General features: G+C 67.7%; 60 protein-coding genes (1 of these 60 running past the window's edge). 29 read left to right on the forward strand and 31 right to left on the reverse strand.

Going from position 1 to position 56762, the window contains the following annotated elements:
• A protein-coding gene (locus LOK44_RS27720) for an aromatic ring-hydroxylating oxygenase subunit alpha (RefSeq protein WP_237573293.1) crosses the window boundary here: on the reverse strand, nt 1-627 show its 5' portion. Its footprint begins 744 nt before the window's first position; 627 of the gene's 1371 nt are visible here — the first part of the coding sequence; it begins with the start codon at nt 625-627; its stop codon lies off the left edge, out of view.
• A 2-nt stretch (nt 628-629) separates the two neighbouring features.
• Entirely contained in the window at nt 630-1160 is a 531-nt protein-coding gene (locus tag LOK44_RS27725; RefSeq protein ID WP_237573294.1) for a carboxymuconolactone decarboxylase family protein, read from the reverse strand.
• Between the two features lie 259 nt (nt 1161-1419).
• On the opposite strand from LOK44_RS27725, the gene LOK44_RS27730 reads away from it, so the two are divergent.
• From LOK44_RS27730 to LOK44_RS27770, 9 genes are all read left to right on the forward strand, one after another.
• A complete protein-coding gene (locus LOK44_RS27730; protein ID WP_237573295.1) occupies nt 1420-2712 on the forward strand; it encodes an amidohydrolase family protein in 1293 nt (430 codons plus the stop codon).
• Between the two features lie 128 nt (nt 2713-2840).
• Complete coding sequence (locus LOK44_RS27735; protein WP_237573355.1) at nt 2841-4019, forward strand: acyl-CoA dehydrogenase family protein; 1179 nt, start codon at nt 2841-2843, stop codon at nt 4017-4019.
• A gap of 18 nt (nt 4020-4037) precedes the next feature.
• On the forward strand, nt 4038-4799 hold the full coding sequence (locus LOK44_RS27740) for an SDR family NAD(P)-dependent oxidoreductase (RefSeq protein WP_237573296.1): 762 nt from the start codon (nt 4038-4040) through the stop codon (nt 4797-4799).
• A gap of 5 nt (nt 4800-4804) precedes the next feature.
• Nucleotides 4805-6028, forward strand: a complete 1224-nt coding sequence (locus tag LOK44_RS27745; protein WP_308192809.1) for a CaiB/BaiF CoA transferase family protein — start codon at nt 4805-4807, stop codon at nt 6026-6028.
• The gene (locus tag LOK44_RS27750; protein WP_237573297.1) at nt 6028-6840 is read left to right on the forward strand and encodes an enoyl-CoA hydratase/isomerase family protein; all 813 of its coding nucleotides are present in this window, start codon (nt 6028-6030) and stop codon (nt 6838-6840) included. Before LOK44_RS27745 ends, LOK44_RS27750 begins: the two co-directional genes overlap by 1 nt.
• Complete coding sequence (locus tag LOK44_RS27755) at nt 6837-7982, forward strand: thiolase family protein (protein ID WP_237573298.1); 1146 nt, start codon at nt 6837-6839, stop codon at nt 7980-7982. Before LOK44_RS27750 ends, LOK44_RS27755 begins: the two co-directional genes overlap by 4 nt.
• A 28-nt stretch (nt 7983-8010) precedes the next feature.
• The gene (locus LOK44_RS27760; RefSeq protein ID WP_237573299.1) at nt 8011-9159 is read left to right on the forward strand and encodes an acyl-CoA dehydrogenase family protein; all 1149 of its coding nucleotides are present in this window, start codon (nt 8011-8013) and stop codon (nt 9157-9159) included.
• A 194-nt stretch (nt 9160-9353) separates the two neighbouring features.
• A complete protein-coding gene (locus LOK44_RS27765) occupies nt 9354-9998 on the forward strand; it encodes a TetR/AcrR family transcriptional regulator (RefSeq protein WP_237573357.1) in 645 nt (214 codons plus the stop codon).
• Nucleotides 9995-10504, forward strand: coding sequence for a hypothetical protein (locus tag LOK44_RS27770; protein WP_237573300.1), 510 nt, complete (start codon nt 9995-9997; stop codon nt 10502-10504). The genes LOK44_RS27765 and LOK44_RS27770 overlap by 4 nt, the downstream gene beginning before the upstream one ends.
• 24 nt (nt 10505-10528) lie before the next feature.
• On the opposite strand, the gene LOK44_RS27775 is transcribed toward LOK44_RS27770, so the two are convergent.
• From LOK44_RS27775 to LOK44_RS27790, 4 genes are all read right to left on the reverse strand, one after another.
• A complete protein-coding gene (locus tag LOK44_RS27775; protein WP_237573301.1) occupies nt 10529-11503 on the reverse strand; it encodes an NADPH:quinone oxidoreductase family protein in 975 nt (324 codons plus the stop codon).
• Nucleotides 11504-11506: 3 nt separating this feature from the next.
• On the reverse strand, nt 11507-12499 hold the full coding sequence (locus LOK44_RS27780) for a phosphotransferase family protein (protein ID WP_237573358.1): 993 nt from the start codon (nt 12497-12499) through the stop codon (nt 11507-11509).
• Nucleotides 12500-12564: 65 nt separating this feature from the next.
• Nucleotides 12565-13863 carry an acyl-CoA dehydrogenase family protein gene (locus tag LOK44_RS27785; RefSeq protein WP_237573302.1) on the reverse strand — a complete coding sequence of 433 codons (1299 nt, stop codon included), beginning with the start codon at nt 13861-13863 and terminating at the stop codon, nt 12565-12567.
• Nucleotides 13864-13889: 26 nt separating this feature from the next.
• The gene (locus tag LOK44_RS27790; protein ID WP_237573303.1) at nt 13890-14549 is read right to left on the reverse strand and encodes a TetR/AcrR family transcriptional regulator; all 660 of its coding nucleotides are present in this window, start codon (nt 14547-14549) and stop codon (nt 13890-13892) included.
• Nucleotides 14550-14631: 82 nt separating this feature from the next.
• Here LOK44_RS27790 and LOK44_RS27795 point away from each other — a divergent pair, with 82 nt between their 5' ends.
• Nucleotides 14632-14817, forward strand: coding sequence for a hypothetical protein (locus tag LOK44_RS27795; protein WP_237573304.1), 186 nt, complete (start codon nt 14632-14634; stop codon nt 14815-14817).
• A gap of 7 nt (nt 14818-14824) precedes the next feature.
• On the opposite strand, the gene LOK44_RS27800 is transcribed toward LOK44_RS27795, so the two are convergent.
• From LOK44_RS27800 to LOK44_RS27825, 6 genes are all read right to left on the reverse strand, one after another.
• Entirely contained in the window at nt 14825-15781 is a 957-nt protein-coding gene (locus LOK44_RS27800) for a TIGR03564 family F420-dependent LLM class oxidoreductase (RefSeq protein ID WP_237573305.1), read from the reverse strand.
• 12 nt (nt 15782-15793) lie between these two features.
• Nucleotides 15794-16537 carry a hypothetical protein gene (locus LOK44_RS27805; protein ID WP_237573306.1) on the reverse strand — a complete coding sequence of 248 codons (744 nt, stop codon included), beginning with the start codon at nt 16535-16537 and terminating at the stop codon, nt 15794-15796.
• An 8-nt stretch (nt 16538-16545) separates the two neighbouring features.
• A complete protein-coding gene (locus tag LOK44_RS27810; RefSeq protein ID WP_237573359.1) occupies nt 16546-17457 on the reverse strand; it encodes an NAD-dependent epimerase/dehydratase family protein in 912 nt (303 codons plus the stop codon).
• A 69-nt stretch (nt 17458-17526) separates the two neighbouring features.
• On the reverse strand, nt 17527-19185 hold the full coding sequence (locus LOK44_RS27815) for a nitric oxide reductase activation protein NorD (protein ID WP_237573307.1): 1659 nt from the start codon (nt 19183-19185) through the stop codon (nt 17527-17529).
• 35 nt (nt 19186-19220) lie between these two features.
• Entirely contained in the window at nt 19221-20042 is an 822-nt protein-coding gene (locus LOK44_RS27820; protein ID WP_237573308.1) for a CbbQ/NirQ/NorQ/GpvN family protein, read from the reverse strand.
• Nucleotides 20029-21219 (reverse strand): spirocyclase AveC family protein, encoded by a 1191-nt coding sequence (locus tag LOK44_RS27825; protein WP_237573309.1) that lies wholly within the window; start codon nt 21217-21219, stop codon nt 20029-20031. Before LOK44_RS27825 ends, LOK44_RS27820 begins: the two co-directional genes overlap by 14 nt.
• Before the next feature lie 103 nt (nt 21220-21322).
• Between LOK44_RS27825 and LOK44_RS27830 the strand changes: the two genes are divergently transcribed.
• Nucleotides 21323-21955: a TetR/AcrR family transcriptional regulator gene (locus tag LOK44_RS27830; protein WP_237573360.1), complete on the forward strand. Its 633-nt coding sequence runs from the start codon at nt 21323-21325 to the stop codon at nt 21953-21955.
• Here LOK44_RS27830 and LOK44_RS27835 read toward each other — a convergent pair.
• Together LOK44_RS27835 and LOK44_RS27840 are read right to left on the reverse strand one after the other, a co-directional pair.
• Nucleotides 21912-22697 (reverse strand): emopamil-binding protein, encoded by a 786-nt coding sequence (locus LOK44_RS27835; RefSeq protein WP_237573310.1) that lies wholly within the window; start codon nt 22695-22697, stop codon nt 21912-21914. The two genes, LOK44_RS27830 and LOK44_RS27835, sit on opposite strands and share 44 nt — an antisense overlap.
• A 1-nt stretch (nt 22698) precedes the next feature.
• Nucleotides 22699-24156 (reverse strand): aldehyde dehydrogenase, encoded by a 1458-nt coding sequence (locus LOK44_RS27840; protein ID WP_237573311.1) that lies wholly within the window; start codon nt 24154-24156, stop codon nt 22699-22701.
• Nucleotides 24157-24352: 196 nt separating this feature from the next.
• On the opposite strand from LOK44_RS27840, the gene LOK44_RS27845 reads away from it, so the two are divergent.
• The 13 genes from LOK44_RS27845 (at nt 24353) to LOK44_RS27905 (ending at nt 34584) form a co-directional block, all read left to right on the forward strand.
• Entirely contained in the window at nt 24353-25654 is a 1302-nt protein-coding gene (locus tag LOK44_RS27845) for an aromatic ring-hydroxylating oxygenase subunit alpha (protein ID WP_237573312.1), read from the forward strand.
• 29 nt (nt 25655-25683) lie between these two features.
• On the forward strand, nt 25684-26007 hold the full coding sequence (locus tag LOK44_RS27850; protein WP_237573361.1) for a hypothetical protein: 324 nt from the start codon (nt 25684-25686) through the stop codon (nt 26005-26007).
• On the forward strand, nt 26004-27284 hold the full coding sequence (locus tag LOK44_RS27855; protein ID WP_237573313.1) for a metal-dependent hydrolase family protein: 1281 nt from the start codon (nt 26004-26006) through the stop codon (nt 27282-27284). Before LOK44_RS27850 ends, LOK44_RS27855 begins: the two co-directional genes overlap by 4 nt.
• A gap of 33 nt (nt 27285-27317) precedes the next feature.
• The gene (locus LOK44_RS27860; RefSeq protein WP_237573362.1) at nt 27318-27770 is read left to right on the forward strand and encodes a MarR family winged helix-turn-helix transcriptional regulator; all 453 of its coding nucleotides are present in this window, start codon (nt 27318-27320) and stop codon (nt 27768-27770) included.
• Nucleotides 27771-27836: 66 nt separating this feature from the next.
• Nucleotides 27837-28868 (forward strand): ferredoxin--NADP reductase, encoded by a 1032-nt coding sequence (locus LOK44_RS27865; RefSeq protein WP_237573314.1) that lies wholly within the window; start codon nt 27837-27839, stop codon nt 28866-28868.
• Between the two features lie 19 nt (nt 28869-28887).
• Nucleotides 28888-29649, forward strand: a complete 762-nt coding sequence (locus tag LOK44_RS27870) for an SDR family NAD(P)-dependent oxidoreductase (protein ID WP_237573315.1) — start codon at nt 28888-28890, stop codon at nt 29647-29649.
• A gap of 27 nt (nt 29650-29676) precedes the next feature.
• The gene (locus tag LOK44_RS27875) at nt 29677-30948 is read left to right on the forward strand and encodes an aromatic ring-hydroxylating oxygenase subunit alpha (RefSeq protein WP_237573316.1); all 1272 of its coding nucleotides are present in this window, start codon (nt 29677-29679) and stop codon (nt 30946-30948) included.
• A 2-nt stretch (nt 30949-30950) separates the two neighbouring features.
• A complete protein-coding gene (locus tag LOK44_RS27880) occupies nt 30951-31286 on the forward strand; it encodes a hypothetical protein (RefSeq protein WP_237573317.1) in 336 nt (111 codons plus the stop codon).
• A 28-nt stretch (nt 31287-31314) separates the two neighbouring features.
• Nucleotides 31315-32160, forward strand: a complete 846-nt coding sequence (locus LOK44_RS27885; RefSeq protein ID WP_237573318.1) for a TauD/TfdA dioxygenase family protein — start codon at nt 31315-31317, stop codon at nt 32158-32160.
• Nucleotides 32161-32703, forward strand: a complete 543-nt coding sequence (locus LOK44_RS27890; RefSeq protein WP_237573319.1) for a carboxymuconolactone decarboxylase family protein — start codon at nt 32161-32163, stop codon at nt 32701-32703.
• 97 nt (nt 32704-32800) lie between these two features.
• Nucleotides 32801-34084: a cytochrome P450 gene (locus LOK44_RS27895; protein WP_237573320.1), complete on the forward strand. Its 1284-nt coding sequence runs from the start codon at nt 32801-32803 to the stop codon at nt 34082-34084.
• Nucleotides 34081-34269, forward strand: coding sequence for a ferredoxin (locus LOK44_RS27900; RefSeq protein WP_237573321.1), 189 nt, complete (start codon nt 34081-34083; stop codon nt 34267-34269). The genes LOK44_RS27895 and LOK44_RS27900 overlap by 4 nt, the downstream gene beginning before the upstream one ends.
• Before the next feature lie 30 nt (nt 34270-34299).
• A complete protein-coding gene (locus tag LOK44_RS27905) occupies nt 34300-34584 on the forward strand; it encodes a DUF1330 domain-containing protein (protein ID WP_237573322.1) in 285 nt (94 codons plus the stop codon).
• A gap of 43 nt (nt 34585-34627) precedes the next feature.
• On the opposite strand, the gene LOK44_RS27910 is transcribed toward LOK44_RS27905, so the two are convergent.
• The 9 genes from LOK44_RS27910 to LOK44_RS27950 form a co-directional block, all read right to left on the reverse strand.
• Nucleotides 34628-35491 carry a putative endonuclease domain-containing protein gene (locus LOK44_RS27910; protein WP_237573323.1) on the reverse strand — a complete coding sequence of 288 codons (864 nt, stop codon included), beginning with the start codon at nt 35489-35491 and terminating at the stop codon, nt 34628-34630.
• Between the two features lie 114 nt (nt 35492-35605).
• A complete protein-coding gene (locus tag LOK44_RS27915; RefSeq protein ID WP_237573324.1) occupies nt 35606-35806 on the reverse strand; it encodes a ferredoxin in 201 nt (66 codons plus the stop codon).
• Nucleotides 35807-35808: 2 nt separating this feature from the next.
• On the reverse strand, nt 35809-37011 hold the full coding sequence (locus LOK44_RS27920; protein WP_237573325.1) for a cytochrome P450: 1203 nt from the start codon (nt 37009-37011) through the stop codon (nt 35809-35811).
• A gap of 125 nt (nt 37012-37136) precedes the next feature.
• Nucleotides 37137-37925 (reverse strand): NAD(P)-dependent oxidoreductase, encoded by a 789-nt coding sequence (locus LOK44_RS27925; protein WP_237573326.1) that lies wholly within the window; start codon nt 37923-37925, stop codon nt 37137-37139.
• 31 nt (nt 37926-37956) lie between these two features.
• Entirely contained in the window at nt 37957-38775 is an 819-nt protein-coding gene (locus tag LOK44_RS27930) for an NAD(P)-dependent oxidoreductase (RefSeq protein ID WP_237573327.1), read from the reverse strand.
• Nucleotides 38775-39632 (reverse strand): alpha/beta hydrolase, encoded by an 858-nt coding sequence (locus LOK44_RS27935; RefSeq protein ID WP_237573363.1) that lies wholly within the window; start codon nt 39630-39632, stop codon nt 38775-38777. Before LOK44_RS27935 ends, LOK44_RS27930 begins: the two co-directional genes overlap by 1 nt.
• Before the next feature lie 23 nt (nt 39633-39655).
• Entirely contained in the window at nt 39656-41308 is a 1653-nt protein-coding gene (locus LOK44_RS27940) for a thiolase C-terminal domain-containing protein (protein WP_237573328.1), read from the reverse strand.
• A 1-nt stretch (nt 41309) separates the two neighbouring features.
• Nucleotides 41310-41573: a ferredoxin gene (locus tag LOK44_RS27945; protein WP_308192814.1), complete on the reverse strand. Its 264-nt coding sequence runs from the start codon at nt 41571-41573 to the stop codon at nt 41310-41312.
• Between the two features lie 8 nt (nt 41574-41581).
• Nucleotides 41582-42892 (reverse strand): NADH-ubiquinone oxidoreductase-F iron-sulfur binding region domain-containing protein, encoded by a 1311-nt coding sequence (locus tag LOK44_RS27950; RefSeq protein ID WP_237573329.1) that lies wholly within the window; start codon nt 42890-42892, stop codon nt 41582-41584.
• Between the two features lie 36 nt (nt 42893-42928).
• Here LOK44_RS27950 and LOK44_RS27955 point away from each other — a divergent pair, with 36 nt between their 5' ends.
• Complete coding sequence (locus LOK44_RS27955; protein WP_237573330.1) at nt 42929-43408, forward strand: hypothetical protein; 480 nt, start codon at nt 42929-42931, stop codon at nt 43406-43408.
• Between the two features lie 27 nt (nt 43409-43435).
• Here the strand turns inward: LOK44_RS27955 and LOK44_RS27960 are convergent, their stop codons facing one another.
• From LOK44_RS27960 to LOK44_RS27975, 4 genes are read right to left on the reverse strand one after another with little or no spacing between them, the layout of a single operon-like run.
• Nucleotides 43436-44311, reverse strand: coding sequence for an alpha/beta fold hydrolase (locus tag LOK44_RS27960; RefSeq protein WP_237573331.1), 876 nt, complete (start codon nt 44309-44311; stop codon nt 43436-43438).
• A gap of 34 nt (nt 44312-44345) precedes the next feature.
• On the reverse strand, nt 44346-44735 hold the full coding sequence (locus LOK44_RS27965; RefSeq protein ID WP_237573332.1) for a Rieske (2Fe-2S) protein: 390 nt from the start codon (nt 44733-44735) through the stop codon (nt 44346-44348).
• A 2-nt stretch (nt 44736-44737) separates the two neighbouring features.
• Nucleotides 44738-45880, reverse strand: a complete 1143-nt coding sequence (locus tag LOK44_RS27970) for an amidohydrolase family protein (protein WP_237573333.1) — start codon at nt 45878-45880, stop codon at nt 44738-44740.
• Between the two features lie 19 nt (nt 45881-45899).
• Nucleotides 45900-47003, reverse strand: a complete 1104-nt coding sequence (locus LOK44_RS27975) for an amidohydrolase family protein (RefSeq protein WP_237573334.1) — start codon at nt 47001-47003, stop codon at nt 45900-45902.
• Between the two features lie 291 nt (nt 47004-47294).
• Between LOK44_RS27975 and LOK44_RS27980 the strand changes: the two genes are divergently transcribed.
• Together LOK44_RS27980 and LOK44_RS27985 are read left to right on the forward strand one after the other, a co-directional pair.
• Complete coding sequence (locus tag LOK44_RS27980; protein ID WP_237573335.1) at nt 47295-48293, forward strand: acyl-CoA dehydrogenase family protein; 999 nt, start codon at nt 47295-47297, stop codon at nt 48291-48293.
• Nucleotides 48277-49452, forward strand: coding sequence for an acyl-CoA dehydrogenase family protein (locus LOK44_RS27985; RefSeq protein WP_237573336.1), 1176 nt, complete (start codon nt 48277-48279; stop codon nt 49450-49452). The genes LOK44_RS27980 and LOK44_RS27985 overlap by 17 nt, the downstream gene beginning before the upstream one ends.
• Before the next feature lie 332 nt (nt 49453-49784).
• On the opposite strand, the gene LOK44_RS27990 is transcribed toward LOK44_RS27985, so the two are convergent.
• The 4 genes from LOK44_RS27990 to LOK44_RS28005 are packed head-to-tail and all read right to left on the reverse strand — an operon-like array spanning nt 49785 to nt 53037.
• On the reverse strand, nt 49785-51152 hold the full coding sequence (locus tag LOK44_RS27990) for a cytochrome P450 (RefSeq protein WP_237573337.1): 1368 nt from the start codon (nt 51150-51152) through the stop codon (nt 49785-49787).
• A gap of 40 nt (nt 51153-51192) precedes the next feature.
• Nucleotides 51193-51384 (reverse strand): ferredoxin, encoded by a 192-nt coding sequence (locus LOK44_RS27995; RefSeq protein ID WP_237573338.1) that lies wholly within the window; start codon nt 51382-51384, stop codon nt 51193-51195.
• A 40-nt stretch (nt 51385-51424) separates the two neighbouring features.
• Nucleotides 51425-52285, reverse strand: coding sequence for a mycofactocin-coupled SDR family oxidoreductase (locus tag LOK44_RS28000; protein WP_237573339.1), 861 nt, complete (start codon nt 52283-52285; stop codon nt 51425-51427).
• Between the two features lie 50 nt (nt 52286-52335).
• Nucleotides 52336-53037 (reverse strand): SDR family NAD(P)-dependent oxidoreductase, encoded by a 702-nt coding sequence (locus tag LOK44_RS28005; RefSeq protein ID WP_237573340.1) that lies wholly within the window; start codon nt 53035-53037, stop codon nt 52336-52338.
• 255 nt (nt 53038-53292) lie between these two features.
• Between LOK44_RS28005 and LOK44_RS28010 the strand changes: the two genes are divergently transcribed.
• Together LOK44_RS28010 and LOK44_RS28015 are read left to right on the forward strand one after the other, a co-directional pair.
• Complete coding sequence (locus LOK44_RS28010) at nt 53293-54795, forward strand: aldehyde dehydrogenase family protein (protein ID WP_237573341.1); 1503 nt, start codon at nt 53293-53295, stop codon at nt 54793-54795.
• On the forward strand, nt 54795-56003 hold the full coding sequence (locus LOK44_RS28015; RefSeq protein ID WP_308192813.1) for a CaiB/BaiF CoA transferase family protein: 1209 nt from the start codon (nt 54795-54797) through the stop codon (nt 56001-56003). The genes LOK44_RS28010 and LOK44_RS28015 overlap by 1 nt, the downstream gene beginning before the upstream one ends.
• Nucleotides 56004-56762 lie beyond the last annotated feature (759 nt).

A 56762-nucleotide genomic window follows, 5' to 3' on the forward strand; every position in this document is an offset into this window, starting at 1 on the left:
GAGCTTCCAGTTGGCGTTGATCTCCGAGCGGTAGCTGTAGTGCTCGGTCATCTCGTGGAAGGGGTAACCCTCCAGGCCCTTGGCGAAGTCGCCCAGGTACTCCGACAGCGGGGCTGCGTCGTCGTCGAAGTTGATGAAGATGAAGCCTTCCCAGATCTCGCAGCGCACCGAGACCAGGCCGTAGTCGCCCTTGTCGAGGTCGAAGAACTCGCCCTCCTGTTGCACGAAGGTCAGGTCGCCGTTGAGGCCGTACCGCCATGCGTGGTACTTGCAGGTGAACTGGCGGCAGACGCCGGACACCTCCTCGCCGGGGTAGTCGCTCCACACCAGCTTGTTGCCGCGGTGGCGGCACAGGTTGTAGAAGCTGCGGACGACGTCTTCTTTGTCCTTGACGATGATCACCGACGTGCCCGGACCCGCTGCGGGCATCTCGCGGGTGAAGTAACTGCCCTTCTTGGGCAGTTGCTCCACGCGTCCGACCTTGAGCCAGGTCTTACGGAAGATCGCCTGCTGCTCGAGCTTGAAGTGCTCGGGGTCGATCGAGTCCTCGTAGTTGACCGGGGCCGTGCCCAATTCGGGCCAGTGCTCGGTCCAACTACCCTCATCGGGCTTGGCAAAGAAGGGCATGTTCAGTTCTCCTGTTCCGGTACGACGCCAAAGGTGTTGAAGGCCATGGCCAGAAGGCCGTATGAGCCAATCGTGAAGACGAGGTCCATGCGCTGACGCTCGTCGAGGTGCTCGGACAGTGCCGCCCACGTCGCGTCCGAGACGTTCGAGTCGACTTCGAGTTCGTCGACCGCGGTGAGCACCACCTGGTCGAGCGGGTCGGACGCCTCCCCGCGTGTCACGCCGTCGATGACGTCGGGGGTCAGACCGGACTCGGCGCCCATCTCGACGTGGTGCTGCCACTCGTAGGCACAGTTGCGACGATGTGCCACCCGCAGGATCGCCAGCTCGCGCAGCCGTTCCGGCAGCGTCGAACCGAACAGCAGGTAGCCGTTGAACCGGAGGAAGGCACGGGTCAGCTTGGGATGGCGTACCAGCGTGGACAGAGCCGACCCGACGTCACGGCGTTCCATGCGGTCCGGCGAGACCATGACCGACAGCGCTTTGACGACGTCGTCATCCCACTCGTCGGGCTGCATCGGGGTCACCCGCACGGCCGTCTCCTCTCTTGACTCTCGCTTGCGAGAATCAGGTTCTCATATTTGACCAATAGATTTCCACTCTTTGGTTCGACGGTCAATGGGAGTGTCGCGACCAGGGGTCCGGTTGCGGTGTGAACCCAACAGAAAAGTCGGGGTCAGAACCGTGACGGCGCGCTACGGATGTTGATTCTCAAATCACGAGAAGCTAGTTTCCTCTAGTAGAGAACCAACCCGAACAGCGGCCCGCACGGGCCCGAAGAAGGGAGCGGTCGTGAACAAAGACGACATGATCTTGATCAGCGTGGACGACCACATCGTCGAACCGCCGGACATGTTCAAGAATCATCTGCCTGCCAAGTACCGCGACGAGGCGCCGCGACTGGTGCACAACGCCGACGGCAGCGATACGTGGCAGTTCCGGGACATCGTGATCCCGAACGTGGCACTCAACGCCGTGGCGGGCCGCCCCAAGGAGGAGTACGGCCTGGAACCGCAGGGTCTCGACGAGATTCGCAAGGGGTGCTTCGACGTCGACGAGCGGGTCAAGGACATGAACGCCGGCGGCATCCTCGGCTCCATGTGCTTCCCATCCTTCCCGGGATTCGCGGGTCGGCTGTTCGCCACCGAGGACCCGGAGTTCTCGTTGGCGCTGGTGCAGGCGTACAACGACTGGCACGTCGAGGAATGGTGCGGGGCATACCCGGCGCGGTTCATCCCGATGACGCTGCCGGTGATCTGGGACGCCGAGGCCTGCGCCGCGGAGGTGCGGCGCAACGCCGCGCGAGGCGTGCACTCGCTGACGTTCAGCGAGAACCCCGCCGCGATGGGCTATCCGAGCTTCCACGACGACTACTGGACGCCGCTGTGGGAGGCGTTGGTGGACACCGAGACCGTGCTCAACGTGCACATCGGATCGTCGGGCCGGCTGGCGATCACCGCCCCCGACGCGCCGATGGACGTGATGATCACGTTGCAGCCGATGAACATCGTGCAGGCCGCCGCCGACCTGTTGTGGTCGGCGCCGGTGAAGAAGTACCCGACGCTGAAGATCGCGCTGTCCGAGGGTGGCACGGGGTGGATCCCGTACTTCCTGGAGCGGATCGATCGCACCTACGAGATGCACTCGACGTGGACGCATCAGGACTTCGGCGGCAAGCTGCCCTCGGAGGTGTTCCGGGAGCACTTCCTGACGTGCTTCATCGCCGACCCGGTCGGCGTCACCCTGCGGAATCAGATCGGCGTCGACAACATCTGCTGGGAAGCCGACTATCCGCACTCGGACTCGATGTGGCCCGAAGCGCCCGAGCAACTCGACGAGGTGCTCAAGGCGAACTCGGTGCCCGACGCCGACATCGACAAGATGACCTACCAGAACGCCATGCGCTGGTACCACTTCGATCCGTTCACCCACATCAGCAAGGAGCAGGCCACCGTCGGCGCCCTGCGCAAGGCTGCCGAGGGGCACGACGTCTCGATTCAGGCGCTGTCCAAGCACGACCACGGAGGCACGGACTTCGCCCAGTTCGCCGCCAACGCAAAAGAACTGACCGGCAATAAGGATTGAGCCCGGAGGCCCGTCGACACGGGGGCCATCCCGATTGCGGAGGCCGCTCGCGGCGACGGGCGTCCGTGTGCTGTGATACATAGCTAACCAATGTTTTCAAGGTCGAGGAGGACGTCGTGTCCGGTGGAATGAGCTTTGAACTCAGCGAGGATCAGGAGCTGATCCGCAAGTCCGTCGCCGAACTCGCGGGCAGGTTCGACGATCACTACTGGATGGAGAAGGACGAGGCCCACGAATTCCCTCGAGAGTTCTACGACGCCATCGCCAGCGGCGGTTGGCTGGGCATGACGATCCCCGAGGAGTACGGCGGGCACGGACTCGGCATCACCGAGGCCTGCCTGCTGCTCGAGGAGGTGTCGCGGTCGGGTGCTGCGATGAACGGCGCCAGCGCCATTCACCTCTCCATCTTCGGCATGCAACCCGTGGTCAAGCACGGCTCCGACGAACTGAAGGCCCGCACCCTGCCGCGGATCGTCGACGGTGACCTGCACGTCTGCTTCGGCGTCACCGAACCGGGAGCGGGGCTAGACACCTCCCGCATCACGACGTTCGCCAAGCGCGAGGGCGACGCCTACCGAGTGAACGGCCGCAAGGTGTGGATCTCGAAGGCACTCGAGTCCGAGAAGATCCTGCTGCTGACCCGCACCGAGTCCCCCGAGGACCTGGCGAAGCGTGGCGCCAAGAAGACCGACGGCATGACGCTGTTCATGACCGACCTCGACCGCGCCCACGTCGACATCCGGCCGATCAAGAAGATGGGCCGCAACGCCGTCAGCTCCAACGAGCTGTTCATCGACGACCTGATGGTGCCGGTGGAGGACCGCGTCGGCGAGGAGGGGCAGGGCTTCAAGTACATCCTCGACGGCCTGAATCCGGAGCGCATGCTCATCGCGGCCGAGGCCCTCGGCATCGGGCGGGTCGCACTCGAGAAGGCGGTCAAGTACGGCAACGAGCGCGTCGTGTTCAACCGGCCGATCGGCATGAACCAGGGTCTGCAGTTCCCGCTCGCGGACTCGCTGGCCCGCCTCGACGCCGCCGAACTGGTGCTGCGCAAGGCCACCTGGCTCTACGACAACGGCAAACCCTGTGGCCGCGAGGCGAATACGGCCAAGTACCTGTGCGCCGACGCCGGCTTCGCCGCCGCCGACCGGGCGCTGCAGCTGCACGGCGGGATGGGCTACTCCGAGGAGTACCACGTGTCACGGTACTTCCGGGAAGCCCGTCTGATGAAGATCGCTCCGGTGAGCCAGGAGATGATCCTCAACTTCCTTGGCGAGCACGTGCTCGGCCTTCCGCGTAGCTACTGAGAACGGAGCACGACGAGCATGGGGTACTTCGACCTGACCGGCCGGACGGCCATGGTGACCGGCGCCGGCGCTCCGGCAGGCATCGGCGCGGCAGTCGCCACGGCCCTGGCCGAGGCGGGCGCGGCGGTGCTCGTCACCGACATCGACGGTGACGCAGCCGCGGCGGTCGCCGAGACGATCCGCGCCTCGGGCGGCACCGCAGACAGCCACGTCCTCGACGTCGGTGACCGCGCTGCCGCCGACGCCGCAGCCGCCGCTGCCGCCGAACTCGGCGGAGGAGCACTGCACATCCTGGTCAACAACGCGGGCGTGACCGCGCCTGCGATGTTCCCCAAGCTCACCGACGAGACGTTCCGCCTGACCTTCGACGTGCACGTGATGGGTACGTTCCACTGCACTCAGGCCGCGTTGCCATACATTCCCACCGATGGCACCGGCCGCATCATCAACGTCACGTCGGCGGCGGGCCTCACCGGCACCCTCGGCCAGGTGAACTACTCGGCTGCCAAGGCCGGGCTGATCGGGTTCACGAAGTCGTTGGCCCGCGAGCTGGCCACCAAGAGCATCATGGTCAATGCCCTTGCCCCCCTTGCGGCTACGCCCATGACCGAGACGATCCGCACCAACGAGAAGTTCGCCGCCAACATGATGGCGCGTATTCCCATGAAGCGGTGGGCGGAGCCTGCCGAGATCGCGGGGGCGTTCGTGTTCATGGCGTCGGATGCCGCGTCGTACGTCACCGGCCAGGTGCTGCCGGTCGACGGCGGCATGGTCATGTGACCACCGTGCCGAATCCCTCGAACGCGCCGCTGGCAGGCGTCACGATCGTTGCCATGGAGCAGGCGGTGGCCGCCCCGATGTGCACCCGGGTGCTCGCCGACTTCGGCGCGCGCGTGATCAAGGTCGAGAACCCAAGGGGCGGTGACTTCGCCCGCGACTACGACGACGTCGTGAACGGTCCCGGCGGGCTGGCCGCCCACTTCGTGTGGTGCAACCGCGGCAAGGAGTCGGTGACGCTCAACACGAAGTCGCCCGAAGGCGTGGAACTGCTGCACCGGCTGCTCGACGGTGCCGACGCCTTCGTCTCCAACCTCGCGCCGGGTGCGCTGGCCCGCCTCGGGCTCACCGCCGCGGACCTCGCGCAGCGCCACCCCGGCGTCATACCGCTGGAGATCGACGGCTATGGCCCCGGCGGACCCATCTCGCACAAGCGCGCCTATGACCTTCTGGTGCAGGCGGAGTCGGGGTCCTGCGCGATCACCGGATATCCCGGGATGCCTGCCAAGCCGGGTCCCGCGATGGCCGACTTCACCACAGGGCTCTACGCGGCGATCTCCATCCTGGCGCTGCTGTTCGGGCGCGGCACTCGACCTGCGGGATCCCCGGCACCGTCAGTGGAGCTGAGCCTGTTCGACGTGATGACCGACGTGATGGGCTACGCGCTCACCTACACGCAGCACTCCGGCATCGACCAGGAGCCGCTCGGCGTCGGCTCACCCGCGGTGGCACCCTATGGCGCGTTCCCCACCGGGGATGGCCAGACCGTCGTCCTTGGCACCACCAACGACCGCGAATGGCAGCGGGTGGCCCGCGAGATCATCGACCGGCCCGACCTCGCGGACGACCCGCGCTTCTCCACCAACTCCGGCCGCTGCGCGCACCGTGCGATCCTCGACGAGGCCATCGGGACGTGGTGTGCCCTGCACGATCTCGCCGAGATCCAGCGCATCGCCGACGAAGCCGGGATCGGCAACTCGCGGTACAACGTCCCGAGCGAGGTGATCAGGCATCCCCAGCTGAGGGCGCGCAACCGATGGGGCACCGTCGGCACCCGAAAGGGAGACATCGCCGCGCTGCGCCCGCCGCCGGTCATCAGCGGCTTCACTCAGCCGATGGGCGCGGTACCCGGCCTCGGCGAGCACACCGACGCGGTGCTGGGCGAATTAGGCGTCACCGCCGACGAATTGGCGCGGTTGCGGGCCGACGGCGTGATCGGGCCCGCGCACTGATGGCCGAATCCACCGACGACGACGTGCTGCTGACCTCCGATCACGACGGCGTGCGGACGCTGACGCTGAACCGGCCCGAGCGCAAGAACGCACTGGACGCACGATCCTGGGTGGCGCTGGCCGATGCCCTGCGCGCACTCAAGCGCGACCGCGACGTCCGCGCGCTGATCCTCACCGGCGCCGGTGACGCATTCTGCTCCGGCGCCGACATCTCGGTGCCCGAGGACGTCCACCCCCGGTACAAGCTGGACCGGCTGACCGACGTCGCGCTCGCGCTGCACGAGTTGGCGATACCGACGATCGCCAAGGTCCGCGGCGTCGCGGTCGGCGCCGGCTGGAACCTCGCGCTGGGATGCGACCTCGTGGTGGCGACGCCCGAGTCACGGTTCTGCCAGATCTTCACCAAGCGCGGGCTGTCGGTCGATCTCGGTGGGTCGTGGCTGCTGCCCAAACTGGTCGGGCTGCAGCAGGCCAAGCGACTCGTGCTGCTGGCGGACATGATCGACGCGACGGAGGCGCACGACATGGGTCTCGTCACCTGGGTACGCCCCGCGGGCGAGATCGACGACTTCGTCGACGATCTCGCGCGCCGACTCGCCAACGGCCCGCCGTATGCGCTGGCGCAGAGCAAGGCGCTGCTCAACGACGGGGCCGACACGACGCTGCGCCAGGCGCTGGCCAATGAGGCCCGCGCACAACCGGGGAACTTCGCGACGGCAGACTCGCGAGAGGCCTACGCCGCCTTCGCCATGAGGCGCGACCCGGAGTTCACCGGTCGATGGGCTTCGAACGAGAGAGAGCAGGAGCAATGAGGGAAACCGTCATCGTCGGGGCCGTGCGCACGCCCGTTGGCAAGCGCAACGGCGGACTGTCCGAACAGCACGCCGCCGACCTGTCGGCGGTGGTGCTCAACGAACTCGCCGAACGCACCGGCGTCGACCCGGCCGTCGTCGACGACGTGGTGTGGGGCTGCGTATCCCAGGTGGGGGACCAGTCGAGCAACATCGGCCGCTACGCCGTTCTGGCCGCGGGCTGGCCCGAGCACATCCCTGGCACCACGGTGAACCGTGCCTGCGGGTCCAGCCAGCAGGCCCTGGATTTCGCGGTGCAGGCCGTGATGTCGGGCCAGCAGGACGTGGTGGTCGCCGGGGGAGTCGAGGTGATGAGCCGGGTGCCGCTGGGCTCCGCGCGCGCCACCGGCATGCCATACGGACCGAAAGTGCTTGCCAGGTATGACGACTTCTCGTTCAACCAGGGCATCTCGGCGGAGCTGATCGCCCAGCAGTGGGGGCTGTCGCGGGCCCGCCTCGATGAGTACTCGGCCCGATCGCACGAACGGGCCGCGGCGGCGCAGGACGCGGGTGCCTTCACCGACCAGATCGTCCCCGTGTTCACCGACGGCGGCGTCGTGACCGACGACGAGGGCATCCGTCGCGGCACCACGCCCGAGAAGCTCGCCGGGCTCAAGCCCGCGTTCACCGAGGACGGGGTCATCCACGCGGGCAACTCCTCGCAGATCTCCGACGGTGCGGCGGCGCTTCTCGTCATGACCGCCGAGAACGCCGTCTCCCTCGGGCTCACCCCGCTCGCCCGCTACGTCGCGGGTGCCGTCACCGGCGCCGACCCCAAACTCATGCTCACGGGCCCCATCCCGGCAACGGAGAAGGTGCTGCACAAGGCGGGAGTCGGCATCGCCGACGTCGGGGTGTTCGAGGTGAACGAGGCCTTCGCGCCGGTGCCGTTGGCGTGGCTCGCCGACACCGGCGCCGACGAGGATGCGCTCAACCCGCTGGGCGGCGCGATCGCGCTCGGCCACCCGCTCGGCGCGTCGGGTGCGGTGCTGATGACCCGCATGATCCATCACATGCGCGACAACGGAATTCGGTACGGCCTGCAGACGATGTGCGAGGGCGGCGGCACCGCCAACGCCACGCTCGTCGAACTGCTGCCCTGACCCGAGCCCCCGACCCGAAGGAGGCGCCATGCGCCGAGACCTCTTCACCGAAGACCACGAGTCGTTCCGCGAACTGGCCCACGACTTCGTCGAGAAGGAAGTGGTGCCGCACTATCCCGAGTGGGAGAAGGGCGGCCGGATGCCTCGCGAGGTGTTCGAGAAGATGGGCTCGCTCGGCATGCTGGGCATGGCGATTCCCGAGGAATACGGCGGTGGCGGGATGCCCGACTACCGCTACAACGTGGTGCTGCAGGAGGAGTCGGCGAAAGCGCTCGTCACGCTGTCCACGGTGCGGACCCAGCTCGAGGTGATCCTGCCGTATTTCCTGCACTACGCGAACGCGGAGCAGCGCACCCGGTGGTTCCCCGGCCTGGCGAGCGGTGCACTGCTCACCGCGGTGGCGATGACCGAGCCAGGCACCGGCTCCGACCTCGCGGGGATGCGCACCACGGCGGTGCGGGACGGCGACCACTGGATCGTCAACGGCGCCAAGACGTTCATCACCGGCGGCATGCAGGCCGACCTGGTGATCGTGGTGGCCCGCACGTCCACCGACCCCGACAACCGGCGCAAGGGGCTGACGCTGCTGGTGGTCGAGGACGGCATGCCGGGGTTCACCCGCGGCCGCGAACTGGAGAAGATGGGCTGCAAGGTCCAGGACACCGCGGAGCTGTCGTTCGTCGACGTCCGGGTGCCCGCAGCGAACGTGCTCGGCGAGGTCGACGAGGCGTTCGGATATCTCGGGCACAACCTGCCGCAGGAGCGGCTGACCGTCGCGGTCGGTTCGGTCGCCCAGGCGCGTTCGGCGATCGGCGCGGCCATCGAGTACACCCAGAGCCGCAAGGCGTTCGGGACCCCGGTGGCGTCGTTCCAGAACACGAAGTTCGAACTGGCCGCGTGCTCGACCGAGGTCGAGGCGGCCCAGGCGATGCTCGACCGGGCGGTCACGCTGCACGTCGATGGCGAATTGTCGGCGCCCGACGCCGCGCGGGTGAAGCTCTTCTGCACCGAGATGCAGGCCCGGGTCATCGACCGCTGTCTGCAGCTGTTCGGCGGCTACGGCTACATGATGGAGTATCCGATCGCCCGGCTCTACACCGACGCCCGCGTGGCCCGAATCTACGCCGGGACCAGCGAGGTCATGAAGGTGATCATCGCGAAGTCGCTGGGCCTCTGACCGCGACTTCGGCGCGCTTTCCGGCGCGCGACGCGGGAATCCGCGCCGAAATCGCGCCTGGACCTGCGATGTGACGCGCGTCCGAACCGAGTTTCGCTGAGACCCTTGTCACACGGCCCTAACCTACCTACTGTGTGTTCAGTTGGTTGGTTGAACGAAGGGGTTCAGTGTCTGCCGCAACGCAGTCCCAGAACGTGACGGCACCGCTACAGCGGCCGTACGCATCGCTGCTGGCGAAGGGTGACGACCGCAAGCTACGCATCCTCTCGGTGGCCGAACGCCTGCTCGCGCGCAACGGCTGGCGCAACACCTCGCTCGCCCAGATCGCCAAGGAGGCGGGCGTCAGCCCGGCCGGCCTGCTGCACCACTTCGAGTCCAAGGAACAGCTGCTCAACGCGGTGCTCGACGCGCGCGACGCCGACGACGACACCCATGCCGACCGGTCCGGCGACCTCGTCACCGAGATCTGCCGGGTGGCCGAACGGTTCGACCGGGCTCCCGAGCTGGTGGGCACCTTCACGGTGCTGCTGATCGAGAACATTGCGCCCGACGCGCCGCTGCACGACCGGCTGCTGCAGCGTCAACGCGCGGCGGTCGAGATCGTCGCCGACCTGATCCGACGGGGCCAGGCCGCCGGGCGGTACCGCACCGACTTCGACCCGGCCATCAAGGCCGTCGAGATTTTGGCATTCGTCAATGGAATGGAGACCGCATGGCTGCTCGACCCTTCGATTCCCCTCAACGACGTGTTCAAGCAGTACGGCGAGTCGCTGGCACGCGACTTCGTCCCGCCGGCGGCAGGCACGGCGAGCACGGGCCGGACCAGGAGCGCGACGTGAGGTACCGCCTCGACGTCGTCGCCGCGAGCGTCTCCGAGGTGGTCACCCACGCCGGTGGCTGGCTCGTCGATCGCGTGATGGCCGGGTGGGACGTCACGGTGCTCATCTCCGGTACCGAGGACCTGCGGCCGCTGTTGATCCTCGGCGTGGAGGTTCAGGATCTCGAGGTGGCCCTCGAGATGTGGGCCGAGCGCCCGCATCCGCAGACCGTCGCGGTCTCGGCCAACCTGTTCACCTCCGACGCCCGCGTGCGCGAGGGCGTGATGAACGCGCTCGACCACGGCATGACCGAGGTGACCCTGTGGGGCGAAGACTGGCCCGACCGGCTCGACGCCACGGTCGGATCCTTCGAGCACCCGCTGAGCGCCGCGGCCAGGGCGTTCAAGGCCCAGGCGCTCGCAGCAGCGGGCGTGGTCGACGCGACCGCGATCGGGCAGGCCGAGACGTTCCTCTGCGGCGTCACCGCGGTGCCGTCGGTGGCAGCGGATCTGGTTCCGGCGAGCTGACTGGCGGCTGATCGACGGCTGGCGTCAGCCCGCGCCGCTCACGTCGATCAGCACCTTGCCGATCGCCCGGCCGTCGGCGACGTGGCGCAGCGCGGCCGCGGCGTCGGCGAGCGGGTACGTCGCGCCGACGTGCGGCGACACCCGCCCCGTGGCGAGCAACTCGTGGAGTTCGCCTTCGTTGCGGGCGAACTCGTCGCTCGGGACGTCCTGGAACTGGAACCCGACGATGCGGATCCCCTTGACCAGCACCAGGTTCAGGGGGATGCGCGGGATCTCTCCGGAGGCGTAGCCGACGGTGACGAAGCGGCCACCTCGACGCAGCGACCGCAGGGCGGGCTCGGACAGGGCGCCGCCCACCGGGTCCACGACCGCAGCGGCACCCTCCGGTAGCGCGGCCCGCAGCGCCGCACGCAGGTCGACGTCACGATGACCGATGACGGTCGTCGCGCCGTATCGTGCTGCGGCATCGAGCTTCTCCGATGTAGACGCCACGGCGGTGACCCTGGCCCCGAGCGCCACGCCGAGTTGCACCGCGGCGAGGCCGACGCCGCCGCCCGCGCCAAGCACCACCAGGTCGTCACCGGGCTCGATCGCCGCGACCGAGCGCAGCGTGTGATACGCCGTGCGGTGTCCCACGCCGAACGCCGCGGCGGTCGCGGTGGCAATGCCCGCCGGGATGCGCGCTAGGCCACCGGTCGGCACGGCGACGAGTTCGGCGAACGCGCCGACCATGCCCGTGCCGGTCACCCGGTCACCGACGGCGAATCCACCGCTGTCGCCGCGGGTCTCGATGATCCGGCCGGCGAACTCGCTGCCCGGCACGAACGGTACGGGAACGTTGACCTGGTAGTCGCCGGCGATCAATAGGATGTCGGGGAAGTTGACGGCCGCTGCATCGACGCGAACCAAGACCTGCCCGTCGGCGAGCCGTGGCGGCGGCATCTCCTCGACCCGCACCACCTCGGGTGGCCCGTAGGCAGGGCACAGTGCAGCGCGCACGGGTCAGCCCGCGTAGTCGGTCGACTCGGCGAGGTCGGCCGCCGAGGCCATCAGGTCGGTGACGACCGGGCCGAACGCCAGCAGCTTCTCGTCGTCGCCGGCCCGCTGGAAGCCCTGCTCCAACACGATGGCCAGCTTCCACTTCGCGAGCACCAGGTAGTAGTCCAAGTCGTCGACCTGCCGGCCGGACACCTCGGCGTAGTGCGCGACGACCTGGTCGCGTGACGGCATGCCGCGCATGTCGACGTAGCTCATCTCCGACTCGGTCGGGGCGGTGGTGTCGGCAGGCCACGATTGCACCATCCAGCCGAGGTCGAGCTTGGGGTCGCCGACCGTCCCCATCTCCCAGTCGACGAGTGCAGCCAACCGGGCGGGCGCGCCGTGCTGGTACATGACGTTCGCGAACTGGTAGTCGCCGTGCATCAGACCGGGGACGAAGTCGAGCGGCTGGTGGGCCCGAAGCCAGCTGGTCGCCACGTCGAGGCCCGGCAGGTCCCGCTGCTGGATGCGTGCGAGGAAGCCGGTCCAGCGGTCGACCTGGCGTTCGTGGAAGCCGTCGGGCCGGCCAAGGTCGTGCAACCCCTTCGCCTGCCAGTCCACCTTCGACAGCAGCGCGATGCCCTCGGCCAGTTGGTAACTCAGCCCGGACCGGGCGTCGAGGTCGGTGTCGAACGGCGCAGGCCAACGGCCGTGTTCGTCCATCGGCGACCAACCGTCGACGAAGCCCATCAGGTAGAAGGTCCGGCCCAGCACGCCGGCGTCGTCGCACACGGCGATCGCCTCGGTGTGGGGCACGTCGGTCCCGTCGAGCGCCTCGATGATGCGCCACTCCCGCAGGATGCCCTTGTCGCGGTCCGGGGGAGCGCCGGGCGGCGGCATCCGGACGACGCAGTTGTGTTCGCCCCGAACCAGTTCGTAGATGACGTTCTGCGTACCGCCGGAGAGGAACCGCGCGGTGAGCGGTTCCCCAGCGCCGGGCAGTCCGGCGTCGTCCATCCACGCGGCGAGGCGAACGGTGTCCAAGTCGGTGGTGTCCAAGTCGGTGGTCGCCGCGTGTTCCGTCACTGATTGCCCGCTTCCAGGTCCAGGAACTCGGCGAAGCGCTGGCGCGCCGCGTCGCGCTTGCGTGGCAGCCACTCGGTGGGCCAGACGTCCTCGGCTGCCTGGTAACCGCGGAGCACTTGCTTGGCGACCGTGGTCTTGTGCACCTCGGTCGGTCCGTCCGCCAGGCCCATCACCGCTGCGCCGGTCACCATGCCGAGGAAGGGCATCTCGTTGGTGACGCCGAGCGCACCGTGCACCTGCATTGCGCGCCAAGCGATGTCGTGCAGCACGGTGGGCATGACCACCTTGACCGCCGCGATGTCCTTGCGGACCCTCTTGTAGTCGTTGAACTTGTCGATCTCCCATGCCGTGTAGAGCACCATCAGCCGGAACTGCTTGAGCTGGGCGTAGGAGTCGGCGATGTAGCCCTGCACGGCCTGCTTGTCGGCGAGCAGACTGCCCGCGGTCGTGCGGCTCAACACCCGCTCGCACATCATGTCGATCGCCTTCTGCGCCAGGCCGATCGTCCGCATGGCGTGGTGGATGCGGCCGCCACCGAGGCGGGTCTGCGCGATCGCGAACGCCTGGCCCTCACCGCCGAGCAACGCCGAGCCCGGCACCCGCACGCCGTCGTAGTGAATCAGCGCGTGGCTGCCCTCGCCGTCGGGCTCGCCGTGCAGGCCCACGTTGCGCACGATCCGCACACCGGGGGTGTCGGTGGGGAGCAGGAACATCGACATGCCCGCATACGGGCTGACGTCGGGGTTGGTCACGACCATCACGATGAGGAACGCGGCCGTATTGGCGTTGGAGGAGAAGTACTTCCAGCCGTCGATCACCCAGTCGTCACCGTCGCGGACGGCGCGCGTCGTGAACTGCGTGGGGTCCGCGCCGCCCTGCGGCTCGGTCATCGAGTAACTGGAGAACAGCTCGCCGTCGAGCAGTGGGCGCAGGTAGCGCTCCTTCTGCTCGGGAGTGCCGTAGTGCGCGATGATCTCGGCGTTGCCGGTGTCGGGCGCCTGGCAACCGAAGACGATCGGCGCCCACTGGGACCTGCCGAGGATCTCGTTGAGCAGTGCCAGCTTCAGCTGGCCGTAGCCCTGGCCGCCGAGGTCGGGGCCCAGATGCGTTGCCCACAGCCCCTTCTGACGCACCTGCTCCTTGAGCGGGTCGACGACCTTCCGGCGTGTCTCGGTCAGCGGGGTGAACTGCAGGTGCGGCCAGATGAGGTCGAGCGGTTCGATCTCGTCGCGGACGAACGCGTCAGCCCAGTCCAGTTGCGCCTGGTAATCGGCATCGGTCTCGAAGTCCCACATATGGCCTCCTTGCCAGTGGTCGGGAACTAGCTGCGGTGGCGGTAGCCATCGACGAGCGTGATGATGTCTGCGGTCACGACGTCGGCGAAGGATCTGTCGCCGAATGCGCCCGCCGCCCACTGCCGGGCGCCCTCGCTGACCATGGTCCGCGCGAGGTAGGCGAGGTGGGCCACGTCCGCGTCGTCGACGGTGGGGCCCAGCTTCCCGTCGGTGCGTGCGCGGGTGAACAGCTCGCTGAACATGTCGGTTCCGTGATCGGGGCGCTCGCCGTCGGCCAGCAGTCGATGTTCGTGCCGGTAGCCCTCGAGGATCGTCTCGACGACCAGTTCGCGCGGGTTGCGGGCCATCGACTTCTCCAGGGCCAGGAGCGCGGCTGCGACGACCGCCTCGACGTCGTAGTCCGCGGCGAGCAGATCGGCGATGGTGCGGTGCGCGGTCTGGGTCGACGTGACGCCGACTTCGAACAGTACGTCCTCCTTGCGGGGGAAGTAGAAGTAGAACAGTGCCTTCGAGACGCCGGCGGCCGTGCAGATCTCGGCCACGGTCGTGTTGGCGTACCCCCGCGTCCGCCACAGCGACATCGCGGCCTGCACGAGCATCCGCTTGGTCTCCCGCGACTTCGCCCGCTGCAGAGTCGCCCGGCGCTGACCCTGGTCAGCTCCAGCGACGCGCGAAGGTTGCGGCATTTCCGAACCATAGCGCGTGGATCTCTTGCTGACCAGTGTCCAACTAAATCGATTACCGGGGGCCGGACGGCAGACTGAACGCATGATGAAGGCTCTGCGGGCGGCGGCGCTCGCGTTCGGCTGCCTGGCGCTGATCGCAGGCGGGCTGCAGCTGTGGGCGTACGCGACCTCCGACGGCCCGCGCCACCTGATCCTCGGCGCGTTCGCGGTCGCGGTGGGCGTGAGCGTCGTCTCGTCGGTCGTCGCGGCGATGCGCAGGCGGCCCTGAGGCGGCGTCAGAACGTCGGGCTCACCGAGGCCAGGAAGTCGCGGGTGCGCCGTGCGGACGCGGCCCGCGTGACCGGGTCATCCCCGATCGGGACGACGCGTGCACCGAGATCGGTGACACCGGCGTCGCGGTATCCGCGCAACCGGGCTGCGACCGCGGATTCGTCGCCCGCGGCCATGGTGTCACCGACGTCGTCGGCATCACCGTGTTCCAGCAGCCGAACGTAGTTGGGAGAGAGGTGGGCGTGGCCGAGGACGTCGCCGGCGTGCTGGCGCGCCCGGTCCACCTCGTGCGGCAGGCACACGCACACCGGTACACCCGCCACGATCCGGGGGTCCGATCGCCCGGATGCGTTCGCGGCGGCCTGGATTCGTGGCACCACGTGCTCGCCGATGGCACGCTCGTCGGCCATCCACAGGATCGTGCCGTCGGCGCGCTCGCCGGCGATCCGCAGCATGGTGGGCCCGAGCGCGGCCAGCAGCACGGGCGGGCCCGCGGTGTCGGTGACGTCCACCGTCGCGTGCACTCTGAAGTGGTCGTTGTCGACGTCGACCTGGCCGGGTCCCCCGAGCGCCGCCCCCAGCACGTCGAGAACGTCGCGCAGCATCCTGGCCGGACGGTCGTACGGCATGCCCAGCTGACCCTCGATGATCCAGTCGTGTGAGACGCCGAGGCCCAGGGTGAACCGGCCATTGCACGCCGCGGCGGTGGTGAGTGCCTGCTGCGCCAGGATCAGCGGATGACGGGTCTGGACGGGCACCACGGCAGTGCCGACCTCGATCCGCGAGGTGGCGGCGCCGACCAGCGCCAGCGCAGTCATTGCGTCCAGGTAGCCCGGCACCTGGGGGAACCACAGTGAACTGAAGCCCGCCTCGTCCGCCGCGATGCCGTCGGCGACGAGCCCTTGGAGGCGATCATTGCGAGCGCGCTCCCGGTCGGTTCCGACCATCAAACCGATGCGCATGGTCCTCCTCGATCAGGGCACATGGCGTTCCCACTCGTGGGGGATCACCGGGTGGAACGGTGCCGCGAACAGCGGCTGGACCCCGGCCCGGCGCCAGCGGTGCCGGAGCACGGGCGCGAGCCGGACCGCCGACGCGACGGGGTCGTCGTCCAGGAACAGGTATGAAAGGTGTTGCCCCACCGGCGCGCTCGCCAACCGCGGAGCGACGTCCAGGCTGCTGCTCGACCACGCGCCGATCACACCGTCGACGTCCAGCAGCGGTGCCGTGTCGATCGGCTCGGGTTCGAGCAGCAGGAACATGCCGCGCACGGGCCACCACGGAAGCACGTCGGCGCCCACCTTGACCCGCGGGGCGGCGAGCTTGGCGTCGACGCCGTAGACCCCGCGCTCGACGGGTGGCAGCAGCGGCAACTTCCGGCCTGCGCTCCCGAGCGCCGACGACAGCTCCATGAAGGGACCCATGCCCTCGGGCGTCGAGAAGAAGTACGTCATCACGTGGTCGACGGCGTCGAAGCGGGGGTCGCCGGGCAGCCTCGCCGAGCGGCACGACGGGGTGGACACCAGGCGCACCGATGCGCGCACCGACGTGAGCCGGTGCTGCTCCGGCCGGTGGTCCAGTGTGTGCCACTGCAGGTACTCGGCGTCGAGCCCGTCTGGATGGCGGGTAGCCATCGACACGAACAGGGTGGTCACGTCACCGCGGCCGGCGGCCAGCACCGCCGTCACGTCGTCCGAGGCAGCGCCTGGAAGTTGCACGAGCACTCCTAGTGGGGTCGGTTCGGCGAGTGGAGTTCTGGATGCCGTGCGGCCACCATGCGGCTGAAGCCGTCTCGCCACGGGACCTTCGTGCGCCCCAGGACGGCGTGCATGCGGGTGACGTCCGGCCACAGCGGAGTGTGCGCGCTCGGCGTGTACTCGAATCGCGGTTCCACGCCGACGAGTTCGCCCATGAACGTGCAGTACTCCTCGACGCTGACGGTCTCGCTGCCCGCCCAGTTGACGACGACCGGGGGCGTGTCGGCGACTTCCATCGCGCGGATGCCGAGTTCGACGTAGTCGTCCTCGTAGATCGGGTTGTAGTTGTTGGGTCGGTCGGGGTGCAGCCGAATCGGCTTGCCGGCGAGCATCATCTCGAGGCGATCGGCGGGCGCGCCGCCCTCGGGCCCGTAGGTGGAGCAGATGCGAATGATGGTCAGGGGGATGCGATGCCGGTGGGCGATCCACGTGCAGACCGATTCGCCCGCGACCTTCGAGAAGCTGTAGTTCGACCGGAGCGGCACGCCAGGGGGATCGTCCTCCCGGAGTGGGCGCCGACCCTGATAGCCGTAGATCGAACCGGTCGAGCAGTAGACGAAGCCCTTGGCGCCGCGGCAGTGGTGGAGCAGTTCACCGGAGTTGTGGGCGTTGGTGGTGACGCAGCGGTTCCAGTCGTCGGCGCCCGTGTCGACGGCCGCGTGAAAGACGTAGTCGAAGTCGTCGGGCAGCGTCGAGAGGTCCCCGGTGGCGAGGTCGAGCGGTACCGGCCGAATGCCGGCGGCGGACAGTCTCTCGCGGTCGGCCGGGTCGCGCAGCCTCGCGGCTCCCCAGACGTCGTTGCGTGCGGCCAGCGCGCGGGCGATCGGGAACGCGATCTTGCCTGTGGCGCCGGTGATGAGGATCTTCTCGTCGTCGAGCATCGGCATCAGTTCTATCGCACCCGCCCCGGGGTTGTCGGGTACTTGATACCGTCGCCGCCAAGGGATCGGTCAGGGCGAGGACACCGCGAGTTCGCGCAGCGCAGACAGGAACAGTTCGTCCATCCGGGGGCTCAGGGCGGCGAGGGTCGGGGCCGAGGCGAAGCTGGCCGACCCGAAGACGCGTTCGAGCGCTTCGAGCCCGGTCGACGCGCCGACCGAAAGGCACAGGCATGCCATGCCGTCTGCGCGCAGTTCCTCGAGGGCCTTGTGGGCGTCGGCTTCTGCGTATCGCCCTTCATAATCATCGTCATGGGGATGGCCGTCGGAGAGCACCAGGAGCAACCGATTGGGCGTTCCTGCTTCGTTCTTCAAGATTTCGCCGGCGCCGCGGATGGCGGCGCCGAGCCGGGTGTACCCCGACGCCTGCAGTTGGTCGAGCCGCGCCCGGCCGACGGCGCCGAAGCGTTGTCCGAACGTCTTGATCGTCGGGAGGTGCACGGCGTGCCTGCCCTCGGACCGGAAGGCGTAGACCGCGACGCGGTCGCCCAGTTCCTCGAGCGTGGCGGCCAGGGTGCCTGCGGCGCGCCGCTGATGGTCGTGGACGGTGAGCCCGGAGGCGTCGGTATCGGTCGCCGACCCCGAGGCGTCGAGCAGGATCAGGACGCCGAGGTTGCGGGCGATCTTGCGACGCTCGAGATAGACGTGCTCGGGGGGCGAGTGACCCGAGCGTAGATCGACGAAGAAGTCGGTGAGCGCCTCGACGTCGAGGTCGTCGCCGTCGGCGCGGCCGCGCAGCACCTTCGGTCCGAGACCGACGCGAGAGAGCCGTCGCCGCAGCACGTCGTCGACCGGCACGCCTGCCCCCGGATTGGCAGTGCTGGCGCGCAACGGGAAGTCCAGCACGCGGCACCAGTCGGCCAGGTACCGCTTGCGGTGCACGTCCCACTCGGGATGCAGCGCACCGCCAACCCCGATCGCCGCGCCCGGCCTGCCGTCGTCGGTGAATCGGATCGGCGTGGGCAAGGGTCGTGCGTCCGGCCCGGCTGCGCTGCTCCGGTGCATTGCGCCGCCGCGCAATTCACCACCGGCGGCATCGTCGGCACCGGAGCGCGACGTGCCCATCAGCTTGCGCAGGAACTCCGAGAGTCCCTGCGAGGTGAACGCCGGGGCGGCGAAGAGCTTGAGGATCTTGCTCTCCCGGGCGTCGTCGTCCTCGTCGTCCGCGGCCTCGTCGTCGGGTGTGTCGTCGGGTGTGTTCGAGCCCGCCACCCGCAGGCGCAGGTCGGAGTCGGTGGGCCGGGCGCCGGGCGCGGTGTCGGACGACGTCAGCTGCGCAGGCCTGATCGTCCCGAACCACGCCGGGGGATCGGCGATCGTCGCGCGGCCGCGTGCCACCTTCAGCGAGTCCTGCGGGGTTGCGCTGCGCACTCCGACGTCGACGGTCAGCGCCGCGGCGAGTGCGCTCCGCCCCGCCAATTCGACCAGCGCCCGGCTGCCCTCGACCGCGAGATACCGGCGCGCCAGCGACGGACGTCCGCGCAGCGGCCGCACCAGTCGGCGTTCGAGGCTCCCTGCTGCCAGCAGTGCGCACTGCACCAGGACCTCACGGCGCTGCTCGTCGGCCGGCCGGTCCGACGACACGAACACCGTCGTGCCGTCGGTGTACGCCGACTCGCCGGCGCGGGCCACGGCGACCTCGACCGCGCGGCCGGCGACGTGGGTGGCCAACAGTCGGAAGCGCTCCGGGCCTGAAAGACTCGCGCTCACCGTGCCGGCAGGACGGCGTCGACGAGTTCGCCGAGCGCACGCACGACATCGGGGTCGTCGGAGAGCACCTGGACGACCGCCGACTGCAACGCGCTGCGCAGGCTGAGCCCTTCGGCGACGAGGCCGCCGGCCAGGATCAGCATCCGCGTCGACGAGACCTCACGAAGCGGGGACGCATCGAGATTGCGAATCGCATTGCCGAGAACGACCAGGGCGCGAGCGGTCTCGGTGTCGACACCGGCTTCGTGGGCGACCACCTCGATCTCGGTCGCCGCGGGCGGGAAACCGAGTTCGATCGCGACGAAGCGTTGGCGGGTCGACTCCTTGAGGTTCTTCAGCACGCTCTGGTAGCCGGGGTTGTAGGAGATCACCAGCTGGAATCCGGGTGCCGCGGTGAGCGTGACGCCCAGCCGGTCGACGGGGAGTTCGCGGCGGTGGTCGGCGATGGGGTGGATGACGACCGTGGTGTCCTGCCGGGCCTCCACGATCTCGTCGAGGTAGAAGATGGCACCCTGGCGCACCGCCCTCGTCAACGGGCCGTCGACCCAGACGGTCTCGCCGCCCTTGAGCAGGAAGCGGCCCACCAGATCGGCCGACGTCATGTCCTCGTGGCCGGCGACGCTGATCAATTCGCGACCGAGTTCGTGCGCCATCGCCTCCACGAAGCGGGTCTTGCCGCACCCGGTGGGTCCCTTCAGCAGCACGGGCAGACCGCGGCGGGCCGCGGCACGGAACACGTCGACCTCGTCGCCCACCGCCCGGTAGAACGGCGGAGTCGAGGCCGGCTCTGCCGACGACCGAAAGTCACTCAGCGTCATTGCCGTTGCTGCCCTGAATCGGTACGACGGACGGGATCGTCACGCCTTCTGGCAACACGAGTACGCCGTCGTGATTCACGTACCCCGAGTGCTTGGTCGGCAGTGGCAGATCGGGATTGGGACACGGTCGGTCGGTTCCCTCGCCGCAGATGCCGGGGTTGAAGTACGAACGCTTCTGTACGTCTTCAGGCCAGGGGTCGCCATGCATGCCCAGCCAGGTCGCCGGCACGTTGTAGAAGAGGAAGAAGCACGCGCTGACACCGCCGAAGATCGCCAGGAAGCGCGTGAACTGCTGCTTGGCGACTCCGCCTCGGATGCCGTCGAGGCCACGTTCGACCACGGTGCGTCCACGGTCATCGGTGAAGAAGCGCAGGCAGCACAGCGCCGCCTGGACGCCACCCCACATCAGACCCTCGTAGATCGGCCACTGGTAGTACGTGCCTGCGTTGAACGAAAGGGACTGGATGGCACCGGGGTAGGAGTAGAAGCCGATCGGCAGCATGATCAGCGCCTCCATGACGAAGTCGAAGACGAAGGCGATCGCGTAGGTGACCAGGATCAGTCGCAGATTCGTGATCGACGGCCAACGGTTCTTGATCCTTCGCATGACCCAACACCCGACGATGGTCAGCAGCAGCACGCCGTACATGTAGCCGGGGATGTTGGTCAGCAGCGGTTCGGGCACGGTATGGCCGGGTTCCTCGTATGCCACCCAGCCCGGAATGTGCGGTGCCCAGGACCCTCGGTTCCACAGCCATGCGTTGTACGTGCACCAGGTGCTGTAGTAGTTCAGCATCGGGTCCTGGAACATCATCAGGCCCATCGACACCAGCAGCATGCCGTCGAGCGTGAAGCGCCTCTCCCGCACCCACGGCCGGATGAGGAAGTACCAGAGCGCGAACGGCAGGCCGATCCAGAGCACTATGGCGTTGGCCATCAGCGGGATCTGCATGTACATCGGCGGCTCGGTCGGACCTCCCGCCACCGGCTCGAAGAAGGGTCCGCTGACCCACCGGACGAACACGTAGACGGTGTAGGCCAGGAACAGGGCGCCGACGGCCGCCCAGATCTTGATGGCGTTCGACGATCGAGGTGTCTCGGTGCCGAGCCCTCGCCCGAAACCTGGGGTGCTACTCACCGATTCGGTGATGGCGGACTTCTTCGACGATTCGCTCACTCGTGCCTCCTGGAAACCGCAGCGGACATCTCGTTGTCGAGAAGATACCAGCCGGTATCTGAACATCCAATGGGTTTCTCAGATGCTGTGGCAGACTTTCACCATGGCGGAGCGGTGGACGCGCGAGCGACGGCTCGAGCACACGAGGTCACTGCTGCTCGACGCTGCCGAGGACGTCTTCGCCGAAAAGGGCTTCACCACAGCCACTCTCGATGACATCGCGCACACGGCGGGGTACACCAAGGGTGCCATCTACAAGCACTTCGCCACCAAGGAGGAGTTGTTCCTCGAGGTCAGCGACCGCTACTGGCGCCGCTACTTCGACAATTTCGCCGAGGCGATGTCGACGGCAGACCAGGTCGGTGCGCCCGAACTCGACGAGATCGCCCAGCGGTGGCGCCAGTTGAGCATCGACCGCGGCGCCGAGCACGCCGCGCTCGGCCACGAGTTCACGCTGTACCTGCTGCGCAATCCCGAAGCGCGCCAGCGGGTGGCCGCGAAGCGGTCGGAGGTGGTGGACAAGCTCGCGAAGTTCATCGTGGCGGGTGTCGACCGGCTCGGCGGAACTCTGCTCATCCCGGCGACGACGTTGGCGCAGGTGCTCGTCGCCACCAGCGATTCGGTGGTGCTGGGCAGCCAACTCGACGACGTCGACCTCTTCCGTCCCATCGTCGAGATGTACGTGTCGGCAATCAAGTTGCCGGAATGGCCGCGCGAGGTCCGGCCCGCCGAGTGAGGTGGTCGATCTGCAGGTAGATCGCGTACAGCACCAACGGCGGCAGCACGATGAACGGCACGTTCTCGGCGATGAACTTGAAGCCGAGGCCGTAGGCGCCCTGGCCGATGTTCTCGAAGCCGGCTCCCACTTCCGCAAGGAAGTAGATGGCGGTGCTGCTCATCAGGATCGCGCACCCCACGAAGGCGAACCACAGGCAGCGGATCCGCGCCTCGTCCGACAGGGTGGTCCGGACCAGCCGGGTCCACATCACGAACACCATGGTGCCGGTGAGCACCCCGACGATCTCGAGGGCGAGGATCCACGGATTTCCGCTGACGTACCGGGTGTCGGCCAGTGCGTACTGCCACCACAGCCACTTCCACCCTGGATCGTCGGTGGGCGTCCATAGTCCCAGCGGATGGCCGATGAGGAACATCAGCTCGTAGCCGATCTGGCTGCATGCGGTGTAGGGCAGGTAGAACAGCGTCAGTTCGGCGGCCTTGTCCAGGCGGGTCCGGCGTTCGCCCGGCGCGTTCCACAGCAAGACGAACGGCAGCAGGATCACCGGAATGCCGAACAGCATGTTGGCGATGACGTCCACCGCGAAACTCGGCGGGATGAGGCCGACGCCCACGCCGATCGTCATCCCGACGAACATCAGTGTGGTGAACAGCGCCGTGGCGGTGTAGATCCGCAGCCGGTGCGGCGCCCACGGCTGGGCGAAATTCGTGTCGTGGCCCGAGATCGCGTCGGTGGACAACTCATGCTCCCTTGGTCGCTGGTGCCACGGCGATGGACTTCGTGTCGGTGTAGCCGTCGATTCCCTCGCGGCCGAGTTCGCGGCCGTAGCCACTGCCCTTCACTCCGCCGAACGGGGCGAAGGGGTCCATGGTGTAGCCCTGGTTGACCCCGAACGTTCCGGTGCGCACGCGTGCCGCGACCGCCATGCCGCGGTCGGTGTCGTCGGTGAACACCGACCCCGCCAGGCCGTAGTCGGAGTCGTTGGCGATCGCGACCGCATCGTTCTCGTCGGCGTAGGCGATCACGGTCAACACCGGGCCGAAGATCTCCTCGCGGGCGATGGTCATCTCGTTGTCGGCGCGGTCGAAGATCGTCGGCCGGACGAACCATCCGCGCTCGAGTCCGTCGGGCATGCCGGCACCGCCGGTCACCACGCGAGCGCCCTGCTGCGTGCCCCGTTCGATGTAGTCCGATACGCGTTCTCGTTGCCGGCGGGAGACCAGCGGTCCCACCTGCGTTGCCGCATCGGCAGGGTCGCCGACGCGCAGTGGCGCCACCTCGGCGACGAGTGCATCGACGTACTCTGCCGCCCTGTTCTCGGGAACCAGGATGCGGGTCAACGCATTGCAGATCTGTCCGCTGTTCGACAGGCTCGCCGAGCGGATGCCCGTCGCCACGGCGCCTGGGTCTGCATCGTCGAGCACGATTGCCGCGGACTTTCCGCCGAGTTCGAGGCTGACCCGACGCAGGTCTCGCGCACAGGTCGTGGCCACGGCACGGCCCGCGGCCGTGGAACCGGTGAACGACACCTTGTCGACGCCGGGGTGGCCCACCAGGTATTCGCCCACCGTGCCGTCGCCGGGCAGCACGCTCACCACGCCCGCCGGGAAGTCGGCGTCCGCGAGGAGTTCGGCCAGCAACAGCGCGTCGAGCGGTGCCTCGGGCGCGGGCTTGAGCACCACCGTGCACCCGGCCAGTAGCGCGGGCACGAGCTTGGTGACGATCAAGAACTGGGGCATGTTCCACGGCACGATCGCGGCGACGACGCCGACCGGTTCGTGCAGGACGTGGACGTCGGAGCCGTAGCGGCCGGCCCGGATCTCGCGCCACGGGTGGTCCTCGGCGAGATCGCAGAAGGCGTCCATCATCGACCACGGGAGTGCGACCTGAGCCCGCTGAGCGAAGCTGATCGGAGCGCCGATCTCGGCGCTGATCAGGGCCGCCATCTCGGCGCGCCGGTCACCGTAGGACTTGGCCAGCCGACGCACCGCGGCGATGCGTTCTGCCGGTTCCGTGCGCGGCCACGGGCCGTCGTCGAACGCCGTCCTGGCCGCCGCCACCGCGAGGTCGACGTCGGCGGGCGCGGCGGTCGCCACGCTCGCGATCGTCTCCTCGGTATGCGGTGAGATGACCTCGATGCGCCGGTCGCTGCTCGGAGCGCGCCACTGGCCGCCGATGAAGAGTTCGTCGTGCCGCACGGCGGCGCCTCCTCGATGCCTTGATCGTCGAATATCAACTACTTGCGATTGATGTGGGCAGCATATACCGTCGACGTGAACGACCCTTGCGATTTCGTGAAAAGGCAGCTGCGCGTGGTCGTTTGCGCGTGACGGCCGACCAGCGGGCTTCGCGAGGGGTGCGGCACGGCGCGAGTGCACTTACCAGGAGGCGATCATGGCCCGATTCCCGAAGCCGCCCGAGGGCAGCTGGACGGAGCACTATCCCGATCTGGGTACCGGTCCGGTGTCCTACGAGGACTCGATCGACCCGGAGTTCTTCGAGGTGGAACGCAAGGCGGTGTTCAAGCGCGCCTGGCTGAACGTCGGTCGGGTGGAGCAGCTTCCGCGCAAGGGCAGCTACTTCACCAAGGAGATGAAGGTCGTCAACACGTCGATCATCGTCGTGCGCACGACGTCCGGCGAGCGCAGCGACGGGGAAATCGGCACCGGTGAGGTGAAGGCGTACCACAACATCTGCCGGCACCGTGGCAACAAACTGGTGTGGAACGACATGCCGCTGGAGGAGACCAGCGGGGTGTGCAGGCAGTTCACCTGCAAGTACCACGCGTGGCGCTACGACCTCGACGGCAACCTGACCTTCGTGCAGCAGGAGGGTGAGTTCTTCGATCTCGACAAGAGCCGTTACGGGCTGGTCGACGTGCACTGCGAGGTGTGGGAGGGCTTCGTCTTCGTCAACTTCGCAGCCGAACCCGAGCAGACGCTGCACGACTTCCTCGGCCCGATGATCACCAACCTGGCCGGCTACCCCTTCGGCCGGATGACCTCGCGGTTCCACTACCGCTCCGAGGTCAAGGCCAATTGGAAGCTCTACATGGACGCGTTCCAGGAGTTCTATCACGCACCCGTGCTGCATGCGAACCAGTCGCCGACCGCCTACTCGAAGGCCGCCGCGGAGGCCGGTTTCGAGGCGCCGCACTACCGCATCGAAGGTCCGCACCGACTGGTGAGCACCTCGGGGGTGCGGGCGTGGGAGATGGCCGACGAGATGCGCAAGCCGATCGAGGACATCTGTCAGAGCGGTCTCTTCGGCCCGTGGGACGCTCAGGATCTCGGCGAGATGCCGGTCGGACTCAATCCCGCGAAGTGCGATCCCTGGGGCCTCGACTCGTTCCAGCTGTTCCCGAACTTCGTCATCCTGTTCTGGGGACAGGGGTGGTACCTGACCTATCACTACTGGCCACTGACCCACAACACCCACCTGTTCGAGGGCACGGTGTACTTCCCCGAACCCCGCACGCCGCGTGAGCGCATCGCCCAGGAGCTGGCCGCGGTGTCGTTCAAGGAATACGGGCTGCAGGATGCGAACACCCTGGAAGCGACCCAGAGCATGATCGAGTCGCGCGTACTCGACGACTTCGTGCTGTGCGATCAGGAAGTCCTGATTCGCCACCTGCACAAGGAGACTGCCGCGTGGGTCGAGGACTACCTGCGCAAGCAGGAGGTGACGGTCCCGTGACCGCGGCGCACGCGACCGCACGCGAGCCCATGCTGCCGCCCGAGTTCGCCGATCTCGAGCCGTTCGCCGCCGACTGGTGCCTGGGCTCCGAGCGCGAGCGGTACGCCAAGCGGTTGGGCAGCACCATGCGTGACATGCAGGCGTTCTACGACGCGATCACGGCGCGGGCGGAGGAGGCGATCGCGTTCTGCGACAAGTTCCCCCTCGACGATCTGCCCGAGGACGTCCTCAGTCTCATGCACCTGCTCTACTCGATGATCATGGTCTCGTTCCCGGTGGAGTGCTGGAAGCAGCCGCGGGTTCCCGATTCCGGTGCCACGACTCTGGACTGCGACGTCGAGCCGGTGCCGTGACCGATCCCGCCGCGGATGTGACCGTTCTGCGGGCGGCCCGATGGGCCGACGTCGAGGCGGGGGTGGTGCGCACGCCGGCCGTCCTGGTGATCGACGGCAATCGCATCCAGGCCGTGAATCCGGCCGTCGTGCCGGAGAAGCCGAAGCACGACATCGATCTCGGCGACGTCACGCTGCTGCCCGGGCTGATGGACATGGAACTCAACCTGCTGATCGGCGGTCCGGGCGGTCCAGAGGGTCTGCCCAGTCCCATGCACGGCGTGCAGGACGATCCGGCGTACCGGACCCTGCGCGGTGCGGTCAACGCCCGCACGACGCTCGAAGCCGGGTTCACGACGGTTCGCAACCTGGGGCTGATGGTCAAGACCGGGGGATACCTGCTCGACGTGGCATTGCAACGCGCGATCGAGCAGGGCTGGCACGCGGGTCCGCGGATCTTTCCGGCCGGTCACGCGGTGACGCCGTACGGCGGCCACCTGGACCCGACGGTGTTTCAGCGCCTGGCGCCGGGCATCATGCCGCTGTCGGTCGCCGAGGGCATCGCCAACGGGGTCGACGAGGTCCGGGCGTGCGTGCGCTACCAGATCAGGCACGGAGCCAAGCTGATCAAGGTGTCGGCGTCGGGTGGCGTCATGTCGCACAGCACCGCCCCTGGTGCGCAACAGTATTCGGACGACGAGTTCGCGGCGATCGCCGACGAGGCGCACCGTGCCGGCGTGCGCGTCGCCGCGCACGCGGTGGGGGACAGTGCCATCCGTGCCTGCATCAAGGCGGGCATCGACTGCATCGAGCACGGCTTCCTCGCCACGGACGACACCATCCAGATGATGGTCGACCACGGCACCTTCCTGGTGTCCACGACCTATCTCACCGAGGCGATGGCAATCGACCGGATCGCGCCCGAACTGCGCAGGAAGGCCGAAGTGGTCTTCCCGCAGGCGCAAGCCATGCTGCCCAAGGCGATCGCAGCCGGCGTCCGCATCGCCTGCGGCACGGATGCACCCGCGGTGCCGCACGGCCAGAACGCCAAGGAGCTGCGGGCCCTGGTGGCCCGCGGCATGACGCCGATGCAGGCGTTGCGAGCGGCAACGATCACGAGTGCCGAACTCATCGACTCCGACGACGAACTGGGCCGGCTGGCGCCGGGGTACCTGGCGGACGTCATTGCGGTCCCGGGGGATCCGTCGCAGGACATCGCGAGCACTCTCGACGTCCGCTTCGTGATGAAGGACGGCGTCGTTCACGAGGGTGGGCGGGATGGCGTCGGCGGCGGCTAACGTCTAGGCATGAAGGCGCGCGACGTGGCTGGCATCGAACTCACCGACAACATCCTGTGGTTGCTCAAGCAGGCGTTCTACTTCTCGCTGACGTCGGTCAACGAGGCCGTGAGCGATCACGGCGTCAGTACCGCCCAGATCGGCGTGCTGCGCCAACTGTCGAACGAACCCGGTCTGTCGGGTGCCGAACTGGCGCGCCGCCTGCTCATCAGCCCCCAGGGCGTGCAACTCGCGCTGACCGCGTTGGAGAAGCGCGGCCTCGTGCAGCGCAAGAAGGATCCCCAGCACGGCCGCATCCTGCAGGCCTTCCTGACCGACAGGGGCCGGGAGATCGCCGCGGCCGTCGTGCACGACGCGATAGCCGCGCACGACAAGGTGTTTGGCGTTCTGAGCAGCGCCGAGCAGCGCACGCTACGCGAGCTGCTCGGGCGCGTGGTCGAGCAGGGCACCGGGCACGAGCTGTACGCCGACCACGTCGCCGACTGATCCCGCGAACATCCGACGATGGCAAGTACTTGATGTCAATGACAAGTACTTGATATTGTCGTCGGGATGACCGACGCCGATGGATTCACGCCGCTCCGCATCAAGCGGGTCGTGCGCGAGACCTCCGATGCCGTATCGCTGGTACTCGACGTCCCCGGGCCGAGCGAAGATCGTTTCCACTATCAGGCTGGCCAGTTCCTCACCGTCCGGGTAGACGTCGACGGCAGCAGTCACCGCCGGTGCTACTCGATGTCATCGGCGCCGATCGAGGCCGAGTTGCGCATCACGGTCAAGCGTGACTCCGCCGGGGTCGTCTCCAACTGGCTCAACGACTCCGCCGCCGCAGGCGACGAGCTGCTCGCCGCGCCCCCGGAGGGCCGGTTCGTCCTCACGCCCGGCGCGCCGACCGACGCTGACCTGGTCGCGTTCGCCGGCGGCAGTGGCATCACGCCGATCATGTCGTTGATCCGTACCGCCCTGGCGGATTCCGAGCGACGCGTGCAGCTGTTCTACGCCAACCGAAGCCGAGAATCGGTCATCTTCTCGGAAGCACTGGCGAAGCTCGCCACCGAGCATCCGGGTCACCTGCTGCTGCGGCACCACTTCGACGACGACAGCGGCGTGGTGACGGGGTCGGCGATCGAAGCGTTCGTCTCAGAGTCCCGAGGAGCGGACTGCTACGTGTGCGGACCCGCGCCGTTCATGGACACGGTCGAGTCGGCCCTCGCCGCGGCGGGTGTCCCCAAGTCCCGGGTGCACCTCGAGCGCTTCACGGTGTCCGCCGTGCCTCCCGGGGTGACCGACGACGAGCCAGAGACCGCATTGACCGAGCAGGTCGTGATCGACCTCGATCGAAAGACGACCACGGCGACCTACCGGCGCGGCGAGACGCTGCTGCAGACCGCGCGGATGGCAGGGTTGCGCGCCCCGGCGTCGTGCGAGACCGGTTCGTGTGGCACCTGCATGGCGCGCGTCGTCGCCGGTACCGCCCGCATGTTGAACAACGACGCCCTCGACGACGACGAGGTGGAGGAGGGCTGGGTGCTGACGTGTCAGTCACTGCCCACCAGCCGCACGGTCCACGTGGTCTACGACTAGGAAGCAGAGGTGCGCGAGCATGACTGAACAGACGTCTGGCGGCCGGGTCGCCGTGGTGACCGGCGGCGCGTCCGGCATGGGTGAGGCCACGTGCCACGAGCTGGGCCGCCGCGGACACCGGGTGGCCGTGCTCGACCTCGATGGCGAAGCGGCGCAACGAGTCAGTGAGGACCTGCGCGCCGAGGGCGTAGCGGCACTCGGCGTCGCGGCCGACGTCTCCGACCGCGCGGCCGTCGACGAGGCATTCGCCAAGGTGCGCAACGAACTCGGGCCGGTGCACATCCTGGTCACCAGCGCAGGCCTGGTCGACTTCTCGCCGTTCCTCGAGATCACGCCGCAGTCCTGGCAGCGGCTCGTCGACGTCAACCTCACCGGCACGTTCCACTGCGCCCAGGTCGCCGTGCCCGACATGCTCGAGGCAGGCTGGGGTCGCATCGTCATGATCTCGTCGTCGAGTGCGCAGCGGGGTTCACCGGGCATGGCGCACTACGCCGCGTCCAAGGGTGCGCTGCTGTCGCTCACCCGGTCGCTCGCCAGAGAGTACGGCGCAGCGGGAATCACGGTGAACAACATCCCGCCGTCGGGCATCGAGACCCCCATGCAGCGCCAGTCCCAGGCGACCGGCCACCTCCCGTCCAACGAACAGATGGCCGCCAGCATCCCGATCGGCCGGCTCGGCTCCGGCGACGACATCGCGGCCGCGGTGGGATTCCTGTGCTCAGAAGAGGCCGGCTTCATCACCGGCCAGACGCTCGGCGTCAACGGTGGAGCGGTGATGTGAACGACGATCGACGGCAGGGAGATTCGCATGGCTAAGTGGCCGAAGCCCGCGGAGGGCAGTTGGACCGAGCACTACCCGGAACTGGGCACCGGACCCGTGTCGTTCCGCGACTCGATCTCGCCGGAGTTCTACGAACTCGAGCGCGAAGCCGTCTTCAAGCACGCCTGGCTCAACGTCGCACGGGTGGAGGAACTTCCGCGGGCCGGGAGCTACCTGACCAAGGAGATCGACGCGGCACGGGCGTCGGTCGTCGTCGTGCGCGGCCGCGACCAGCAGATCCGTGCCTTCTACAACGTCTGCCGCCACCGCGGCAACAAGCTGGTGTGGAACGATTACCCCGCCGAGGAAGTCAAGGGCACGTGCCGCCAGTTCACGTGCAAGTACCACGGCTGGCGCTACGGCCTCGACGGCGAGCTGACGTTCGTTCAGCAGCCGGGTGAGTTCTTCGGTCTCGACGAGAAGCAGTACGGGCTGCGGCCCGTGCAGTGCGACGTCTGGAACGGATTCGTCTTCATCAACTTCGACCCCGAACCCCGCCAGACACTGCGCGAGTTCCTGGGGCCGATGATCACTGCGCTGGACGACTATCCGTTCGAGCTGATGACCGAGCGGTACGACTTCGTCGCGCACAACAATAGCAACTGGAAGATCTTCGCCGACGCCTTCCAGGAGTACTACCACGTGCCGTCGCTGCACAGTCAGCAGGTCCCGACCGAGGTCCGCCAGCCGAACGCGACGTTCGAGTGCGGGCACTTCCAGATCGACGGACCACACCGCCTGGTGTCCACGGCAGGCGCCCGCCGGTGGCTGCTCGCTCCGGAGTACATGTACCCGGTCGAAAGGGCTACGCGCAGTGGGCTGGTGGGGCCGTGGCGGGCGCCCGAGACACACATGTCGGCGGGCCTCAATCCCGGTGGGATCGAACCATGGGGGATCACGAACTTCCAGATCTTCCCCAACCTGGAGATCCTGATCTACCACGGCTGGTACCTGCTGTACCGATACTGGCCGACGTCGCACAACACCCACAGATTCGAGGCCTACAACGCCTTCCATCCGGCGCGGACCGTGCGCGAACGCGTCGAGCACGAGGTGGCGTCGGTGGTGCTCAAGGAGTTCGCGCTGCAGGACGCGGGCATGCTGGGCGGCACCCAGGCGGCGCTCGAATACGGCCTGGACGAGCCGATCGTGGACGAGTATCCGCTCAACGACCAGGAGGTCCTGGTCCGGCACCTGCACAAGGTGACCGTCGACTGGGTCGAGGCCCATCAGGCCCAGCGCCGGCCGGTGGAGGTGTGACCGTGGTCGAGCAACGCCTGCCCAGTGCCTTCGCCGAATACGAGCGCTTCGCCGAGAAGTGGTGCTTGGCAACCGAACCCGAGCGCTGGGAGACGCGGCTGTCATCGCCGATGTCCGACCTGCACGACTTCTACGACGCGTTCACTCCTCGGTTCGAGGAGGCCATCGACTACTGCGACAAGCATCCCCTCGACGACATCCCCGACGACGCTCTCAACCTCCTGCATCTCGTCTACTCGATGATCATGGTGTCGATGGCCATCGAGGTCTTCGGCACGCAGAAGCCCGCCGACTCCGCCGACGCCGTCATCGACCGCGTCAGCGCGCCCGTGCCTTGACCCCAATGACATTCGCGAAAGGACGGGCATGAGCCTGCTGACGATCAACAAGCTGACCGACACCGTCGGCGCCGAGGTGACCGGCGTCGACTCCGACCGACTTGCCAGTGACGACCTCCTGGCCGATGCCGTGCTCGAGGCGCTGGAGGACAACGGCGTCCTGGTGTTTCCACGCCTGCGCCTGGAACCCGAGGCGCAGGTGACGTTCTGCCGTCGCCTCGGCGCCATCGACCACTCCTCCGACGGGCACCATCCGGTGCCGGGGATCTATCCGGTGACGCTGGACAAGTCGAAGAACTCGTCGGCTGCCTATCTGCGCGCCACCTTCGACTGGCACATCGACGGGTGCACCCCGTTGCACGACGAATGTCCGCAGAAGGCCACGGTGTTGTCCGCCAAGCAGGTGGCCGCACGTGGTGGTGAAACCGAATTCGCGAATTCCTACGCCGCCTACGACGCGTTCAGCGACGCGGAGAAGGAACGGTTTGGCGCGCTTCGCGTCGTGCACTCGCTGGAGGCGTCACAACGCAGGGTCAACCCCGACCCGTCGGCCGAGGAGGTGGCGCGCTGGCGTTCCCGTCCCACCCACGAGCATCCGCTGGTGTGGACCCACCGCAGTGGCCGCAAGTCGCTGGTACTCGGTGCGTCGGCCGATCACGTGGTCGGGATGGAGCCCGACGAAGGTCGCGCTCTGCTCGCCGAACTGCTCGAGAGGGCGACCCGTCCCGAACTCGTCTACAGCCACGGCTGGTCGGTGGGCGACACCGTCATCTGGGACAACAACGGCGTCCTGCACCGCGCTGCCCGATACGATCCGGATTCGCCGCGAGAGATGCTGCGCACGACGGTCCTCGGCAACGAACCCATCCAGTAGATGACCGGTCCCCGCATCACGCCGCTGCCGCCGGAGGAGTGGGACGACGGCGTACGCGACGCGTTGGGTCCGCTGCTGCCCCCCGACCGCGCCAACCCGCGCGACGCCGGTTCGTTGCTCGCGACGCTGCTGCGCCACCGCCCGCTGACCGAGGCGTACCTGCACTTCAACGCTCACCTGCTGCTCCGGTCGACGTTGTCGCCACGGGTGCGGGAGGTGGCGATCTTGCGCGCCGCCATACACCGCGACTCGGAATACCTGTGGACGCACCACGTTCCGCTCGCCGGGCGGGCCGGACTGACCGACGCGGACATCGCGGTGATCCGTACCGGAGGGGGAGCCTCGCTCGGTGACGAGGACCTGTTGGTCGTGGCCGCCGCCGACGAGCTCGACGCCCGTAGCACGCTGTCGGACGCGACGTGGTCGGCGTTGAGCGAGCACTTCACCGAAGCGCAGCGGATGGACCTGGTGTTCACCGTCGGCGCCTACCACCTGCTGGCGATGGCGGTGAACTCGTTCGGCCTGGGCGGGGACGACCACTGACCCGCCGTGATTGACGATGCGGTGCGGGTGTGAAAATCTGATACGCAATATTGAGAATAGCGTTCTCGCGTTGGGCATCATCGAAACGGAGCGGAATATGGCGGAAGACCTCACCGCGGTCGACTTCTTTAGGGACAGTCGGCTGACGGACGACCCGTACACGTTCTACGAGGCCTTGCGCAACAAGTGTCCGGTCAGCAAGGAAGAGCACTACGGCGTCACGATGATCACGGGTTGGCAGGAGGCCGTCGACGTCTACAACGACTCCGACACCTTCTCGTCGTGCATCTCGGTGACGGGCCCGTTCCCGGGCTTCCCGATCTCGTTGGAGGGCAGGGAAGACGGCGACATCACCGACCTGATCGTCGAGCATCGCGACGAGATCCCGTTCAGCGACCAGCTGCCCACCCTGGACCCGCCGACCCACACCAACCACCGCGCCCTGCTCATGCGGCTGATCACGCCGAAGCGCCTCAAGGAGAACGAGGACGCGATGTGGGGTCTCGCAGACGACATCCTCGACGACTTCCTGGCGCCGGGTGAAGGCGAGTTCATCAAGGGCTTCGCGGGCCCCTTCACGCTGCGGATCATCGCCGACCTCCTCGGCGTGCCCGAAGAGGACCGCGCGGACCTCCTGGAGCGGCTCGCCCGCGGCACGCACGGCAGCGCGGTGGGCAATGCCGAGAAGACGATGAACAAGACGCCGCTGGAGCATCTCTACGAGGTGTTCGCCACCTACGTCGAGGAGCGTCGGGCGCAACCGCGCGAGGACGTGCTGACCGGTCTGGCGACGGCGACGTTCCCCGATGGGACGATGCCGGAGGTGGCAGACGTCGTCCGCGTGGCGACCAACGTCTTCTCGGCCGGCCAAGAGACGACGGTGCGCCTGCTCAGCACCGCCCTGAAGGTGCTCGGCGACAATCCCGACATCCAGGCCAAGCTGCGAGCGGATCGCACACTCATGCCGAACTTCATCGAGGAGTGCTTGCGCATCGAGAGCCCCGTCAAGGGCGACTTCCGGCTGTCGCGGGTCCCGACGACCGTGGGCGACCAGGCACTCAAGGCGGGCTGCACCGTGATGGTGATCAACGGTGCCGCCAACCGCGATCCGCGCCGATTCGAGGACCCCGACACGTTCGATCCGGAGCGCAAGAACGCCAGGCAGCACCTGGCCTTCGGCCGTGGGATCCACAGCTGCCCCGGAGCGCCGCTCGCCCGCGCCGAAACCAGGGTGGGGTTGGAACGACTACTCGACCGGACGACCGACATCCGCATCTCGGAGAGCAAGCACGGGCCGGTCGGCGACCGGCGCTACCAGTACATCCCGACCTACATCCTGCGCGGGCTCACCGAACTGCACCTGGAGTTCGACCTGCGATGAAGGTGGTCGTCGACGAGGACCGCTGTGCCGGCCACGGCATGTGCCTCACGCTGTGCCCGGAGGTCTTCGACATGACCGACGACGGGTGGGCCGTCGCGAATCCCGGGGACGTCCCCACGGAATTCGAGACCGCCGCCCGCGAGGCCATCGAGAACTGCCCCGAACGCGCGATCAGCGAATCGTAGTAAAACCGCTCCGAGACAAGGGAATCGACCATGCCCAAGGGCTACGTGATCATCACCGAAGACATCAAGGACCCGGCAGGCATGGCCGAATACGGCAAGCTGGCCAGCCAGACCATGGCCAATGCCACGGTGCTGGCGTTCGGCCCGCCCGCCGAGACGCTCGAGGGGCAGTGGCACGGGACGCAGACCGTCCTGCTCGAGTTCGAGTCGGTCGAGGCCGCCAAGGAGTGGTACTACTCCGACGCCTACCAGGAGGCGCTGAAGCTCCGCCAGGCCGCGGCCGACAGCAACGGGGTCATCGTCTCCGGCTTCTAGGTCTTCTCGCCGAAATGACGTTCCCTGTCGTTGAGCTGGCGAGTTAGCGACGCTGTCTGCCGCCTCGGCGTAAGGCCCAGGCCTGCGCGACCCGACGCAGGACGTCATTCGGGCGATCGCCAGCGATGACCTTGACGTGGTGCCAGCCGCGGTCCTGCACCTTGCGCAACCGCGTGACGTCCCAGGTCCACTGGGCACGGTCGGTGCGATGCTGTTCGCCGTCGTACTCCACCGCGATCATCAAATCGTCGTCGTCCCAGCCCATGTCGAGGTAGGCGAAGGCACGACCCGCATCGTCGAAGACCGGGATTTGCGTCTTCGGCCGCGGGTACCCGGCGTCGATCAGCAGCAGGCGCAGCCACGTCTCCTTGGGAGATTGCGAGCCTGCGTCCATCAGGTCGACGGCGGTTCGTAGTCGTCGGATGCCGCGGGCACCCTTGTAGCGGTCGATCAGCGGCGCGATGTGCGCGGCCGAGATCCGCTGAGCGCGAGCCAATGCGTCGAGGTGCGCGACCGCCACGTCTCGAGGAAGGTGCCGGCCCAGGTCGTAGGCGGCGCGCTGTGGAGTAGCGACCGCCATGCCGTCGATCTCCATCACGTCGTCGTACAGGAAGTGCTCGTCACGCGTGATGATGCCTACAGGCGGGTGGTGGTTGACGGCCAGCAGGTCGATTGGGGTGTCGTCGGCGACCCATCTCGAGCCATAGAGAGCGGCGGCGGCACGACCGGTCACCACTCCCGTGCGCCGCGACCACAGCCACGCGCCGACGGTATTGGTGTACAACGACGGCGCAGCGATCTTTGGTGTGTAGACATCCGGGAAGAGCGCGCGGTACCGCCAACGCAGCTGCCCGGGAGTTACCTCGTTGCGGGCGAGCGCTTCGCTGCCCAGGAAAACGGTTGACATGCTGGCAGCGTCACGCCGGCCTCCGACAGCGCAGGCCCCTCGCCGAGCCGGAAGCGGCGGTTGTCAACAGGCTGACGTAGCGACAGGGAACGTCAGTTCGGCGGAAAAGTCAGGTCACTTGTCGCGGATGGCGATGGCCTGGCGCGGGCACTGCCGCACTGACTCCTTGATCTGCTGCTCGTTCTCCGGCGTCACCTCGTCGGTGTGCACGTGCAGGTAATCCTCGTCGTCGAGTTCGAAGACCTCCGGGATGATGCCCATGCATATCCCGTTGCTCTCGCAGAGCCCGAAGTCGACCTCGATCTTCTGAGCCATGGTCACCTCAGCACCTTGACCGGAACGTGGTGATACCCGGCGACGTTCTGCATGTTCACCCGCTGCAGGCCGTCGAAGTCGACCTCGTAGCGCGGCATGAACTCGAGCAGGTACTCAAGCGCGATCGCGGTCTCCATGCGCGCCAGCGCCGCACCGAGGCAGCTGTGGATGCCGTAGCCCAGCCCCAGGTTCTGCGCCTGCGTGCGGTCGCGGTCGATGTCGAAGCTGTCGCCGTCGACGAACGCCCGCGGATCGCGGTTGGCTGCGGCACCCATCAGGAAGACGGGCTTGTGCGCCGGGATCGTGCCGCACGGCAACTCGACGTCCTTGACGCTGTAGCGGACGTTGTACTGCACCGGTCCGACGTAGCGCAGCAGTTCCTCGACGGCGGCGGGAATCTTGCTGCGGTCGTCGAGCAGCTTCTGCCACTGCTCGGGGTGCCGGGCGAACTCCACCACCGCGCTGCCGACGAGCTTGGTGACGGTCTCGGCGCCCGCGCCACCCAGCAGCGTGGTGAACCCGGTGATCTCGATGTCGTCGAGCTTGCGCAGGCCGCCATTCTCGTCGGGGATCTCTGCGGCGATGAGGCGACTGATCATGTCGTCCTGCGGGTTCTGCCGACGCTCCTGGACCAGGCCGTAGTAGTAGACACCCGAGTCGATGTTGGCCTGCATGTTCTGCTCGTCCATGTCGATCTGACCCGGCTTGCGGTGCAGGCTGGTGTCGATCCAGTGCCGGACCTGCTGGCGGAAGTCCTCCGGCACGCCCGCCATCCGCGTGATGACCTCGACGGGGAACGGCCCCGAGAAGTCCTGCACGACGTCGAAGTGTTCCGGGTCGGCCTTCGCCAGGTACTGCTCGACCAGTTCGACGACCGTGTCGCGCTGGGATTGGATGGCCCGCGGCGTGAACGCCTTGTTGAGCAGGCTGCGCATGTGCCTGTGGTCGGGCGGGTCCATGAAGATGATCGACTTCTGCGGCACCTCGCCGGAGCGGACCATGCTCAGATCGCAGCCGCGGGCCGAGGAGAACGACTCGTGGTCCTTGAACGCGGCGGCGACGTCCTCGTGCCGGGTCAGCGCGTAGAAGTCCTCGTCCTCGTCGTAGTACAGGGGAGCTTCGTCCCGCATCCGCGCATAGATCTCGTAGGGGTTGTCGAAGTACTCCTGCGCGAACGGGTGGAATACGAGTCTGGGCTTGGTCACTGCGTCCTCCTGGGCACTGGGAACAGGGCCGCATACGTTACGGAAGGCTGGAAGATTGTAACGCCTACAGTATGCGACATCCAGTCTCGAAAATCAGCCGAATCGCCCAACCGGGTGCGTCGGCTTCAGCGCCGCACGCCCGCGTCCACCACCGCGTCGATCACGCCGAGGTCGGCACCGAGATCGGCCACCGTGCGCCGCACGACGTCGACGTCCTTGCCGATGAATTCGCCCACCGCCGAGATGAATGCGTCGGCCGACCCCGCCGAGGCGATCATGCCGAGCACGCGACTGGCAGAACTGCCGTGGGTCAGCGCCCGAAGCAGCGGTCCCTCGTCGATGCCGAGGCGGGTGCCGAGCCTGGTGGCCTCGGCGACGAGCCCGATCTGGGCGGCGAACAGGGTGTTGTTGATCAGCTTGACGAGCTGCCCGCTGCCCGTCGGCCCGGCGTGCAGGATCGGGTCGCCGTAGGCGCCGAGCACCGGGCGGACCCGCTCCAGGGCATCGTTGGCGGCACCCACGAACAGCGTGACCCGACCCGCGGCGATGTCGTGTGGGCCGCCGCTCACCGGAGCGTCGACCACGTCGACGTGACCGAACTTCGCGGCGATGTCCCGCACCGTCGTCGGGCTGCCCGTCGTGTGCACCACCAGCGTCGATCCGGGGCGCATGCCCGCGACGACGTTACCGGCGAGGCACAGTTCGCGCACCTGGTCGTCGGTGAACACGCACACCACGACGACGTCGTAGGCACCGGCAGTCAGACCGGCGACCGGGTCGGCGCCGAGTTCGGCCACCGCGGCGCGCTTGTCGTCGGTGCGGCCGACGGCGTCGACGTCGTGCCCGGCGTCGACGAGTCGGCGCACCATGGGCGCGCCCATCCGCCCGGCACCGAGGAAGCCGACCTTGCTCATCAGCATCGTCTCTTCTTCGCGCAAGCGCTCATCAGCGCGGGTGGTGCATCGACTCGAGCGCCGTGTCCGCCGCCGTGAACACCGAACCCTGCGTCGCGGACGCGTCGTCGGCCAGCGCCGCTGCGTGCCGAACGTCCTTCTGCAGCAACGCACCCGCGATCGGTGCCAGACCCTCGAGCGTGCCGCCGAACATCGAGATGCTGTTGACGGCCTTGCTCGTCGCGGAGCCACGCGCCAGCACCTCGCACAGCTTGTCCCGCGGGACGCCGAGCGACTCACCCAGTTCCAGCGTGCTCACGGCACTGCCGAGATTGGCGCTGAACAACAAGTTGTTGAGGATCTTGGTGACCTGCCCGCTGCCCAGCGGACCGAGGTGGACGATGGGGTCGGCAAAGGTCGCGAACACCGGCCTCACCCGCTCCACGTCGGCATCTTCGCCGCCGACCATCACCAGCAGCGTGCCCTCAGACGCTGCCGGCGAGCCACCGCTGACGGGTGCGTCGACGACCGAAACGCCATGTTCTGCAGCGGTCTTCGCGATCTCACGGCAGGTGTCGGGATGAACGGTGCTGTGGATGGCGATGACGCCGCCGGGCTGCATGCCCGCCAGCACACCCGATTCGCCGTCGAGCACCTGCCGGACGTCGTCGTCGCCGACGACGCACAGGCACACCAGGTCGCTCGCCGCGCCGAGTTCGGCCGGTGTCGCGGCCACCTTCGCCGAGGTGTCGGCATAGGGCTCCACCGATGCGGGCCGTCGCGCCCACAAGGTGAGTTCGTAACCGCCCTCGACGATTCGGCGCGCCATCGGCGCCCCCTGGCTACCCAGCCCGATGAATCCGACCCGCATCAACCCGCCTCCACCTTCGTCGCCGCTACGTCAGCACCATCGGTCAGGCAGTCCGCCACGAACGACAGCACCCGAGCGTGATACTCGCCGGCCGTGTGGCCGACGCTGAGATTGTGTCCGCTGCCCGGCACGAGGTTGACGCGCACCGCGGGCGCCGCCGTGAACAGCGCCGCCACCGCACCGATCGCTTCGGTGTCCGACTCCCACACCGCCTCGTGCTCGGCCACGCTGAACTCGACCGGAACACCGACGCGCGCAGCCAATTCCGAGAAGTCCCGCCGAGCCCAGTGCGCCGTCACCTCCGACTCGTAACTCACGCCCGGCGCCGACAACGAGCCGGTCAGCACTTCCGGGGGATACAGGTCGGTCGGCTGCCACAGCAGGTCCCGCAGCCCGGACGGCCGTGACGTCACGGTGGCGTCCTTGATGATCTCGAGGGCCGCGGGGTGGTACCGCAGACCGGTGCCGGCCAGTTCGACGCCGACGACGTCGCCGCCGCGCTCGTCGACCGTCATGCGCAGCGCGAGTTCGCATCCCGCCGAGTGGGCGAACAGGAACAGCCCGGCGCCGCGGGAGTCGTCGGCGAGGATCCTGTCGACGGCGCCGTAGGCCAGTGCCGTGCGGCGGTTCGGATCGGCCATCGCGTCGGCGTACAGCGCCGACGCGCCGTAGCCCGGCCGGTCCAGCGCGATCGTCGTGAAGCCGCGTTCCGCGGCGGTCCTCAGCAGTGACAGCTCGGGATGCCCCGGGCAGTCGAAGTACGTCGACGACGTCGCACCGCCGTGCACGGCGACGATCACCGCGCGCGGGTCCGCGGCACGGGCCACCAGGCCCGACATCGGCACGCCGTCGACCATGACGACACGGGGCGTCGGCGCCGTCACGAGTCGGTCCGCATCAGCAGCACGCCGCTCGGGGTCAGCCCGCCGCTGCTGGCGACCGCGACGTGCGCGTCGGCCACCTGGCGTTCGCCTGCCTCGCCGCGGAGTTGCGTCACCGCCTCGTGGATCAGGCCCATGCCGTGGGTGCGGCCGTGAGAGAGCTGGCCGCCGTGGGTGTTCAGGGGGATCACCCCGTCGCGGGCGATGTTGTGCCCGCCGTCGAGGAAGTCCTTGGCCTCGCCGATGCCGCAGAAGCCGAGAGCCTCCAGCCACGACAGGCAGTTGAACGAGAACCCGTCGTACAGTTCCGCGACGTCGACGTCCGCGGGCCGCAACGACGTCCGCGTCCACAGGTGTGCAGCCTGCCCCAGCACCTGCGGCTCGTGGGTGAGCGTGGTCTGGTCCCAGTCGGTGCGTTCGATGATCTGGGTGCCGACGGCCTCGAAGTACACCGGCGGCTTGGGCATGTCGCGTGCGACGTCGACGGCCGACACGATGACGGCGACCGCGCCGTCGCACGGCACGTCGCAGTCGTAGAGGCCGAACGGCGTGGTGATCAGCCGCGCCGACAGGTAGTCGTCCATCGTCATGGGATCGCGGTAGATGGCGGTGGGATTCAGCCCTGCATTCGCCCGCTGGTTCAGCGCTATCCAGCCGAGGGTCTCGCGCGTGGTGCCGTAGCGGTCGAAGTGCCGTTGAGCGTTGAGCGCCAACGTGTGTGCGGCCGACGTCGCCCCGAATGGCATCTGCCAGCTGGTGGTGCGGGACCCGCCGGGCGGGGACATCTTGCCCTGCTTCATCAGCTCGCCGAACGTTGCCTCCCACAGCGTGCGGAAGCACAGCACGTGCCGGGCCATGTCGGTGGCGACGGCCATCATCGCGGCGATCACCGAGCCGCCGGGACCGAACGTGTCCATGCCGCCGTTGATCCACGTCGGCCGGAGTCCGAGCGCGCCCTCCAGCGCGGTCACCCCGCCCTCGCCCATGCCCGCCACGTCGAGGCCCGGATAGGTGGACAGACCGTCGATGTCGGCGAAGGTCAGTCCGGCGTCGGCGACGGCGGCCTCGCAGGCCTCGATCGTCAGCTCCAGCGGGGGCACCATGAGTCGTCGGCCGAGCCGCGACGCGCCGATGCCGGTGATCGCCGAATGCTCCTCGAACTTTCTGTCCGACAACGGTGGTCGGACGTGCCTGGCGTAGTCCGTCGGCGCGATGTCGTCGACCGCGGGCGGGGCCTCACCGTCGTCGTCGCACGGCCGGAACACCGGCAGGTAGACGTCGGCCACCTCCTGGAACACGACCTCGACCGTCTGACCGATGCGCAGATCGTCGGGATCGGCGTCGACGATGTTCGTCGTCAGCCGTACCCGCGGGTCCTCCGCGATGGCGACCTGGGCGACGACGTACGGCGGTGGCAGATCGGGGAAGCCGAAGCGGTGATTGACCGTGAACGCCGAGAGCGATGCCTTGCCCGACACCTCGCGTACGCCGACGTCGTGGCTGCGGCACCGTCGGCAGATCGGTGCGGGCGGATGGTTCAGGGCCTGGCAATCTCGGCACTCCTGGATGCGCAGGCGACCGTCGGCGCCGGAGGTCCAGAAGAACTCGTTCTCCGCGGTCAGTTGGGGCAGCGGGCGCCCGGGGACGTCCACGTCAGCTTCCCGCCGTTCGCGAGGCGGCCGTGGAGTCCTGCGTCCTGGACCCGTTGGCGCCGTTCGGCTTCGGGTGGAGCACGGTGATCGCGTGCACCGGGCAGTCCATCAGCGCGCGCACGACGCCATCGCGATCGGACTCGGGGACCGTGCCGTCGCCGATCAGCGAGGCGTAGTCCCAGTCGTCGAGGGAGAAGTACTCGGGTGCGTGCCTGGCGCAGATCCCGAACCCGTCGCACACCGTGCGATCCAGCTTGATCTTCATCGGTTCGCTCACAAGACCGCCTCCACCTCATAGGGTCGCAGCGCTGAGTACGCGTGTGCGCCGCATGCGTCACACGTTCCGGCGACGTGCCGAGCGACGTCGGTGGGGAAGGCCCGCAGCAGGCTGGCGGCGACGTTGGTCGCTGCGTCCAGCGTCGCGCACGCACCACGCCCGCGCAGCACCACCGACCACCGCTCGAGACGCGTGAGGTCCTCGTCGGTGGCCGTGCCGCGGCGCAGCCCGTCGGTCACGGCCGCCATCGCCGCGGTGCCGTTGAAGCAGGAACCGCACTGGCCGGCATTCTCCCGGTCGAAGTAGGCCATCACCGACGCCGCGACGGCGACGGGACAGTCGTCGGTGATGACCGCGACGGCACCGCAGCCCAGCCCGCTGTTGAGCCGGCGCATCGTCTCGTGGTCGAGCGTGGCGTCCAGCACCTCTCGGTTGAGCAGCCCCGCGAAGTACCCGCCCATCAGCACGCCCTTGACGTCGTCGACGGAGATGCCGTGCGTGAGGAGCAGTTCGGTGACCGGGGTGCCATGCGGCAGCTCGTACAGCGTGGCGGGTCTGCCGCCGCCGGTCACGGTCGCAAGGAACGTGCCGGGGGATGCCGACGTGCCCTGTGCCCGGAAGGCGTCGCTGCCGTTGCGCAGGATGAAGGGCAGGTTGGCCAGCGTCTCGACGTTCGAGACCAGTGTGGGGAGACCGCGCACGCCCTCCTCGAACGGGCGGGGAGGCTTGTCGGTGGGCTTGGCGGGACCGCCGTTGACCGCGCGCACGGCGGCGGTCTCCTCGCCGGCGACGTAACCGGGGTCGACCGTCGTGACGGTCACCACGAGGTCGTGGAGTGGAGCGGTCTTCAGCGCGGCGTTCAGCGTCTCGGCGGCCTGTACGTCGGATACGTAGACGTGGCCATGATCGGCACCGACGATGGCGGCGGCCAGCCGGACGCCGTCGAGTAGGAGATGCGGCCGATTGCGCAGCAGCCACTTGTCCTTGACCGAGGCGGGCTCACCCTCCTCGCCGTTGGCGAGCACGACCGTGGAACTGCCGGCACGACCGGCGTCGCGCACCGTACGCAGTTTGACGGCGAGGGGGAACGCGGCGCCACCGCGGCCGAGCAGGCCGCTGCGGTCCACGTCGTCGAGCAGGGCATCGGGATCACCGAGGTCCTGATAGCCACCGGCTTCGACGTACGCGGCGAGGTCCTCGACACCCGGCGTCGAGCGGATGATCCGCGGCTGCACTCCGGGCCAGACGACGGCAGGCGTGCTGGTTGCGGTCGGCTCCTGGCGCACGCGCTCGTCGGTACCGGTCATTTCTGCCCCTTCCCACCCGCGGATAGGCTGGCGGACATGAGAACTGCGGTGGTACGCGTCGACGTCGACCCCTCGGGGGTGCTGACACCAGCCCAATTGCGCGAGGGCATGGCGTCGCTGTCGGCGCTGGCACCCGAGGTCGGCGCCACCGTGGTCGACGCGGATCTCGCGGCGATGCCGCCGGGGCGCAGGCAGGTGGAGGTGCTGCTGGCCGGCGACGACGCCGACCACCTCTCGCGCGTGGCACTCGAGTTGTGCACCAGGGTGTTCGGTGCGCTCGGCGCCCGACCCACCGCCGGGGTGCTGACGTACGTCAGTCGCGGCACCGACCACGACGCGCTCGGCGTGCTGGCGGGTTTCGGGCTCACCGGCGAGATCGAACGCGAAGACGGCCCGGAGTGGGACGTCGTGCGGGTGACGCTGCGCAAGTCCGACCTCGAGCGCATCCCGGAGAGCAGAGTGCACACGGCGCTCGAGGCCTCGCTCAACTGCGAGGTTCGGATCATCACGGTCTGAGCACCTCGACCGTCGGCCGTGCGGCGGTCACGACTTCTTCAGGAAGTCGAGGATCGCAGGCGCTGCCTGGACCCAGGTGTCGAACATGTTGAAGCGCTTGACCTTTCCCTTGGCCCGCGCCTCTCCGGCACGCTCCCACGCGTCCTCGGGCCACGGCGGGTCGATCACCTTGCTGCCCCTGATGAGGCAGCTCACCTCCAGTGACGTGCGCTTCGGGTGGTCCAGGTCGTTCTCGCCGCCGCGGATGATGAGCGTCGGCACCTTGATCTCGTCGAACAGTTCGTCCTCGACACCGGGAATCGTCTGACCGGGCTTGGGTACGAAGGCGTTGAGCCAGCGCAGCATCAGCTTCAGGAACTGGTCGGAATCTTGGGACAGGATGCGCTGCTCATTGTCGGGGTTCTCGCCGATGCGTTCCTGCCATTCGCCGACCTGGGCGACGGCCTTCATCCCGGCGCCGCGCACGGCGAGGATGCTGGGCACGATGTAGTACGAACCGAGGACGAACGAGCCGTACACGCCGCCGACGATGTTCCACACCACCAACTTCTTCACCAGCTCCGGGTAGAGCATGGTGGTCAGCATCGAGTCCCGCGCCCCGCCGGAGCCGCCCGCGAGGATGCACGGTCCGATGTCCAACTTGGTGATCAACTGCGACAGGGTCTCGGCACGCATGTGCGATTCACTCTGGCCGTAGAACTGGACGTCGGACTTGCCGCAGTTCGGCCGGTCCCAGAGCAGCACCCGGTAGCCGCCCTCGACCAGCTTCTTGGCCAGCGGCTTGAGGCCGGGGATGTCCTTGCTGAACCGTCCGCCGGGTGTGAGGGCGATGAATTCGCCCTCCTTGCCCAGGATTTCGTAGACGACGTTGCCGCCGTTGATGTCGATCGTCTTGTTGGGCAACGGTGCTCCAATTTCGGTGGACTCGAGGTGCGCTTCAGGCTTGGACGAGTACGTCGTTGCCGACGACCCTGACCGGATACGTACGAATGCTCCACTCCGGCTTGACCGCCGTGGTCCCGGTCGCGAGCTCGAAACCCCATTGGTGCCAGGGGCAGAACACGAACTCCTTGTCGCGGACCATCACCGCGTCGCCGGGCACGCTGTCGTCGGCGACGTTGATGCCGCGCGCGCGGCCCGAACACAGTGGGCCGCCTTCGTGCGGACAGTAGTTGGCAATGGCGTAGAAGGTGCCGTTGACGTTGTACACGCCGACGCCGTGACGTCCGATGGGCACCAATTTGTGCGTGCCTGGCGCAATCTCGTCGACGGTGGCCACGACGTGTTCACGCCCCTGCGCGAGCCGGGGCGGTTTCGGTTCGGTCATGCCTAAAAGACCCGGACCTGACCCTCGAGCGCCGGCACGGTATCCGGCAGCTTGTAGGTCTCGATCCCGTTGCGGAACATGATGGCCTCGCGCGCATGCTCGGGGAGGTGCTTGACCAGCCAGCGTGGGTCGTCGAACGTCCAGTGCGGGTAGTCACTGCTGAACAGCAGGATCTTCTCGCATTCCATCCACTCGAAGGCGCGCGTGAGTTCGGTCTTGTCCTCGGGATAGTCGAGCGGCTGAGTCGTGAACTTGATGTGGTCCTTGACGTACTGGCTCGGCTTGCGCTTGATGTCCATCCACGACTTGCGGGCCTCGTAGATCGCATCCATGCGCCACATGAGCGGCAGGATCCAGGTGAAGGCGTGCTCGACGAACACGATTCGCAGGTTCGGGTGGCGGTCGAACGTGCCGTCGAAGATCAGGCTCATCACCTGGTTGGCTGCGAGCAGTGAGTATGTGACCATGAAATCGTGGTTGTAGCTGGGCAACCCGACCGGCGGCATGGGCAGTTCGTCGTAATGGCTGCGCGACAGGTGGCAGCTCACCGGGATGTCGTGCTTGGCGGCGGCCGCCCAGATCGGGTCGTACTTCGGGTTGCCCCACGACGGCCGCGGCTCTGCCTTGATCAGAATCTGCGCCATGTAGGGGTGGCCGGCCCAGCGTTCGATCTCGGCGACACTGTCCTCGGGCGCCTCGATCGCGAGGCAGATCGACCCACGCCAGCGCTCGTGCCAGTTGTTGTGCGAGTCCAACCAATGGTTGGCCTGCCAGTCGTTGATCGCGTAGGACATCGCGTGCTGAGCCTCCGGAATCCGCGCCGGATAGGCGGCGGGCTCGAGGATGGCGATGTCGGCGCCGGCCTCCATGATCAATTGCTTGAACGCAAGATCGGGGTCGCTGCAGGCGAATTCACCGTCAGGCGGGAACGCGTCGAGGCGCATCGCGTACGAGTGCGCGTAGTCGGGGGCGTCGTAGTAGATCTGGTCGCCCACCTTGTGGGTGCCGAAGTACTTGCTTCGCCACGGCTCCGGGATGTACTGGCCCAACTCGCCGGTGCGAGGCGCCGGATGGACGTCGGAGTCGACGCACCGCACGGCGATGCGTTCGGCGGCGGGTACTCGTGGATTGGCAGTGGTGGTCATGGGGCCTCCTCGATTACCTCTACTGTGCGGCCGCGTGGGCCGGAATGTCTATGCCGTACAACTCTGCGGCGTTGCGCCAGCACAACTTCTCGCGCTGCTCGGCGCTGTACGAACTGGGCACCGACAGTTCGTTGAGCTGCCAGTGCGGGTAACTCGAGCCGTACATCACCATGTCGTCCTTCCCGGTGAAGCCGGCCCACTCGCCCGCGAAGTCGACGTCGCCCGGACCGTCGAGACTGCCCTGCACGAAGAACGTGTGCCCGGGAAGATAGTCACTCGGCATCTTCGGTGCCCACGGCGTCTGCTCCAGGTGCGGCCTGCCGAAGCAGTCCATGCGCCACATGAACGGCGTCAACATGTCGGCGGCGCCGTCGGCCCAAACGAATTTCAGCTCGGGCAGTCTCTCGAACACGCCCTCGGCGATCATGTTCATCTGGTGGTAGAGGAAGTTGAGCGCCGTGAAGCCGAGGAACTGCTCGTAGGTGCGGGTCAAGCCGTTCGGCGTGGGTGGCAGCATCACGCCGGACCCGACCTCGAAGTGCACGGCGACGGGTAGTCCGGCGTCCACCGCGGCCTCCCACAGCGGCCAGAACTGCGGCTTGCCATACAGTTCGCGCGACTGCAGGGGAATGCCCAGCTGGACCACCCGAGGGTGATCCTTGTACTTCTCGATCTCACGCAGCGCACCGACGACGTCGTCGGGATTGATGCGGATCGTCCCGCGGAATCGCTCGCCGAACTCGGCGTCGTCCAGCCAGCGGGTCACCATCATCTCGTTGTGGCCGGCCGCAATGGCCGTGCCCAGGTGCCGATCCGGCATGATTCCGCGAGTCATCGGGTGCAGTACGGCGATGTCGACGCCGCGGTCGTCGAACAGGTGCTTGGCGACCAACGCGGGACGCGAGCCGGGGTATTCACCGTCCGGTCCCTCGGTGCCCTTGGCGTATTCGCCGCCGGGGGCGCCGTACCAGTCCATCTCGTAGTCGGGAAATCCACGGCTGGAGAAGGGTTCGCGCATGAACGTCTTGCGCAGTTCCTTCGTGGACTGGCAGAAGACGTGCACGCTGGCGTCGATGACGGGCGTCGTGACGACGTTTCCCGCACCGTCGATGAGGTCCTTCACCGAGACTCGACCTCCGTTGGCTCGATCGGCGATCCGGCGTCGACGCTGCGAATGGGCTGTCCGCAGGGTCCACCGACGTCGGTCATGTCCCTAGTGTAGATCGTAGTTCTTCATAAGCAAGAACAATGTTCTCCACCCGAAGTGGCATGTCTTTGCAGGTGAGCATGTCTGCTGGTCAGTCGCGCAGCGCATCGCTTATGAAATGTCGTACCCGCAAGGGGAGAACGTGTACGGCATTGAGCGAGAATGATATTCTCAGCTCAATCGTGCGATTCGTCGGGAGGCGGCTGGATGCTACTGGAGTTCGATGCTGATCAGCGCCTATGGCAGGAGACCGTGCGCGACGCCGTCGGCAAGCAATGCCCGGCGTCGTTCGTACGCAACGTCGCCGAGGACGGCGCCGACCCGACCCCGCTGTGGAAGACCTACGTCGACGCAGGCTGGACCGAACTGACCGACCCCGAGAACGCCGTCGAACTCGCCATCGTCCTCGAGGAACTCGGGCGGGCCACCGACCCGACCCCTTTCCTGGCGACCCTCTCGCAATTCGCGCCGCTGGTTGGCGACCGCTTCGACGCCGGCACCACGGGATCGGCCGTCTACTCGGGGGTGACCGCGTACCGCGACGCCGACGGCTGGGTGCTCAACGGCACCGACAGGTTCGTGCTCGACGGCGACCGTGCCGACCGCTTCGCGGTGGTGACCGACGCGGGGGTGTTCCTCGTCGACGCCGAGCAGGTGACGACGCGCCGCAGCGCGATCTTCGATCCCGTCATGCACGTGGCCGAGGCGTCGTTCACCGGCGTCCACGTCGCCGACGCCGAACGCATCGAGGTCGACACGGAGAAGGCGCGGCACGTCGCGCTCATGGGCATGGCCGTCACGATGGTCGGCGCATGCCAGCGCATCCTCGACCTCGCGCTCGACCACGCCAAGAGCCGCTACCAGTTCGGCGTGCCGATCGGTTCGTTCCAGGCAATCCAGCACAAGGCCGTCGACATGCACGTCGCGATCGAACGTGCCCGGGCGCTGTCGTACTTCTCGGCGTTGACCATCGCCGCCGACGACCCGCGGCGGCGACTCGCGGCCGCGATGGCCAAGGCGTCGGCGGGGGAGTGCCAGGCGCTCGTCTTCCGGCACGGGCTGCAGACGTTCGGCGCCATGGGCTTCACGTGGGAGAACGACCTCCAGTTCGCGCTCAAGCGGGCCAAGGCCGGAGAACTGTTGCTGGGCGGTGCCGCCGAGCATCGCGAACTGATCGCAAGGGAATTCGATGCAGCTCACATTTGATCCCGACGTCGACGAGTTCCGCGCGGAGTTCTCCGCGTTCCTCGACGAACACCTGCCGTCGGCGGCAGAGACCCTCGAACGTCCCCGGTCGGTATCGCACATGCCGCAGTGGGCCAGGGACTGGCAACGGCTGCTGTTCGACAACGGTTGGCTGCTGCCCGCCCAACCGCCCGAGTTCGGCGGACGCAATGCCTCGGTCCTGCAGCAGTACGTGCACCTCGAGGAGCTGTGCACGCGCCGGATCTACCACAGCTTCAACCCCCAGGGCGTCAACATCGTTGCGGCATCGCTGATCACATTCGGCAGCGACGAGCAGAAGCACGAGTGGGCGGTGCCGGTGCTGCATGGCGAGCGCACCGCATCACTGGGCATGAGCGAGCCGAGCGCGGGTTCCGACCTGGCATCGCTGCGGACCAAGGCCGTGCGCGACGGCGACGACTTCGTCGTCAACGGCCAGAAGGTGTGGACGTCCGGCGCCCACGACGCGGACTGGCTGCTGACCTTCGTGCGCACCGATCCAGATGCGCCCAAGCACAAGGGCATCAGCGCGCTGATCATTCCGACCGACCTCCCCGGTGTGGTGTGTCGGCCGTTCGCCGACCTCTGCGGCGAGGAGAACACCGACTTCAACGAGGTGTTCTTCAGCGACGTGCGGGTGCCCGCCGCGAACCTGGTGGGCCCGCTCAACGGCGGCTGGAAGGTCATCAACGGTTCGCTGGGCCACGAGCGGACCATGATGTGGCTGGGCTTCGCCGACCGCATCGCCAACGTGATCGCCGACTTCCGGCCGGCCAATGCGCTCGAGCGCGACGAGCTGGCCAGCACGATCATGGACTACCAGGCGCTGCGGCTGCTCGGTTCGGTCGGTCTGGCGCAGGCCTCGCGCGGCGAGGTCGACGTGGCCGCCGTGTCGATCCCCAAGCTGCTGGGCGCCGAGGCCGAGATGCGCGCTGCCGCAAACGCACTGACGGCGGCCGGGCCCGAGGGTCTCATCCACCCGTCGACGTCGGGGCCGTATGCGCACATGAACCTCGACCACTATTTCGCGAGCTGGTTCGAGCGGTATGCGCGCAGCTTCTCCGGCACCATCGCCGGCGGCACCTCGGAGATCCAGCGCAACATCATCGCCCAGCAGGTGCTGGGCCTGCCCCGCGGCTGAGTGGCCTCCCGCGGGTGCTGCCCAGGGCGAGGCACCTTCCGAGGCTGCGGCACCTCCCGCGGGTGAGGCACCTCCCGCGAGCGTGCGTGTCTGCGGGCGACACGCCGCGTCCTGAGCTGAGTTCACGCACGCTCGCGCCCGTGCAAAGCCGGCGCAACGCCGACTGAAGGACGTGCGGGCGGGGCCGCTGCTCGCTTGCGGCAACGAGATTCGACCCACCCACCACCCGAAGGGCCCACCGCGAGCGTGCGCAAACTTGGGTTCCGCCCGGCGTGTCGCCCGCAGACACGCACGCTCGCGGGAGGAGGAAAGTGAGGGAGGGGGGGAGCCCCTTACCAATCGATGACGACGGGGTCCTTGTGCTCGGTGATGGGACGGGCGGGGAGCTGCTCGTCGCAGATCCGCTGCAGGCGGTCGAGTGTCTCGTCCAGGCCGGGGCCGAGGCGCTTGCCGGGCGTGAAGTTCGCGGGCAGGTGCTTCATGCCCTGGATGACTCCGATGGTCTCGTAGTGCTCGGTGCCCGCGGGGTCGCACACGTAGTCCGGCATGCGATCGAGCACGGCGGTGAGCATCGACTTGAACACGGTCCTGGCGACGTTGGATCCGACGCAGCGGTGCACGCCGATGCCAAAGCTGAAGTGACGGTTGCCCTTGCGGTCCAGGACGACGTCGTTGGGCCGGTCGAACACCGACGGGTCGCGGTTGGCCATCGCCCACGACAGCCACAGCCGCTCGCCCTCCTTGAACTGCTGACCGTCGACCTCGACGTCGTCGGCGAAGGTGCGGCCGTCGCCGGGAGCGGGAGTGAAGAACCGCAGGAACTCTTCGGTGGCCGGGTGCAGCAGGGTGTCGCGATCCCGACTGAGTCGCTCGCGCTCGGCGGGGTTCTCCGACAGCCACTCCAGCGCATGGGCGGTCAGCGCGGTGGTGGTGTCGAAGCCACCGCCGATGATCAGCCCCAGATTGCCCATGATCTCCAAATCCGGCGCGGGCTCGCCGTCGATGCGCAACTGCAGGAGCGCATCGATCAGACCCGGGCGCGGGTTCTCCTTCATCTCGAACATGCTCGTGAGCAGGTCGATGCCCATCTGCCTGTTCATTTCCGCAACCCGCGGGGCGTCGGGCGAGTGCTCCGGCGTGGACACCCCCGCGTGCGCGGGCTCGCTGTAGATCATCCACTTCTTGAGTTCGATGCCCATCATCGCGAGCGTGAGCACCGCGGGCACGATGTTGGCCAGGTCGTCGACGAAGTCGATGTGGCCCGACTCGATCTTCTCGTCGAGGGCGGCGCGGGTGATCTCGTCGACGAACGGCACCCACCGCTTGATCGCAGCGGGGGAGAGATACGGATTGAGCGCCCCCCGGTAGGTGGAGTGCTCGGGCTCGTCCATCTCAAGTATCCCGCCGCGCACGACCGTGGCACGCTGGGCCTTGGGAATGGTGATGCCCTGGTAACCCTTTCGTTCGCCGTGGAGGTCGTGGTCGTTGGACACGACGGGACAGCGGGCGAGTTCGAAGACCTCGCTGCTGCCGGCCGCTACCCAGTGCCCGTCGTAGACGTCGGTCCACGCCACCGGGCACTTGGCGTGCATCTCCTCGGTGATCTCTTGGAACCGGTGCCGGTACTCCGGCGTGTGCCGGTCGAAGTGGTAGCGATTCTTCTTGCGGTCGTCGTCACGCGTGACGTCGTCGATGCTCACGGCGGAGTCTCCTGGTGATTGGGCGGCCTGGTGGGCAACGTCATTCGATGACGATGGCCTGCTCTGGGCAGGAGTGGACGGCTTCGCGCACCTGGTCCACCTGGTCGGCGGGGACCTCGTCGGACACCGGTGACGCATGGCCGTCGACGTCGTCGAGTTCGAACGACTCGGGCGCGATCATCGCGCAGAGGGTATGGCCCTGGCAACGCGTTCCGTCTACCGAAACCTTCACTGTCGCAACTCCTTCGCGAACCGTCGAACCTGGTGGTGGGTCAGTTGTGGTAGTCGTACCACTTGAGGTAGCCGCCGGCGTCGATGCGCAACTGGGCGCCGGTGACGAACCGTGCCTCGTCGGAGGCCAGCCACAGGACCGCGTTGCTGATGTCCTCGGGCTCCACCCACGGCACCTTCATCGCCTGCTGCACGTAGAACACCGGCTCGGCGTCCTTGAGTTCGGGCTTCTCCAGGTCCGGCCGGAACGAGCGGTACATTGGCTCGCTGCGCAGCATGTCCGTGTTGCAGTTCGTGGGATGCACGACGTTGGCCCGGATGCCGCGCGGGGACAGCTCGGTCGCGAGGTCGTGCACGAAATTCGACAGCGCACGTTTGGAGTGGACGTAGGCCATGCCGCCCGGATCGTTGCCGGGGTTGTCCTTCTTGCTGGTGTCCATCAACGCGGCGGTGGATCCGGTCGCGATGATGGAGGCGCCCTCCTTGAGGTGGGGCAGCGCAACCTGGATCGCGTTGATGGTGCCGATCAGGTTGGTGTTGATGACGTCGATCCACGCCTGCAGCGGCGGTTGCCCCTTCATGCCGGCGATGCCCGCTTGCGCGACGACGATGTCGAGCCCGCCGAGGGCGGCCATGCCCTCTTCGACGGCCCGCTTCAGCTGCGATGCCTCGCGCACGTCGGCCTTGGCGGTGAAGATGCGCTGCCCGGTCTTCTCCACGAACGCGGCGGTCTCCTCGAGATCCTCCGGCGTGGCCATGGGGTAGCCGATGGTGTCGATGTTCTCGCAGAGGTCGACGGCGATGATGTCGGCGCCTTCTTCCGCGAGGCGGACCGCGTGACTGCGGCCCTGCCCGCGTGCGGCACCCGTGACGAATGCGACCTTGCCTGATACGCGTCCCACTGGTTGTCCCTTCGTTGATCTTCGTTGATCGGTACTGACCGCAGGGCGGCTCAGGTGTTCCGTCCGCCGTTGACGCCGAGGATTTGGCCGGTGATGTAGCCGGCCTCCTCGGAGATGAGGAAGGCGCATGCCGCGGCGATGTCCTCCGGCCTGCCGATGCGCCGCACCGGGGTGGCCTTGATGGTCTGATCGATGTCGCCGAGGAAGCCCTTGTCCGCGGCGGCCCGCAGCATGGGCGTGTCGATGAAGCCGGGCGGCACGGCGTTGACCGTGATCCCGTTGGGGCCGTACTCCAGGGCCAGCGTCTTGGTCAGGCCGTTGACCGCTGACTTGGCGGCGACGTAGGGCGCCATGTACGGCGCGCCCGAGTGCGTGCTGGAAGAGGAGATGTTGACGATGCGTCCCCACCCCGCCTCGATCATGTCCGGCAGCACCGCCTGAATGCAGTGGAAGACGCCGTGCAGGTTCACGTCGATGACGCGCAACCAGCGTTCGAACGAGACGTCGTGGAACTTCTTGAAGCTGTCGAGCCCTGCGGCGTTGACGAGAACGCTGACGGGGCCGAGTTGTGCGCGGACGCCGGCCATCGCCTCGTTCACCGCGTCGCGGTCGGTCACGTCGGCGACGAAGGAGAACTCGGCATCGGAGGGGTTCAGGTCCAAGACGGCGACGTGGTAGCCGTCGGCGCGCAGCCGATTGACGATCGCCTCGCCGATACCCGATCCACCGCCGGTGACGACGGCGTTCTTCACGTGGCCGCTCCCGTGCGCGAACTCGCCTGAAGCATCAAGAATCTCCCTTTCGATTATGAGAACCGTACTCTCGGACGAGGTGAGACCGCAAGGTCCGCGCACGTCCACCGCGCGTCGAACCATACCCACTCGACGCCGGCCGAGGACCTGACTAGGCCATCTAGCCTTCCTTGTGTTCTCGCTAGGCGAATGTAAGATTCGCCGTTGATGAGAATGAAATTTCCATCACAGTGCACGAAGCAGCGAGGAGACTGAATGTCCCAGACGCCGACCGTCGACGGTGGCCGACAGGTGGATGGCAGTGATGCATCCGGGCAGCAGGCAGACCGGCGCATGCTGATCGACGGTGAACTCGTCGGTGCGGCCACCACGTTCGCCTCGCAGAACCCCGCCACCGGCGAGGTCATCGGGCATGCCCCGGACGGCACCGTGGCCGACGCCGAGCGTGCCGTCGCCGCCGCGCGCCGCGCCTTCGACGCGGGGGACTGGGCCACCAACGTCGAATTCAGGGTCCACTGCCTGGAGCAGTTCCACACCACTCTCGTCGAGCACCGCGACGAACTCGCCGCGTTGACCACAGCGGAGGTCGGCGCCACCCCCGCACTGACCCAGGGCGCGCAGCTCGATCAGCCGATCGCGATCGTGAAGTACTACGCCGATCTGCTGCGGGACTACCCGCTGACCGAAGACCTCGGCAACGTCGAGAGCCGCGGCATGCAGCACCACCGCTGGGTGGAGAAGGAAGCCGGCGGGGTCGTCGCGGCGATCATCGCCTACAACTACCCCAACCAATTGGCACTGGCGAAGCTCGCGCCCGCACTGGCCGCCGGGTGCACCGTCGTCCTGAAGGGTGCTCCCGACACGCCACTGGTCACGCTCGCGCTCGGCGAACTCATCGCCAACCACACCGACATCCCGGCAGGCGTCGTCAACGTGCTCAGCTCCTCGGACCCCGAGGTCGGCGCTGTACTGACGACCAGCCGCGACGTCGACATGGTCACGTTCACGGGGTCGACCCCGACCGGCCGGCGCATCATGGCTGCCGCGAGCGAGACCCTCAAGAAGGTGTTCCTCGAACTCGGCGGCAAGTCCGCCGCGATCGTGCTCGACGACGCCGACTTCGGCACCGCCGCGATGTTCTCGGCCTTCAGCATGGTGACCCACGCCGGTCAGGGGTGCGCGCTGACGTCGCGGCTGCTGGTGCCGCGCAAGCACCACGACGAGATCGTCGAGATGGTCAAGACGAACTTCTCGCACGTGCGCTACGGCGATCCGACCGATCCGAAGACCTACATGGGCCCGCTGATCAGTGAGCGCCAGCGCGACAAGGTCGACGCCATGGTCCGGCGTGCGGTCGAGGCGGGCGCGACGCTGGTGACGGGCGGCGAGAAGAAGGAGCCGGGCTACTTCTACACGCCCACGCTGCTGACCGACGTCGATCCGAGCAGTGAGATCGCCCAGGAGGAGGTCTTCGGGCCGGTTCTCGTCGTGATTGCCTACGACGACGACGACGACGCAGTGCGCATCGCGAACGACTCCATCTACGGACTGTCCGGCGCCGTGTTCGGCAGCGAGGAGCGCGCCCTGAACATCGCCCGACGCATCCGCACCGGCACCTTCTCGATCAACGGCGGCAACTACTTCAGTCCCGACAGCCCGTTCGGCGGGTTCAAGCAGTCGGGCATCGGCCGCGAGATGGGGTCGGCGGGGCTCGAGGAGTTCCTGGAGTCGAAGACCTTCGCGACGGTGGTGAGCTAGTGGCCGGCCCACTGGACGGCATCCGGGTCCTCGAGGTCGCGATGTACGGCTTCGTCCCGTCGGCGGGCGCGGTGCTCGCGGAGTGGGGCGCCGACGTCATCAAGGTCGAACACGCCGTCACCGGGGACCCGCAGCGCGGGCTGCGGCAGACCGGCCCACTGCGCGTCGAAGGCGACCCGAACCCGAACATCGAACACGCCAACCGGGGCAAGCGGAGCATCGGTCTCGACGTGTCCAAGCCCGAGGGGCGCGAGGTGCTGCTGGAACTCGCCAAGCGCGCCGACGTCTTCCTGACCAGCTTCCTGCCCGGCCATCGCGAGAAGTTCGGCATCGACGTCGACGACATCCGCGCGGTGAACCCGAACGTCGTCTACGCGCGGGGGAGCGCGCTCGGCCCACGCGGCCTGGAGGCGGAGAAGGGCGGTTACGACATGACCGCCTTCTGGTGCCGCGCCGGTACCGCTGCCACCATCACCCCGCCCGGCATCGAGGGCATGATCGGCCCGCCGGGGCCCGCGTACGGCGACACGATCTCCGGGACCAACCTCGCCGGCGGGATCGCCGCGGCACTGCTCAAGCGCGAGCGCACGGGCGAGGCATCGGTGGTCGACGTCTCGCTGCTCGGCAGCGGACTGTGGGCGATGGGCCACACGGTGGCGCTGACCTCGCATCTCAACCAACTGATGGTGCAACCGCCGCCGGGAGTGCACGGGTCACCGATCAATCCGCTGGTCGGGGTCTACCGGACGAAGGACGACCGCTACATCTCCCTGGTGATGATGCAGCCGACGAAGTTCTGGGCCGACGTGTGCCGTCACGTCGACCGCGAGGATCTGGTCGACGACCCGCGCTTCGCCACCGCCGAGAGCATTGCCGAGCACACCGGCGAGGCCGTCGAGATCCTGCGCGAGGTGATCGCGACCCGCACGCTGCCCGAGTGGAGCGAGCGCTTCGCCACACTGGCCGGTCCGTGGGCGCCCGTACAGGACACGCTGCAGGCTGCCCAGGACGCGCAGATCCGATCGAACGAATACATCGTCACCGCAGGCGAATTGGAGCTGGTGGCCAACCCAGTGCAGTTCGACGTCGCCGCCCCGCACACCGGGCCCGCCCCGGGATTCGCCGAGCAGACCGACGACATCCTGCTCGAACTCGACCTCGACTGGGACCGGATCATCGAACTGAAGACGGCCGGCGTGGTCACATGACCTCCGCGACGGTCCATTTCGAGAGCCCATAGTCCGGACGAGACGAGAATCAAGGATGCGTTCGTTGCAGCTGCAGACCGCGCTGGGCGCGTTACACGATCGGCGACATCTGTCCTGGTCGTCGACGCCCGCCGGGACGGGTGCGATGGTTGCCGTGGCGAACGGTTCGGCAGCTGCGGCCGGTGCTGGTGTTCGGCCGTCGTCGGCGCCGAGCCGCGGAGCGGGCGCCGCCGGACCCGTGGTCGCGATCCGGACTGCAGATAGGGCTCGCGCACTGCGCCAAGACGACGTCGCCGACCGCTCCACCGCCGGTTCGCGTCAGCCCATTCGACGCGTTGTCGTCTCGAGTCGCTCTGTGAGGCAACGGGAATCGCACGGCCTGGCCGCTGGACATTGGGTCCGGCGCACAGTTCGGGCCGCTGGCACGGGCCCCCTTGTCCGGCGCGCCCTCGACGTCTCGTCGACGTGCACGTCGGCCCGCCGGCCGGCCCGCCTGCTACCGGCCGCAGCCGACCGACTTCATGCCGCCGGGACCCCCCTCGCTAACGAGACCGCCAGTCTCGGAAGGTGTTTGCCATGAAACCCGGTGGGTCTTTAAACGTCAAACGCCACCCGCGGGGTGCCATTGGTGTGGCACAGTGCGTCGAGTTGGTTGAACAGCTCCCATGCGACGCCGCCGATCGGATTGGTGGTGCCCGAATCGCACTGGCGCACAACACTGACGGCCCAACAGCCGTACCGGCCGCGACTATCTCGAAG

This window comes from Mycolicibacterium lacusdiani (assembly GCF_021916785.1).
Classification (GTDB): Bacteria; Actinomycetota; Actinomycetes; order Mycobacteriales; family Mycobacteriaceae; genus Mycobacterium; species Mycobacterium lacusdiani.

What these genes read in the sequence shown, in the direction of transcription:
- LOK44_RS27735 (WP_237573355.1), top strand. Translation starts at nt 2,841, where the DNA reads ATGAGCTTTGAACTCAGCGAGGATCAGGAGCTGATCCGCAAGTCCGTC.
- LOK44_RS27740 (WP_237573296.1), top strand. Translation starts at nt 4,038, where the DNA reads ATGGGGTACTTCGACCTGACCGGCCGGACGGCCATGGTGACCGGCGCC.
- LOK44_RS27750 (WP_237573297.1), top strand. Translation starts at nt 6,028, where the DNA reads ATGGCCGAATCCACCGACGACGACGTGCTGCTGACCTCCGATCACGAC.
- LOK44_RS27755 (WP_237573298.1), top strand. Translation starts at nt 6,837, where the DNA reads ATGAGGGAAACCGTCATCGTCGGGGCCGTGCGCACGCCCGTTGGCAAG.
- LOK44_RS27760 (WP_237573299.1), top strand. Translation starts at nt 8,011, where the DNA reads ATGCGCCGAGACCTCTTCACCGAAGACCACGAGTCGTTCCGCGAACTG.
- LOK44_RS27780 (WP_237573358.1), bottom strand. Translation starts at nt 12,499, where the DNA reads ATGGACGACGCCGGACTGCCCGGCGCTGGGGAACCGCTCACCGCGCGG.
- LOK44_RS27785 (WP_237573302.1), bottom strand. Translation starts at nt 13,863, where the DNA reads ATGTGGGACTTCGAGACCGATGCCGATTACCAGGCGCAACTGGACTGG.
- LOK44_RS27790 (WP_237573303.1), bottom strand. Translation starts at nt 14,549, where the DNA reads ATGCCGCAACCTTCGCGCGTCGCTGGAGCTGACCAGGGTCAGCGCCGG.
- LOK44_RS27795 (WP_237573304.1), top strand. Translation starts at nt 14,632, where the DNA reads ATGATGAAGGCTCTGCGGGCGGCGGCGCTCGCGTTCGGCTGCCTGGCG.
- LOK44_RS27800 (WP_237573305.1), bottom strand. Translation starts at nt 15,781, where the DNA reads ATGCGCATCGGTTTGATGGTCGGAACCGACCGGGAGCGCGCTCGCAAT.
- LOK44_RS27810 (WP_237573359.1), bottom strand. Translation starts at nt 17,457, where the DNA reads ATGCTCGACGACGAGAAGATCCTCATCACCGGCGCCACAGGCAAGATC.
- LOK44_RS27820 (WP_237573308.1), bottom strand. Translation starts at nt 20,042, where the DNA reads ATGACGCTGAGTGACTTTCGGTCGTCGGCAGAGCCGGCCTCGACTCCG.
- LOK44_RS27830 (WP_237573360.1), top strand. Translation starts at nt 21,323, where the DNA reads ATGGCGGAGCGGTGGACGCGCGAGCGACGGCTCGAGCACACGAGGTCA.
- LOK44_RS27845 (WP_237573312.1), top strand. Translation starts at nt 24,353, where the DNA reads ATGGCCCGATTCCCGAAGCCGCCCGAGGGCAGCTGGACGGAGCACTAT.
- LOK44_RS27850 (WP_237573361.1), top strand. Translation starts at nt 25,684, where the DNA reads ATGCTGCCGCCCGAGTTCGCCGATCTCGAGCCGTTCGCCGCCGACTGG.
- LOK44_RS27865 (WP_237573314.1), top strand. Translation starts at nt 27,837, where the DNA reads ATGACCGACGCCGATGGATTCACGCCGCTCCGCATCAAGCGGGTCGTG.
- LOK44_RS27870 (WP_237573315.1), top strand. Translation starts at nt 28,888, where the DNA reads ATGACTGAACAGACGTCTGGCGGCCGGGTCGCCGTGGTGACCGGCGGC.
- LOK44_RS27875 (WP_237573316.1), top strand. Translation starts at nt 29,677, where the DNA reads ATGGCTAAGTGGCCGAAGCCCGCGGAGGGCAGTTGGACCGAGCACTAC.
- LOK44_RS27885 (WP_237573318.1), top strand. Translation starts at nt 31,315, where the DNA reads ATGAGCCTGCTGACGATCAACAAGCTGACCGACACCGTCGGCGCCGAG.
- LOK44_RS27890 (WP_237573319.1), top strand. Translation starts at nt 32,161, where the DNA reads ATGACCGGTCCCCGCATCACGCCGCTGCCGCCGGAGGAGTGGGACGAC.
- LOK44_RS27895 (WP_237573320.1), top strand. Translation starts at nt 32,801, where the DNA reads ATGGCGGAAGACCTCACCGCGGTCGACTTCTTTAGGGACAGTCGGCTG.
- LOK44_RS27900 (WP_237573321.1), top strand. Translation starts at nt 34,081, where the DNA reads ATGAAGGTGGTCGTCGACGAGGACCGCTGTGCCGGCCACGGCATGTGC.
- LOK44_RS27905 (WP_237573322.1), top strand. Translation starts at nt 34,300, where the DNA reads ATGCCCAAGGGCTACGTGATCATCACCGAAGACATCAAGGACCCGGCA.
- LOK44_RS27910 (WP_237573323.1), bottom strand. Translation starts at nt 35,491, where the DNA reads ATGTCAACCGTTTTCCTGGGCAGCGAAGCGCTCGCCCGCAACGAGGTA.
- LOK44_RS27915 (WP_237573324.1), bottom strand. Translation starts at nt 35,806, where the DNA reads ATGGCTCAGAAGATCGAGGTCGACTTCGGGCTCTGCGAGAGCAACGGG.
- LOK44_RS27925 (WP_237573326.1), bottom strand. Translation starts at nt 37,925, where the DNA reads ATGAGCAAGGTCGGCTTCCTCGGTGCCGGGCGGATGGGCGCGCCCATG.
- LOK44_RS27930 (WP_237573327.1), bottom strand. Translation starts at nt 38,775, where the DNA reads ATGCGGGTCGGATTCATCGGGCTGGGTAGCCAGGGGGCGCCGATGGCG.
- LOK44_RS27935 (WP_237573363.1), bottom strand. Translation starts at nt 39,632, where the DNA reads ATGGTCGACGGCGTGCCGATGTCGGGCCTGGTGGCCCGTGCCGCGGAC.
- LOK44_RS27945 (WP_308192814.1), bottom strand. Translation starts at nt 41,573, where the DNA reads ATGAAGATCAAGCTGGATCGCACGGTGTGCGACGGGTTCGGGATCTGC.
- LOK44_RS27950 (WP_237573329.1), bottom strand. Translation starts at nt 42,892, where the DNA reads ATGACCGGTACCGACGAGCGCGTGCGCCAGGAGCCGACCGCAACCAGC.
- LOK44_RS27955 (WP_237573330.1), top strand. Translation starts at nt 42,929, where the DNA reads ATGAGAACTGCGGTGGTACGCGTCGACGTCGACCCCTCGGGGGTGCTG.
- LOK44_RS27965 (WP_237573332.1), bottom strand. Translation starts at nt 44,735, where the DNA reads ATGACCGAACCGAAACCGCCCCGGCTCGCGCAGGGGCGTGAACACGTC.
- LOK44_RS27970 (WP_237573333.1), bottom strand. Translation starts at nt 45,880, where the DNA reads ATGACCACCACTGCCAATCCACGAGTACCCGCCGCCGAACGCATCGCC.
- LOK44_RS27980 (WP_237573335.1), top strand. Translation starts at nt 47,295, where the DNA reads ATGCTACTGGAGTTCGATGCTGATCAGCGCCTATGGCAGGAGACCGTG.
- LOK44_RS27985 (WP_237573336.1), top strand. Translation starts at nt 48,277, where the DNA reads ATGCAGCTCACATTTGATCCCGACGTCGACGAGTTCCGCGCGGAGTTC.
- LOK44_RS28010 (WP_237573341.1), top strand. Translation starts at nt 53,293, where the DNA reads ATGTCCCAGACGCCGACCGTCGACGGTGGCCGACAGGTGGATGGCAGT.